This is a genomic window from Candidatus Cryptobacteroides sp., from assembly GCF_056207615.1.
Map to the genome: position 1 here is coordinate 1 of NZ_JBAEER010000084.1, position 57,671 is coordinate 57,671.

Annotated in this window: 42 protein-coding genes (1 of these 42 running past the window's edge); 22 read left to right on the top strand and 20 right to left on the bottom strand. The window is 53.1% G+C overall.

Annotation, left to right across the window (positions count from 1 at the left end; genetic code table 11):
• Window positions 1-459 precede the first annotated feature (459 nt).
• The 9 genes from AC06ND_RS04980 to AC06ND_RS05020 form a co-directional block, all read right to left on the bottom strand.
• Window positions 460-1,371 (bottom strand): glycyl-radical enzyme activating protein, encoded by a 912-nt coding sequence (locus AC06ND_RS04980; protein WP_475677889.1) that lies wholly within the window; start codon window positions 1,369-1,371, stop codon window positions 460-462.
• A 2-nt stretch (window positions 1,372-1,373) separates the two neighbouring features.
• A complete protein-coding gene (hypD, locus tag AC06ND_RS04985) occupies window positions 1,374-3,773 on the bottom strand; it encodes a trans-4-hydroxy-L-proline dehydratase (RefSeq protein ID WP_475677890.1) in 2,400 nt (799 codons plus the stop codon).
• 28 nt (window positions 3,774-3,801) lie between these two features.
• Window positions 3,802-5,205: an aminopeptidase P family protein gene (locus AC06ND_RS04990; protein ID WP_475677891.1), complete on the bottom strand. Its 1,404-nt coding sequence runs from the start codon at window positions 5,203-5,205 to the stop codon at window positions 3,802-3,804.
• A gap of 2 nt (window positions 5,206-5,207) precedes the next feature.
• Window positions 5,208-6,557 carry a M64 family metallopeptidase gene (locus tag AC06ND_RS04995; protein WP_475677892.1) on the bottom strand — a complete coding sequence of 450 codons (1,350 nt, stop codon included), beginning with the start codon at window positions 6,555-6,557 and terminating at the stop codon, window positions 5,208-5,210.
• Window positions 6,558-6,579: 22 nt separating this feature from the next.
• Window positions 6,580-8,205 carry an L-glutamate gamma-semialdehyde dehydrogenase gene (pruA, locus tag AC06ND_RS05000; protein ID WP_475677893.1) on the bottom strand — a complete coding sequence of 542 codons (1,626 nt, stop codon included), beginning with the start codon at window positions 8,203-8,205 and terminating at the stop codon, window positions 6,580-6,582.
• A gap of 90 nt (window positions 8,206-8,295) precedes the next feature.
• Window positions 8,296-9,990: a DUF6055 domain-containing protein gene (locus tag AC06ND_RS05005; protein ID WP_475677894.1), complete on the bottom strand. Its 1,695-nt coding sequence runs from the start codon at window positions 9,988-9,990 to the stop codon at window positions 8,296-8,298.
• 62 nt (window positions 9,991-10,052) lie between these two features.
• Window positions 10,053-11,705: a hypothetical protein gene (locus AC06ND_RS05010; protein WP_475677895.1), complete on the bottom strand. Its 1,653-nt coding sequence runs from the start codon at window positions 11,703-11,705 to the stop codon at window positions 10,053-10,055.
• A gap of 23 nt (window positions 11,706-11,728) precedes the next feature.
• Entirely contained in the window at window positions 11,729-13,564 is a 1,836-nt protein-coding gene (locus AC06ND_RS05015) for a RagB/SusD family nutrient uptake outer membrane protein (RefSeq protein WP_475677896.1), read from the bottom strand.
• 12 nt (window positions 13,565-13,576) lie between these two features.
• Window positions 13,577-16,606, bottom strand: coding sequence for a SusC/RagA family TonB-linked outer membrane protein (locus AC06ND_RS05020; protein ID WP_475677897.1), 3,030 nt, complete (start codon window positions 16,604-16,606; stop codon window positions 13,577-13,579).
• A gap of 203 nt (window positions 16,607-16,809) precedes the next feature.
• Here AC06ND_RS05020 and AC06ND_RS05025 point away from each other — a divergent pair, with 203 nt between their 5' ends.
• Window positions 16,810-17,985, top strand: coding sequence for a TIGR00341 family protein (locus AC06ND_RS05025; protein WP_475677898.1), 1,176 nt, complete (start codon window positions 16,810-16,812; stop codon window positions 17,983-17,985).
• Window position 17,986: 1 nt separating this feature from the next.
• On the opposite strand, the gene AC06ND_RS05030 is transcribed toward AC06ND_RS05025, so the two are convergent.
• Entirely contained in the window at window positions 17,987-19,642 is a 1,656-nt protein-coding gene (locus tag AC06ND_RS05030; RefSeq protein ID WP_475677899.1) for a uridine kinase family protein, read from the bottom strand.
• An 85-nt stretch (window positions 19,643-19,727) separates the two neighbouring features.
• On the opposite strand from AC06ND_RS05030, the gene AC06ND_RS05035 reads away from it, so the two are divergent.
• Both AC06ND_RS05035 and AC06ND_RS05040 read left to right on the top strand, forming a co-directional pair.
• Window positions 19,728-20,768, top strand: a complete 1,041-nt coding sequence (locus AC06ND_RS05035) for a mannose-1-phosphate guanylyltransferase (RefSeq protein ID WP_475677900.1) — start codon at window positions 19,728-19,730, stop codon at window positions 20,766-20,768.
• Window positions 20,769-20,777: 9 nt separating this feature from the next.
• Window positions 20,778-23,720, top strand: a complete 2,943-nt coding sequence (locus tag AC06ND_RS05040; RefSeq protein WP_475677901.1) for a PEP/pyruvate-binding domain-containing protein — start codon at window positions 20,778-20,780, stop codon at window positions 23,718-23,720.
• A gap of 11 nt (window positions 23,721-23,731) precedes the next feature.
• Here AC06ND_RS05040 and AC06ND_RS05045 read toward each other — a convergent pair whose 3' ends face one another.
• Window positions 23,732-25,666 (bottom strand): glycoside hydrolase family 97 N-terminal domain-containing protein, encoded by a 1,935-nt coding sequence (locus AC06ND_RS05045; protein ID WP_475677902.1) that lies wholly within the window; start codon window positions 25,664-25,666, stop codon window positions 23,732-23,734.
• Window positions 25,667-25,684: 18 nt separating this feature from the next.
• Window positions 25,685-26,512, bottom strand: coding sequence for a purine-nucleoside phosphorylase (locus AC06ND_RS05050; RefSeq protein ID WP_475677903.1), 828 nt, complete (start codon window positions 26,510-26,512; stop codon window positions 25,685-25,687).
• A gap of 97 nt (window positions 26,513-26,609) precedes the next feature.
• On the opposite strand from AC06ND_RS05050, the gene AC06ND_RS05055 reads away from it, so the two are divergent.
• The 3 genes from AC06ND_RS05055 to rny all read left to right on the top strand — a co-directional run bounded on the left by AC06ND_RS05055 (window position 26,610) and on the right by rny (window position 28,979).
• Window positions 26,610-26,882 (top strand): hypothetical protein, encoded by a 273-nt coding sequence (locus tag AC06ND_RS05055; protein ID WP_475677904.1) that lies wholly within the window; start codon window positions 26,610-26,612, stop codon window positions 26,880-26,882.
• Between the two features lie 5 nt (window positions 26,883-26,887).
• On the top strand, window positions 26,888-27,175 hold the full coding sequence (locus AC06ND_RS05060; protein WP_475677905.1) for a cell division protein ZapA: 288 nt from the start codon (window positions 26,888-26,890) through the stop codon (window positions 27,173-27,175).
• A gap of 262 nt (window positions 27,176-27,437) precedes the next feature.
• The gene (gene rny / locus AC06ND_RS05065; RefSeq protein WP_475677906.1) at window positions 27,438-28,979 is read left to right on the top strand and encodes a ribonuclease Y; all 1,542 of its coding nucleotides are present in this window, start codon (window positions 27,438-27,440) and stop codon (window positions 28,977-28,979) included.
• Between the two features lie 264 nt (window positions 28,980-29,243).
• On the opposite strand, the gene AC06ND_RS05070 is transcribed toward rny, so the two are convergent.
• Complete coding sequence (locus AC06ND_RS05070) at window positions 29,244-30,041, bottom strand: GSCFA domain-containing protein (RefSeq protein ID WP_475677907.1); 798 nt, start codon at window positions 30,039-30,041, stop codon at window positions 29,244-29,246.
• Window positions 30,042-30,122: 81 nt separating this feature from the next.
• Here AC06ND_RS05070 and AC06ND_RS05075 point away from each other — a divergent pair, with 81 nt between their 5' ends.
• Genes AC06ND_RS05075 through AC06ND_RS05090 form a run of 4 tightly spaced genes read left to right on the top strand, consistent with a single transcriptional unit; the run spans window position 30,123 to window position 34,309 of the window.
• Window positions 30,123-31,343 carry a hypothetical protein gene (locus AC06ND_RS05075; protein WP_475677908.1) on the top strand — a complete coding sequence of 407 codons (1,221 nt, stop codon included), beginning with the start codon at window positions 30,123-30,125 and terminating at the stop codon, window positions 31,341-31,343.
• Window positions 31,343-33,109 (top strand): bifunctional metallophosphatase/5'-nucleotidase, encoded by a 1,767-nt coding sequence (locus AC06ND_RS05080; protein ID WP_475677909.1) that lies wholly within the window; start codon window positions 31,343-31,345, stop codon window positions 33,107-33,109. Before AC06ND_RS05075 ends, AC06ND_RS05080 begins: the two co-directional genes overlap by 1 nt.
• 11 nt (window positions 33,110-33,120) lie before the next feature.
• Window positions 33,121-33,261 (top strand): hypothetical protein, encoded by a 141-nt coding sequence (locus AC06ND_RS05085; RefSeq protein WP_475677910.1) that lies wholly within the window; start codon window positions 33,121-33,123, stop codon window positions 33,259-33,261.
• A 46-nt stretch (window positions 33,262-33,307) separates the two neighbouring features.
• The gene (locus AC06ND_RS05090; protein WP_475677911.1) at window positions 33,308-34,309 is read left to right on the top strand and encodes a class II fructose-bisphosphate aldolase; all 1,002 of its coding nucleotides are present in this window, start codon (window positions 33,308-33,310) and stop codon (window positions 34,307-34,309) included.
• A 317-nt stretch (window positions 34,310-34,626) separates the two neighbouring features.
• Here AC06ND_RS05090 and AC06ND_RS05095 read toward each other — a convergent pair whose 3' ends face one another.
• From AC06ND_RS05095 to AC06ND_RS05105, 3 genes are read right to left on the bottom strand one after another with little or no spacing between them, the layout of a single operon-like run.
• A complete protein-coding gene (locus AC06ND_RS05095) occupies window positions 34,627-35,181 on the bottom strand; it encodes a nicotinate-nicotinamide nucleotide adenylyltransferase (RefSeq protein ID WP_475677912.1) in 555 nt (184 codons plus the stop codon).
• Window positions 35,181-35,747 carry a guanylate kinase gene (gene gmk / locus AC06ND_RS05100; protein WP_475677913.1) on the bottom strand — a complete coding sequence of 189 codons (567 nt, stop codon included), beginning with the start codon at window positions 35,745-35,747 and terminating at the stop codon, window positions 35,181-35,183. The genes AC06ND_RS05095 and gmk overlap by 1 nt, the downstream gene beginning before the upstream one ends.
• Window positions 35,748-35,751: 4 nt before the next feature.
• Window positions 35,752-36,255: a hypothetical protein gene (locus tag AC06ND_RS05105; RefSeq protein WP_475677914.1), complete on the bottom strand. Its 504-nt coding sequence runs from the start codon at window positions 36,253-36,255 to the stop codon at window positions 35,752-35,754.
• Window positions 36,256-36,302: 47 nt separating this feature from the next.
• Between AC06ND_RS05105 and AC06ND_RS05110 the strand changes: the two genes are divergently transcribed.
• Genes AC06ND_RS05110 through AC06ND_RS05120 form a run of 3 tightly spaced genes read left to right on the top strand, consistent with a single transcriptional unit; the run spans window position 36,303 to window position 39,099 of the window.
• A complete protein-coding gene (locus AC06ND_RS05110) occupies window positions 36,303-37,172 on the top strand; it encodes a hypothetical protein (protein ID WP_475677915.1) in 870 nt (289 codons plus the stop codon).
• Window positions 37,157-38,830 (top strand): ABC transporter ATP-binding protein, encoded by a 1,674-nt coding sequence (locus tag AC06ND_RS05115; protein WP_475677916.1) that lies wholly within the window; start codon window positions 37,157-37,159, stop codon window positions 38,828-38,830. Before AC06ND_RS05110 ends, AC06ND_RS05115 begins: the two co-directional genes overlap by 16 nt.
• The gene (locus tag AC06ND_RS05120) at window positions 38,830-39,099 is read left to right on the top strand and encodes a PqqD family protein (protein WP_475677917.1); all 270 of its coding nucleotides are present in this window, start codon (window positions 38,830-38,832) and stop codon (window positions 39,097-39,099) included. Before AC06ND_RS05115 ends, AC06ND_RS05120 begins: the two co-directional genes overlap by 1 nt.
• A 34-nt stretch (window positions 39,100-39,133) precedes the next feature.
• Here AC06ND_RS05120 and AC06ND_RS05125 read toward each other — a convergent pair whose 3' ends face one another.
• Window positions 39,134-39,862: an RluA family pseudouridine synthase gene (locus AC06ND_RS05125; protein WP_475677918.1), complete on the bottom strand. Its 729-nt coding sequence runs from the start codon at window positions 39,860-39,862 to the stop codon at window positions 39,134-39,136.
• Window positions 39,863-40,003: 141 nt separating this feature from the next.
• Here AC06ND_RS05125 and dnaK point away from each other — a divergent pair, with 141 nt between their 5' ends.
• Both dnaK and AC06ND_RS05135 read left to right on the top strand, forming a co-directional pair.
• A complete protein-coding gene (gene dnaK, locus AC06ND_RS05130; protein WP_475677919.1) occupies window positions 40,004-41,887 on the top strand; it encodes a molecular chaperone DnaK in 1,884 nt (627 codons plus the stop codon).
• 109 nt (window positions 41,888-41,996) lie between these two features.
• Window positions 41,997-43,907, top strand: coding sequence for a sensor histidine kinase (locus tag AC06ND_RS05135; RefSeq protein WP_475677920.1), 1,911 nt, complete (start codon window positions 41,997-41,999; stop codon window positions 43,905-43,907).
• A gap of 62 nt (window positions 43,908-43,969) precedes the next feature.
• On the opposite strand, the gene AC06ND_RS05140 is transcribed toward AC06ND_RS05135, so the two are convergent.
• The 3 genes from AC06ND_RS05140 to AC06ND_RS05150 all read right to left on the bottom strand — a co-directional run bounded on the left by AC06ND_RS05140 (window position 43,970) and on the right by AC06ND_RS05150 (window position 50,842).
• Entirely contained in the window at window positions 43,970-47,023 is a 3,054-nt protein-coding gene (locus AC06ND_RS05140) for a DUF4906 domain-containing protein (RefSeq protein WP_475677921.1), read from the bottom strand.
• A gap of 2 nt (window positions 47,024-47,025) precedes the next feature.
• The gene (locus tag AC06ND_RS05145; RefSeq protein WP_475677922.1) at window positions 47,026-48,117 is read right to left on the bottom strand and encodes a DUF6359 domain-containing protein; all 1,092 of its coding nucleotides are present in this window, start codon (window positions 48,115-48,117) and stop codon (window positions 47,026-47,028) included.
• Window positions 48,118-48,229: 112 nt separating this feature from the next.
• Complete coding sequence (locus AC06ND_RS05150) at window positions 48,230-50,842, bottom strand: ATP-dependent helicase (protein WP_475677923.1); 2,613 nt, start codon at window positions 50,840-50,842, stop codon at window positions 48,230-48,232.
• 74 nt (window positions 50,843-50,916) lie between these two features.
• Here AC06ND_RS05150 and AC06ND_RS05155 point away from each other — a divergent pair, with 74 nt between their 5' ends.
• From AC06ND_RS05155 to AC06ND_RS05185, 7 genes are all read left to right on the top strand, one after another.
• On the top strand, window positions 50,917-52,266 hold the full coding sequence (locus tag AC06ND_RS05155; RefSeq protein ID WP_475677924.1) for a Na(+)-translocating NADH-quinone reductase subunit A: 1,350 nt from the start codon (window positions 50,917-50,919) through the stop codon (window positions 52,264-52,266).
• Between the two features lie 12 nt (window positions 52,267-52,278).
• A complete protein-coding gene (locus AC06ND_RS05160; protein ID WP_475677925.1) occupies window positions 52,279-53,436 on the top strand; it encodes an NADH:ubiquinone reductase (Na(+)-transporting) subunit B in 1,158 nt (385 codons plus the stop codon).
• 12 nt (window positions 53,437-53,448) lie between these two features.
• Window positions 53,449-54,234 carry an NADH:ubiquinone reductase (Na(+)-transporting) subunit C gene (gene nqrC / locus AC06ND_RS05165; RefSeq protein WP_475677926.1) on the top strand — a complete coding sequence of 262 codons (786 nt, stop codon included), beginning with the start codon at window positions 53,449-53,451 and terminating at the stop codon, window positions 54,232-54,234.
• 30 nt (window positions 54,235-54,264) lie between these two features.
• Window positions 54,265-54,861, top strand: coding sequence for an NADH:ubiquinone reductase (Na(+)-transporting) subunit D (locus AC06ND_RS05170; protein ID WP_475677927.1), 597 nt, complete (start codon window positions 54,265-54,267; stop codon window positions 54,859-54,861).
• Between the two features lie 19 nt (window positions 54,862-54,880).
• On the top strand, window positions 54,881-55,495 hold the full coding sequence (gene nqrE, locus AC06ND_RS05175; RefSeq protein ID WP_475677928.1) for an NADH:ubiquinone reductase (Na(+)-transporting) subunit E: 615 nt from the start codon (window positions 54,881-54,883) through the stop codon (window positions 55,493-55,495).
• Between the two features lie 19 nt (window positions 55,496-55,514).
• Window positions 55,515-56,789 (top strand): NADH:ubiquinone reductase (Na(+)-transporting) subunit F, encoded by a 1,275-nt coding sequence (gene nqrF, locus AC06ND_RS05180; protein WP_475677929.1) that lies wholly within the window; start codon window positions 55,515-55,517, stop codon window positions 56,787-56,789.
• Between the two features lie 187 nt (window positions 56,790-56,976).
• Window positions 56,977-57,671: the 5' portion of a hypothetical protein gene (locus AC06ND_RS05185; protein ID WP_475677930.1), read on the top strand. It continues 385 nt past the right edge of the window; 695 of the gene's 1,080 nt are visible here — the first part of the coding sequence; its start codon is at window positions 56,977-56,979; its stop codon lies off the right edge, out of view.

Sequence of the window (57,671 nt, forward strand, 5' to 3'; positions counted from 1 at the left end):
ACCTGGAGCCGGTGAGGAAGGCGGTACCGTAACCTTCTGCGGCACCCCTGCCGAACTCGCCCTCTGCAAGTCCTCACGCACCGCCGAATATCTCCAGGACTAAGGCCGGAGGGGAAGGTATACCCAATCTGAGGGTCTGGCCAACCCACGGCCTGATAGAGTGGGAGGGGCCCGCAGGATACAAGTTATCGCGCAGCGATGACGCCGGAGACTGTGGGAAGGTCGACGAGGCACAAGGTGCCGAGGAGTCCCGAAGATGTGTCATACCATCCCCTCCGGCCGCGCTGCCCAGAAGAGCTTTCGAAGGTATAGCATTGACAGTCAAATAGATAGCAGACGGACGGCTCCCTCGAATGAGGGAACCGTCCGTATAGTATGTCGCTATGAATCAGAGCGTTACGACCTAGAAGTATCAGCAAGTTACTGTTACCGAAGCATCATAAAGTCGCAATGCAGAGGCTAGCCTCCGATGGCGGCAGTGATGCCGTGAGCCGCGAACTGATCTACGCAACGCTGAAGCACCTCCGCAGACGGAGTAGTGAGCTCATAGTGTTCAGGATTGTACTCTGTCCACATCCTCTCATGCTTACCCTTTCCGATGTCGTGGTAAGCGAGGAGATTGACCTCCTTCCTCTTCCATGAGGTAGAGGCAAGGAAGGCTGCGGAAGCCTCGATGTTGGCCTCGTCCGCATTCACCTCATTGATGAGCGGAATCCTGATGAAGAAGTCGCATCCCATGTCGGCGATCATCCTGATGTTCTCGAGTATGGTCTCGTTAGGTACGCCGGTCCAGAACTTATGCTTCTCGGAATCCATGTGCTTGAGGTCCACGAGGAAGAGCTCGCAGTTCTGCGCGACCTCCCTGACGATCTCCTTGCTTGCGAAGAGAGTCGTGTCCACGGTCCTGTGAAAACCCCTGCGACCAAGCTCCTTGAGAATCTCGACGCAGTATTCTGCCTGCATGAGAGGCTCACCACCGCAGAGGGTCACTCCACCGCCGCTGGTCTCCATCACTCCCCTTTCCTTCTCCACGACTGCCATGAGCTCGTCCATGTTCCAAACCTTTCCGGTCATCTCCATCGCGAGCGTAGGACACTCCTGAGCGCACTTGCCGCAGCAGATGCACTGGTTGGAAGTGGGAACGATGCCGTCAGCAGTTAGCTGGATGGCACCCACGGGGCAGGCCTCGACGCAGCTCTGACAGCCTATGCACTTGGTCTTCTTATAGGATTTCTGCATATCAAGCGACCAGCTCTCAGGGTTGTGACACCACACGCAGCGGAGTGGGCATCCCTTTAGAAAAATGGTGGTCCGGATTCCCGGACCATCATTCAGTGCAAAACGCTTGATATCGAATATCAGCTTGTTCATTCTTAGATCTCAGAATTCTCAGTTCTTGCGATGACCTCGTTCTGGAGCTGGCAAGACATATCGTTGAAATAGTCTGAGTAGCCGGCAACCCTGACAAGGAGATCCTTGTAGTTCTCAGGATTCTTCTGAGCCTCGAGGAGGGTCTCGCTGTCAACCACGTTGAACTGGATGTGGTGACCGCCAAGTCTGAAGTACTCACGGATGAGGAGACCGAGCTTAGCCACGTCCTGATCCCTTCTGAGAAGGTTAGGAAGGAACCTCACGTTGAGGAGGGTTCCACCACCCTTGGTCTGATCGAGCTTACCGAGTGACCTTACCACTGAGGTTGGACCGTGTGAGTCTGAACCGTGTGCAGGTGAGGTACCGTCGCTGATTGCGAAGTGTGCGAAACGTCCGTTAGGAGTTGCACCGCAGACTGAACCGAAGTAGTTGTGGCAGGTGGTAGAGAGCATGTTGAGCTGAGTCTTACCGCCACGGGTGTTAGGATGATCCTTGATTGCGACTACGAGGTCGTCGTATACCTTAACTGCGATGTCGTCAGCGTATGGATCGTCATTTCCGAAGAATGGAGTATGGTTGCGGATGTACAGACGCATCTTCTCCTCACCCTCGAAGTTCTTGTCGCAGGCTGCGATGATCTCGTCCATGGTGTACTTCTTCTCCTCGAAGACATGCTTCTTGATGGTAGTGAAGCAGTCGGTGATGGTGCCGAGACCGGTACACTGGATATAGGTAGTGTTGTAACGTGCACCGCCGCTGTAGTAGTCCCTACCCTTCGCGATACAGTCGTCGATGAAGAGGCTGAGGAAGGTTGCAGGAGCATAGAGAGAGAACATCCTCTCGATGTAGTTGTTGACGCCGAGCTTGAGGTTCACAAAGTAAACCATCTGCTTGTGCCATGCATCGTAGAGCTCCTCGTAAGACTTGAAGTTGCGTGGGTCACCAGTCTCAAGACCGATCTTCTTGCCGGTCTCAGGGTCGATACCATTGTGGAGAGTGATCTCGAGGATCTTAGGAGTGTTGAGATAACCGGTGAGAAGATATGCCTCCTTACCGAAAGCACCAACCTCGATACAGCCTGAGCAACCGCCCTCACGTGCGTCCTCGAGAGACTTGCCCTGGTTGACGAGCTCCTGGACGTAAGTGTCAGGGTTGAATACTGAAGGATAGCCGTGACCCTGACGGATCACCTTGATACCTGCGTGGAGGAACTCATCCGGAGTATTCTTTGCGATATGGATACTGAGACCTGGCTGGAGCTCGTGGAGCTCTTCCTGGATCTCGAGAGCCATGAATGAGATCTCGTTTGCGACAGCGTTGCCGTCACGGTCCACACCACCGATGTTGATGTTGGTGAAGTCGTTGTATGTACCTGACTCCTTTGCGGTGATACCGACCTTAGGAGGTGCTGGCTGATTGTTGAACTTGATCCAGAGGCAAGAGAGAAGCTCCTTTGCCTTATCGCGATCGAGTGTGCCGTTCTCTACACCCTTCTGGTAGAATGGGAAGAGATGCTGATCGATATGGCCAGGGTTCATTGAATCCCAACCGTTAAGCTCAGTTACGGTTCCGAGGTGAACGAACCAGTAGGTCTGGATAGCCTCCCAGTAGTCCCTAGGTGCATTTGCAGGTACCCAGTGGCAGACGTCGGCGATCTTCTCGAGCTCAGCCTTGCGCTGAGGGTCCTTCTCCTCTGCGGCCATCTTCTCAGCGAGCTCCGCATGGCGCTCTGCGAGGAGGATAGCTGCGTCGCATGAGATGTCCATAGCCTCGAGCTCCTGCTGCTTGTCGGTAGCCTCAGGGTCGTTGATATAGTCGAGTGCAGCGATTGCGTCGGCGATCTTCTTCTTGAGGTCGTTGAGACCCTGATGATACATCTTGCCGTCCATTGCGGTATGACCAGCCGCGCGCTGCTCCATGAACTCGGTGAACACACCTGCATGGTAAGCCTCTTCCCACTCCTTTGATACGTGGTTGAAGATTCTCTCGCGCTGGGTCTTGCCCTCCCAGTAAGGGATGACATCCTTTGCATATGTATCGATGTCCTCCTGAGAGATGAAGTAAGGCTGGAGGTCACGAGTATTGAGAACGTTAAGGTCCTCTACAGAGTGGCAGGTGAGCTCAGGGAAGGTAGGGACAGCCTTTGGCTTAGGTCCACGCTCGCCGACGATGAGTTCGTCCTTGCCGATGTAGATGGTTCTCTTCTTGCAGATCTCATAGAAGTTCTTCGCCCTGAGGATCGCAATTGGATATTTACCATAATTCTCCTTGTAGAACGCAGTCTCGATAAGAGCCCTCTCGATTGTGAGGGTAGCCGGAGTGTCAAGGCTCTCCTGATGGAGTCTCTTGATTCGATCATTCATTCCCCCTTCGTTCTGGGGGTACTTGATAGGAAAATTCATTTCTTTATATGAAATTTATTGTAGTTGATTAAAAGGTCTTGCCATTCTTCGCTGCAAGAACTTCCTCGATGGTCATCGGCTTCTTGATTGTGCCGAGGAGTCTAGGACCGTTCTCAGTGATTACATAGTCAAGCTCGTTTCTAAGGCCGGTGAAGTCCTTCCACTCCTCAACCTTGTCATAGTTGATGAACTCTGAGAACCTGTTCTCAGCGTGCCACATGTCGATGAGCTCTGGCATGAAATAGATACCTGGCTCCACAGTGAACACGAAACCTGGCTCGAGAGGACGAGCGAGGCGGAGAGACTTGAAACCGAACTGCTTGCTCTTCTGCATGCCGCCGGTGTAACCTACGTACTGCTCTCCGAGGTTCTCCATGTCGTGGACGTCGAGTGCCATCATGTGACCGAGACCGCATGGGAAGAAGAGGGCGTATGCGCCGCTCTCCGCTGCGTCAGCCGCGTTGCCCTTCATGAGGCCGAGGTCCTTCATTCCCTCAACGATCCTGGTTGCAGCGGCGATGTGCGCGTTGCGGAAAGGAACACCGATCTTGAGGGTGTCCACTGCTGCCTGGAAGCTGTCGAGGTGGATGTTATAGATAAGTTTCTGACGCTCTGAGAAATCGTCTCCAACGGGGAATGTAGACGAAAGGTCGCCGGAATAATGCTCTGCACTCTCCGCACCTGCGTCGACGAGGAAGAGGTCTCCGTCCTTTGCGGTGTGGATGAAACCATGGTTATGGAGTACATGTCCATGGGTGGTAGCGATGGTTGGGAAAGAGAGCGAAGTGCCCTCAGCCTCGTTCGCGATCTGGAGGATTGCTGCAGCAACCTCTGCCTCATGCATGCCTGGCTTGATCATACGATATGCAGCGAGGTGCATGCGGGTGCTGATGTCGACCGCCTTCTCGATCTCTGCGATCTCTTCAGCGGTCTTGTGGTTACGCATGTCGACCACAGCCTTGATAAGCTGTACGGAAGCCTTGGCCTTCTGCTCAGCAGGAGCGATTCCGAGAAGGTCGAGAAGCTGTACCTGGTGCTCGCCACGGTAAGGAGGGAGGAAATGGATCTCGCGTCCCTGAGCCTTAGCCTTTGCGAGGTAGGTACCAAGTTCGCACATAGGAAGGGTGTCACTGATACCCACGAGCGCACTCTTCTCCTTCACGGTCGGCTGGGTACCGGTCCATACGATGTCGTCGATGGTGAGATCGTTACCGAAGATGATCTCCTTGCCCTCGTCGAGGTCCATCACTGCTGCAAGTCCAGCATAGTCGAGTCCGAAGAAATAGAGGAAGGTACTGTCCTGACGGAAGTGATAGGTATTGTCCTCATAGTTCATTGCGCTCTCTCCGTTTCCGAGGAAGAGAAGCACGCCGCTGCCAAGCTCCTTCCTGAGGGCTGCCCTGCGGCTGATATATGTCTCTTTTGCGAACATGGTTATTTGGTGTAGTAGTCAATCATTCTTGAGATAGCCCTCTGGCAGACAGGACAGAAGCCAGGAGCGGTGTTGTTGAGCATGCGGCACTCCCTGTATGGACGCCAGCAGCCCTTTGCCATGTAGCCTGCACCCTCGAAGAGGCCCACTACGTTGTCGTACTCAGGCTCGTCAGGAGTAGGGAGCGGTGTACCCTCAGCAACCATGTCGGCCCACTTCGCTTCGAAGTTGGTCTGGTTGGTGATGTTTGGCTCCCAAGGCTCCACGCCTGCCGGATAGTAATCCTCATAAGCGACAGCAGAAGTGTAGTACTCGTCGCCGAGAGCTGCGAAGCTATGGCCGAACTCATGTACGAACACGATGTCCGAGAGCTCGTTGTCCGAGGTACCCATTGCATATGAGCCGTAGATACCGCCACCGCCGTACTTGGTCTCGTTGGCGATGATCATGATGGTATCGAAGTTGGCTCCGGATACGACGGAAGCAATCTTCTTGTGGTTCTGGATGGTGAGATACCTGTCCTCGTAGAAGGTGTCGAACATCGAATCCATCGCGGTGTTGCGCCACTGTCCCCAGTTAGGGATGTCGACGCCCTGATCCTTCGAGATGCTCTGCACGAGCCATACGTTGAAATCGTCGCGACGGCTCTTGTATGGTTCGAGGGAGAAGAGGTATTCCATCATCCTCCTGGCGTCCTGACGAAGCTTTGGCATCTGCTTCTCGGTGTAGCCCTCGCCGGCGAACACGAGGTCCACCTTGTGCGAAGACTCGCCCTTGTACTGGAGTGCCACTACATTGTAGTTGTTGTCAGGACCAGGGATGATATGGGTATCTTCAGGATCGATGTCGAACTCGAAGAACTTCTCGAGCATACCGGTGGCACGCACCCTCTGATAGAGTACGAAATGCACCTTCTGCTTAGGGAAAGGCATCCACACCGTCTGGTTGGCAGCCATCGACACCTCATCTGCCTGAGGAGTGGTACGCCATTCCTCGAAGAGTGTCGAGAAGCCCTTGGAGAAGACCAAGGTCTCCCCCACGAAGGCTTCGTAAAAATACTGGCCATAACCCGAGCGGTCGATCAGACTGTTTGGAGAACCTGACCAGCTTGCCTCCTTGTGGAGCTCCTCAAGGTAAGCATACTGTTCCGTACGGTTTCCTGCGAGAACGAGGTCAATTCGGAGACGCTCCTTCGCAAAATAGGTATCGTAGTCAGGATCGGCAGGGCTGAGGCTGCTGACTGTGCCGTCACCGACGACAGGAGCCTCTGCAACTTCCTGTCCGTTGTTCCTGTGGCAAGCTGCCACTGTCATGATCGCCACTACGGCGAGAATTATGTGCCTGAGTTTCATTCGGGTTCTGAATCCTGAAAAATTATTTCATGTAAGCGTAACGATAGTCGGTAGGGCTCACGAGAGTCTCCTTGATGCAACGAGGGAGGACCCAACGGATGAGGTTGTGCTCTCCACCTGCCTTATCGTTGGTACCAGATGCACGGCTACCGCCGAATGGCTGCATACCTACGACTGCACCGGTAGGACGGTCGTTGATGTAGAAGTTACCAGCAGCATAGCGGAGCTGGTCGGTGATCTTCTCTACTGCAAGACGATCCTTTCCGAATACTGAACCGGTAAGTCCGTATGGAGAAGTGGTGTCGCAGAGCTTGACGGTCTCCTCAACCTTGTCGTCATCGTAAGGATATACGGTGAGGACTGGGCCGAAGATCTCCTCTTCCATGGTCTTGAAGTGAGGGTCGCAAGTCTCGATAACGGTAGGCTGAACGAAGTAACCGACGCTCTTGTCACGGCCACCGCCGATGACGATCTTCGCGTCAGCTGAAGACTCAGCATACTTGAGATAGCTGTCGATGTTGTCCCAAGAAGCCTCGTCGATTACAGCGTTGATGAAGTTGCTTGCATCCTTTACGTCACCCATCTTGACCTCAGCTGCGAACTGCTGCATCTTCTCGAGGACTGCAGGCCAGAGGCTCTTAGGAATGTACATACGAGAAGCTGCAGAGCACTTCTGGCCCTGGAACTCGAATGCACCGGTGAAAGCTGCATGAGCGACAGCAGCAACGTCTGCTGAAGGATGTACGAAGATGAAGTCCTTACCGCCGGTCTCACCTACGAGACGAGGGTAGCTGACATACTTGTCGATGTTTGCGCCCACTGACTTCCAGAGGCTCTGGAAGGTACCGGTAGAACCGGTGAAGTGGATACCTGCGAGGTGCTTGCTCTCGCAGCAGATCCTACCGATGAGAGAGCCCTTGCCAGGGACGAAGTTGATGACACCTGCAGGAACGCCAGCCTCCTCATAGAGCTTCATGAGGTAGTAGTTTGAGAGAAGCGAAGTGGTAGATGGCTTCCAAACGGTGGTGTTGCCCATGAGAGCAGGTGACATATTGAGGTTAGACGCGATTGAAGTGAAGTTGAATGGAGTCACTGCAAGCACGAAGCCCTCGAGTGGACGATACTCTGCCGAGTCGATGATGCCCTGACCGTTCTTAGGCTGGATCTGATAGAGCTTGGTAGCGAAATGAACGTTGTAACGGAAGAAGTCAACGGTCTCGCAAGCCGAGTCGATCTCTGCCTGGAAGATGTTCTTGCTCTGTCCGAGCATGGTAGCAGCGTTGAGGATAGGACGATATTTGGTAGCGAGGAGCTCACCGCACTTCATCATGATTGCGGCGCGGACGGTCCAATCGGTCTCAGACCAGGTCTTGCGAGCCTCCATTGCAGCGTCGATAGCCATCTGGATTTCCTTCTCGCCTGCCTGGTGTACATAAGCGAGTACATGCTGGTGATCGTGAGGGCAGACAACCTTTACGGTATTACCGGTACGAATCTCCTTGCCGCCGATAATGAGCGGAATATCAAGAACTTCTGAGCTCTGACGAGCAAGCTCTGCATCAAGGGCGATACGCTCTGGTGAACCTGCGAGATAAGACTTTACCGGCTCGTTTGCCGGAGAAGGGAATGTTACGATAGCGTTTTTCATATTTAAATAGAATTAGTATTTCAATTTAGCCTTTAAATATAGGTATTTTCGGGCGAAGTACCAAATAATCTAATTTATAGTTATTCAAAATTAGATATTCGACGGGGTCGCTCCCGCCACTGCCATCTTATATGGCCAGTGGCGGTCGTTTGAGTTGTTCTCGTCCCACCTGTGGCTGATGTACTTCACAGGAGTAGCAGCAACTATGGCCCAGAGCCTCTTGGTATCCTCAGGAATGGTCCAGCTGATGGTTGTCTTGTACTCAGAATCGGCTGTTGCGATTGCTGTAGGGCTATAATAGCGGGTAGTATTGTCTGAAGAGAGAGCTACGAAACCAATGGTCCAACCGCCATCCGTGGCAGTACCGGACTTGTTGTAGCCAGGTTCGTTAGGAAGTCCCTCGAAATCGATGCTGATCTCGGCTCCCTTCTGGTAGTTCTGGAGTCGGATCACATTAAATCCTGTCGCTTCTGGGCAGGTTGAAGCATCCACCTTGTAGTATCCGTCCTCGCCTTTCGTCGACTTGTAGGCAATCTTGTTGATATAGTTGATACCTTCCTTGCGAAGCCCGTCGAAATCCCATGTCGCGACGTGTGAAGCATACTCATAGACATGCTGATTGAACTCGGCAACGGAAAGGTCATGGACAGACATGTAGACCTCGAGCGCATCCTTAGGCGAACGGGCGTTCTTCCAGATGTCTGCGATCGCCTCGATGCCATACTTGTCGGTGAAGAAGTGATGTATGAAGTAGTTGGTGTAGCGGTTATCCTCGTGGAGAAGATGCTTGCTCACGCCCTTGCAATATTCAGGGAAGTGGTAGATGGTGAATGTGAGTTCAGGACACATCATATATGCCATCCACTGTGAGGTCTGCTCCCAGAAGCCATTGCCCTGTCCGATGTCATATCGGAAAGCATAGCTCGATACGTTGGTGACCTCTTTGTTGTATAGCTTATCGCAGCCGACCAGATACTGGAAAGAGTGTCCGATCTCATGTGCGATGATAGACTTGTCGGTAGCATACCTGCCGTCAAGCCAGAGACATCCTACCTGGTTCTCGAGTCCGGAGCCGGTGGCAGCCGCGCCAGGAGTATTCCAGTTCGTAGGATAGTAAAGGAAGATGTCAATCTTGTGAACGTCAAGGATAGAACGTCCTTCCTCTGCGAACTTCATTGTATTCACATAGGTCTGGTAACAGCTCTCTGCCTGATTGAGAAGGGCCTTCACGTCCACCTTATACTGTGGGACATTGCCCGGATTGGTATCCACGCCGTCACCATAGTCGGGATCCCAGAAGAGGATGAAATGCTCGGACTGGGCGCTCCTTCCGAAGAACCACTTGCCGTCGCTCGAGAAGAAGTCCTCCTTCTCGTACTCCTTAGGGACATAGATCTTGTTGAAGTCCGGAATCTGGTCCGGTGTGATCACCAGCGCGCCGTGCTCCTGCACGACCTTGACGGTCTTATGGCTCTTTCCGGAGCTGATGGTGATGGTTGCTTCCCTAGCCACAGGATCGCCATTGGTCTGTGCCCTGACAAGGATCTTGTACTCCTTGTCTGCCTGTCCCATGGTCTGGGACATGGTGATCCAATCCGCATCAGACACGGCATTCCACTCATAGGTCGACTTGATGGTGAGATACTGCATCGCAGAAACTGCCTTGCTCGACATCTGGAGCTCCGTCTTGTCCAATGTTATGTCACCGAAGATTTCCGGCTCCTGCTTATTACACGAAACTGCCACTACGAGCAGAGTCAAAAGGCTGAGAAGATACTTTTTCATTTCTTTTTTATAAAAGGCCGCGGAGAAAACACCCCGCGGCCTTGATAGAGATTATTCAGAGATTATTCTGCAACAGTGATGGTGACGGTAAGGTCGTTACCTGCCATCTTTGCCTTTGCAACGTAAACGTCGCCAACCTCGTACTGATCGTTGTTACCAGGGTTCTTACCGAGGTAGAGGAGGTTGTCGAGATCGAAGTCATAGTTCTCGGCATTGTACCACTGCCAGAATGCGATACCTGTATCCCAAGCACCTGCAGAGCCGTCAGCCTTGAACCACTCACCTGGAGCGTATGAAGACCACTTATCGTAAGCGTTGCCCTCAGCATCTACTGGATAGAAGTCCTCGATAGTGAGCTCATCCACGTTGATGTCGAAGTAATCGTTGACATATGCAGAGTTGATAGGGAATCCGAGGAGACCCCATGAATCATCGAGACCTGCCTTGGATACGGTAGCGTTGATGTTGAATGCAGTTCCGTCGAGCTCCCAGCTGTAAGAGTTTGCACCAATCACGCCAGCACCTGAAGTAGGAAGATCTGCATGGTAGTGTACGTTTACAGTGAAGTTCTTGTCACCCATGACAGCCTTTGAGGTAACGGTCTTGCCGTCGAGCTCTGCGATGTTACCAGGGTTGGTACCGATGCAGAGGAGGCCGTCAGTGTAATGACCCTCATACATGTTGTCGCCAAAGTTGAAGAACCAGTATGCCCTACCGTCAGCCCAGGTACAAGGAGAACCATCCTCGAGAACCCAGTTGCCGATGTAACCGGTAGTCCACTTCTCGCCCTTCACGCCCTCAGCGTCTACTGGGTAGAAGTAGTCGAAGTCAGCGAGAACGCTGAGATCCTCGACGCCAAGGTACTCTGCAAGAGCCTCTGGATCGATAGTAGTCATGAGGTATACCCAATCCTCGATAGAAGAGATATGAGCATCAACGTCTACGGTGATACCATCCTCGCCCATTACCCAGGTATACTGGTGGTTTCCATAAGCAGCAGCCTGGTAAGCCATACCGTTGTTGCCTGCAGTGAGGTAATCAGCTGGACCTTCTGGCTCTGTAGGTGGGACATACTCCTCACCCTTGTACTTTACAGAGACGATGAAATCCACCTTCCTGTCACCAAGAGTGATCACGCACTTTGACTGGTTGGTAGTTCCAGCAAGCTTAGGAGTGTTTCCAGGGTTACCACCGATGATGAACATACCCTTATGGCTTGAATACTCGTAGTCATAGTTTGCCTCATCAGCATTGATGTACCACTGCCAATACATTGTTCCGCCAGAACCGCTATGAACGCCGTCTGCGTCGATCCACATACCTGGGGTGTAAGAGGTCCAATTCTGAGCAGAACCGTCAGGATCGTATGCCTGGAAATTCGCATAGATCTCAGCAGGACCTACACCGTCAAGAAAAGCAGAGATTGAGTTCATGTCCATGTAGAAATGACCGATCTCCCAACCCTGTGAGATTGTATTATACTCATCGATGTCAATTTCGAAATTGACATTGATCACGTCAGCATCAGCCTTCCAAGACCATGTTGATTTCTCATACTGAGTCTCATCACCGCCGAAGAAGAGTTTACCTGAACCTTCGTAAACGATGACTGGCTCTGGAAGCGGCTCGATAGGAAGCTTGTCAGTATCATACACAGGTGCGCAGGCAGAGAGTGCGAGAGCAGCAAGTGCGATTGTATAGAATTTGTTTGTCATAGTATCCTATTATTATATGGTTATTACATATCTGCTGGGATAGGATCATCGATAGCCACCTCTGAAGCGAACTTACCGTTGACAGACTCGTAACCTGGGTTCTGACCCATGTTCTTGTTGTCCTGCTGGTCTGATCTCGCGATTGGGAAGATAGCCTTGGTGTTGTCCTCGTCAGCAGTATGGTTGTACCAGTTCCTGGTGCTGAAAGTACCGAAACGGATCATCTGGGTACGACGCATGCCCTCGAGAGCAAACTCATAACCCCACTCGTCATACATACCTGCGAGAGTGATAGGATCATTATCCTTACCTGAAGGCTGAGCGACCTGTGATGCCACGAGCTCTGCAGCCCTTCCGTTGTCATCCCAGTTGTGGAACACACCGTAGTTCTTGATGTCGTCCTCATTGATGTCACCATAGGTAAGAAGACCATACTGAACGCGAGACTTGGTAGCCTTAAGTTCAGCGTCGGTAATCTCAGTGTCGACTGACCTGCTACGAACTTCATTTACATACTCGGCAGCGCTCTTATGACCAGACTGGCCACGAAGGATACACTCAGCTGCAGTGTAGTAAGCCTCAGCAAGACGGAAGTATGACACGTCGTTGCCCCAATGGTTCATCTTAGGAACGCCTGGGTTGACCTGATACTTGTTCTGACGGCAACCGAAATCGATATGGGTGAATGACTTGCTGCCATCGCTGCTGTCACCTGAGATTGAAGGGAGATAGTTGAGGCAGTACCAAGCGATGTTCTGGTTCTTGACGTCATCCTCAGTGTATGAGCTCTTGGTGTTGTTAGGGTCGTTCTTCATCTGAGGGCCTATGAGCCAGGTCTTTGCAAGACGCTTGTCGTTCTCTGCATAAGACTTGATGAACTGAGGGTTACCGCAGTTACCGCCCCAGGTAGAGTTAGCATAACCGAAGTGGTCGCGACCCTGTGAAGGTGGATAGAACTTCATACCCATTGAGAAGATCTGCTCGCCAGTGCTGTAGGTCTCATCGTAAGGAATACCGAAGATGATCTCAGGGTTGGTCTCGTCAACATCCCACTTGAAGTTGTCTGAGTAGTCACCTGCGAGGCTGTATGGGCTGTTCTCGATGATATCCTCAGCGAGCTTGAGAGCCTTGTCATAAGCAGGGGTACCGGTGTAGACCTCAGCATTGAGATATACTCTCATAAGGCACATCTTAGCACCCCACATGTTGATACGGGCGTAGTCGCTCTTTGCAGTAGAGAGGACACCGTGAGCGATGACTTCCTCGAGCTGCTTGGTAACGAACTCGTATACGCGACGACGGGTGCTCTGCTTAGGGTTGATCATGTCACCATTCTCGTCATACTCGACTGCGAAAGTGGTTACGATAGGAACGTTACCGTGTGAGTCGAGAAGGAGAGCGTACCAGGTTGCACGGATTGCCTTAAGCTCGTCAATGGCAGCCTCGGTAAGGTCACCTGCAGGAAGTGAACCGTCCTTGAGCTGGTCGAGGACCTTGTTGGCAGAGTTGATACCTGAGAAAGCTGAATAGTAGAGTGAAGCAGGAGAACCTGGATCCTCAGCAGTCCACTTGTGCCAGTGCATTCTCTTGTAGACACCACCATCATCCCAACCGTTAGGACGGGTAGGAGTGATTACAACATCAGCAGCCTCTTCCATGCAATCGAAGAAACCATACCAGTCCATGAAGGCACCGAATGGTGAGTATGCGTTTGCGAGGAGGGCAACAACGTCCTGGTCGGTAGGTTCGAAGTCCTTCTGTACGACCTCAGAGAAAGCGTGCTCCTCGAGGTTGAAACATGAGGTGAACATTACAGACGCAGCACCAAATGCAAGTATTGATTTGATTATTCTTTTCATGTTGCGTTCAAATTAGAAGGTGAGGTTCAAACCGAAGGTGTATGAGCGAACGGTAGGATACTTGTCGCGCTCATCGGTACCAGCGGTATAGCCGATTGATGGAACTTCAGGATCGAGACCTGAGTACTTGGTGAAGGTTGCAAGGTTGTTGACAGTTCCGTAAACGCGGATGCGCTTGATGAACTTGTTCTCCTTGAACTTGTAGTTGTAACCGAGGGTCACGTTGTCGATCTTCCAGTAGTCACCGTTCTCGACATAGTAGCTTACAGCCCTCTGTACGTCAGTTACCGGAGTCTTCTCGCCAGTCTTCTCACCAGTACGTGAGTCAACTGCCTCATGAAGATCATAAGCGCACTTGAGTACGTTGTACTGGAAGCTAGAGTATGAAGTACCGTAGAAGAGCTTCTGCATGTTGAGGATCTGGAAACCGAATGCACCACGCATGGTGATTGCGAGATCGAATCCCTTGTAGCGCAAGTTGTTGGTCCAACCGAGGTTGTAGCGAGGCACACCGTTACCGAGTACCTGGTAGTCAGCCTCAGATGCGTTCTCTGCGAGGTCGTAGTACTTGCTTACAGGAACGCCATCCTCCTTGCGGAGTCTCTCGACAACCCACTTACCCTTGTTATCGACGCCGATAGACTTGAGGTTGTAGATGTTACCGAGTGGCCAACCTACCTTCACGATGTGTGAGTACTTCTGGACAGGCTCTGAGATGTAACCCTCATAGAAGTAGTCTGAATCTGACTTGTAGGTATCAGATGAGAGGGATACGAGGAGGTTCTTGTTGTAAGAACCGGTGATTGCCATGTCCCAAGAGAAGTCCTTGGTGAGGACTGGAGTTGCGTTGATGAGCACCTCGACACCACGGTTCTGGATGTGAGCACCGTTGGCCATAATTGAACCGTACTGGTAAGGAGGAACAGGAACGCTGTACCAATAGAGAGCGTCCTTGGTGTCTCTCTGGTAGAAATCGATGCTACCGCTGAGTCTCTCGTCGAGGACAGAGAAGTCGAGACCTACGTTGTACTCGTACTTCTTCTCCCAATGGAGATCAGGGTTAGGGTTACGTACGGTGCTGAGAGTCTTGATCCAAGTACCGTTGTAACGATATGATCCAGAGTAGTCGAGAGATGCGAGTGACTGATAAGGGCTGGTGACATCGATACCGGTGATACCGAAACCTGCACGAAGCTTGAGGTTGTTGAGCCACTTGATATCCTTCATGAAGCTCTCATTGTTGATACGCCAACCGGCAGATACGCCTGGGAAGTTACCCCAATGACGGTCAGAACCGAACTTTGAAGAACCGTCACGACGGATAGAAGCCATGAGGAGGTAACGGTCATCGTAGTTGTAGGTAGCACGAGCGAAGAGACCGATGAGCTTGGTTTCCTGCTTGTATGAAGAAATGGAAGCCTGACCGCTGTTGAGAGCATCACCCATCTCGAGCTTGTTCCAGGTGTAAGCATCTGAAGGGAAGTCGTAGGTGCTAGCTGAGAAGTTCTCGTTGGTATGATCCTCATATGAGTAACCTGCGACAGCAGTGATATGATGCTTGCCGAAGTCCTGAGCATAGCTTGCAGAGAGCTCGAGCATGTTGCTTACATAGTCAGAAGCGTTGCGGCCTGCCTGACCGTTACGTCCGTCCTTGGTAGTAGACTCATCCTTACGGGTGTTGTAATAACCGCCGATTGAGTTCTGGCCCTTACGTACATAGAGAGCCTTGAGAGTGAGCTGCTCGATAGGCTTGAGCTCGGCGATACCGTTGAAGCGTACGTTCCTGCTGCGAGACTCACCGAGCTGCTCGTTGATGATGCTGAGTGGGTTCTGGTAGAAGTAGATGTCACGCTTGGTGTACATACCGTCCTCGTCGTATACAGGCTCGAGTGGAGAGTGGATACATGCCTGACGATAAACGTATGAAGAGTTGAAACGAGAATCTCTCTTGGTCTCATCGGCCATAACCTCAGCTGAGAGCTTGAGCATGTCGTCGAAGAGATACTGAGAAACGAGAGCGCGGGCACGGATAGTAGAAGAACCGGTGTTCTTGATGGTACCCTGACGGTCGTTGTAAGAGATGTTCGCGGTATAGGTGTTATGCTTGGTACCGCCCATGATAGAGAGATTGTGGTTGTGAGAGATAGCTGTGCGGCTGATCTCCTTGAGCCAGTCGGTCGCCTTCTCTGCGTTGTTACCCTGAGCGTCAAGGAACTCACCACGGGCACCTACGAAGTTGTAGCCCTGTGCACGGAGGTCGGTAAGGGTCTCAGCATCGAGGAAATCAGGGGTCTTGAGCCAGTTTGAAGCTGACACATAACCGCTGTACTCCACTGTTGCTGGCATCTCACGCTTTGCATTCTTGGTGGTGATGATGATCACACCGTTGGTACCGCGGGTACCATAGATTGCAGTTGCTGAACCATCCTTGAGGACGTCGATGCTCTCGATGTCTTCAGGAGCCACTGTCGAGAGTGAGCCTGGGATACCGTCGACGAGGACGAGAGGGTTAGAAGTTCCGAGGAGTGATGAAGTACCACGGAGAGAGATTGCTGAAGAAGCAGTAGGGTCTCCTGAAGGGAGGTTGATAGAGAGACCTGCAACCTTACCCTGGATGAGCTGACCTGCATCTGCAACTGCACCGGCGTTGAATGCATCTGACTTGATGCTCTGAACCGATGAAGTGACATCTGCCTTCTTCTGGGTACCGTAACCGATGGCTACAGCCTCCTGGAGGAATGAGGCAGACTCTTCGAGGACGACGTCAATGACAGTCCTGCTTCCGACGGTCTCCTCAACTGCGGTGTAACCGATGCATGAGAACTGGAGGACTGAATTAGAGCCTGCAACTGAGATGGTGTAAGTACCATCCACGTCTGCAACAACTCCGTTGGTCGTACCAACTTCCATGACGGCTGCGCCGATGATTGGGTCACCGTTTGCGTCGGTGATCCTTCCCTTCACGGGAGTAGCAGCGAAGGCCTGAGCCATCGAAGCGACTGCGAAAAGGGAAACAAGCAAAAGTTTGATTGAACCTTTCATGTTTTTGTTAGTTTGGTGAAAATATGAGTTATTGTGTCTTTTATCTAAAATTTCGCAAATATACTCACTACGCGCCATATATAAGGATAAAAAAATCCAAGCTAATGTCAAAATAGTACAAATGTACAGGTGCAGCATGCCATGAAATATAGTCGTATGACACTTTGTCGTTCGCATGGTATTTGCAGTGAAAATCAGCATATATGAACAGATACACGGAATATCTCAAGTCGATAATCTCGCTCTCGGAGCATCTCGACGTAGCCGCCGCCGGCGCCAACATACGAAAGAACATAGCCTTCAGGGGGCCGAACGTATACATTCTCGCGTGTGCGATCATCATCGCATCCGTGGGTCTCAACGTGAACTCCATTCCGGTGATCATCGGTGCGATGCTCATCTCCCCTCTCATGAGCCCTATCATCGGATTCGGACTCGGACTGGGCACGAGCGACGACGAGCTGATGCGCTCTTCGCTGAAGAATTTCGCCATAATGGTGGTGATTTCGATACTGGCTTCGACCATATATTTCTTCATCACCCCGCTCAAGCTCAACGAACCGACCGAGCTTCTCGCACGTACGAATCCGACCATCTACGACGTACTCATCGCGCTCTTCGGAGGATTCGCAGGTACGCTCGAGACCACGAGGAAAGAGAAGGGCACGGTGATGTCTGGAGTTGCGATCGCAACCGCTCTCATGCCCCCTCTCTGCACCGCCGGATATGGCATCGCAGTGCTGAACATCCACTATTTCACCGGAGCGCTCTACCTCTTCACCATCAACAGCATCTTCATCGCGCTGTCCGTCTTCATCTCGGCGAAGTACCTCGGTTTCGAGCCTGTAAAATATGAGGACCAGGAGAAGAAGGCGCGCCTGAAGAAGAGGGTCTGGGCAATTGCCGCGATACTCATCATCCCGAGCTGCTGGTCGGCGTTCAACATCATCAAGGAGAACAACTTCTCGGTCAATGCCGAGAACCTCGTACGCAAGTACAAGACCATTGGAGCAAGCTACATCTACGACTACAAGGTCCACACCGACGTCCGCCCATATAATATAGAGGTGTTCATCGCCGGAGAGGGACTCAACGACGCGCAGAAGGAAATCATATACATAGATGGAGAATCCATCGGGCTCACCCGCCAGCAGATCTTCTTCCGCCAGGAAGCCGCTGACAACACCAAGATGACAGAGGCAGAGATAGTTCGCGGCATCCAGGAGTATTACGACGGAAGGATACAGGAGCTGAACAGGACCATACAGGAGCTCCAGACAGAATTGGCAAGATACAAGCCGGCGGATGCTCCGGCCGCAGGTGCCGACTCATCCGCCGTAGACAGTCCTTCCGGATCTCAGCCGGGCTCAGGCAAGTAGGCTAGCCTACGAAATCCCTGAGCAGCGAGGTTGAAGGTATCTCATTTGACGAGACAGGTACGTAATAGTGCAGGAACTTCAGAAGCCTGTGGGCTTCGCCGTACTCAGGGCAGTTCTTAGGAACGGTCGAGAGGACGGCTTCCGCATGCGTGCGGAGAACTGCGAACTCGATCAGATATGCGGAATTGTAGAGCACGTCCGCGGTCTCCACGTAAGGATATATCCACTTCGACTCCGCCCTTCTCACGTTAGGCCAGTTGCTGATGGTCTCTCTGGCAGTGAAAGCACCCTTGTTGTAGTCGCGGATGATGCGGCGAAGGAGACGGTTGTCGCTGGTCGGGATGCAGTTGTGGTCGTCCAGGGAGATGCTGGTGATGGTATTGATGAATATGCGATACTGGCAGCCAGTATCCACGCTTGGGATGAGTCCCGGATTGAGCGCATGGATTCCCTCGATCATGAGCACGGAATCCTTCTCGAGCTTCACGCTCTTGCCATTGTACTCACGAAGGCCGGTCACGAAATTGTACTCCGGCAGAGAGACGGTCTCGCCGGCGAGGAGCTTTACGACGTCCTTCTCGAGGAGCGCATGGTCAACGGTGTCGAATCCGTCGAAATCGAAGCTTCCGTCGGGAAGACGAGGAGTATCGAGACGGTTCACGAAATAGTCGTCGGTAGAGAAGAATACCGGACGCAGGCCACAGGCCTTGAGCTGTACGCTGAGCTTCTTGCAGACAGTCGACTTTCCGCTGCTGCTCGGTCCGGTTATAAGCACGACCTTGACTGGATTGACCTCGGCGCGAGCCCTCCTCGTGATATCTTCTGCAATCTGGACCAATTTCTTGTCCTGGAGAGCCTCCGAAACCTGGATAAGGTCGCTGGCCTCCCCTCTCAGGCAGGCCTTGTTCACGTCACCGACAGTCTTGAGCTCCATTATCTCGTTCCACCTCACGCTTTCCCTCATCACGTCGAAAGTCTTAGGTTCCTCCACGAACGGAGCGAGGCTGTCCGGATTACGTCTGTCGGGAACCCTGAGCAGCATGCCGCCTTTGTACGGGATCAGGTCCCACACCTTGAGATAGCCTGCGTCAGGCACGAGGGCATCGTAGAAATAGTCCGGAGTACCTTCGAGGGTGTAATAGGTGATGTATATGTCGTCACATGTCTCGAGAAGCTTGACCTTGTCATCATAGCCGAGGTTGCTGAAGAGCCTGATCACGTCCTCGGCACGTGCCTCATGGCGATAGAACGGAGAAGCAGACTCCACGATTTCCTTCATCCTTGCACAGATGGCTGCCACGTCCTGCTGAGTCGTGGCAGTGCCGTCCGGCTTCACGAGCGAGCAGAAGAAACCCTTGGAGATAGGCCTCCTGACAGACACCGTAGCCCCCGGGATCGCATCCTTGACAGCCTTTCCCAGCAGCATCACGAGCGATCTGCAGTAGGCGCTTCGGCCAGGATAGGACTGGTATGTCAGGAACTCGACATCCTTGCTGTTGTATGCCTTGAACTTGAGGCCCTCGGAGACATTGTTGACCTTGGCCGAAACCACCTGAGATGGCCTCTCGAACTCAAATTCAGACAGCATCTCGAGAAGGGACGTTCCTTCGACGAAGGACTTGCTTGTATCGGTGTTCTTGCAATAAACCTGAATCATAAGTCTGCTATGTTATTGTAAGGACAAATGTACCTTATTTTTAGGAATAATATAGTAAATTTGCATGATTATATCCTTGTCAGACATGCATACAGAGAACCACGTAGTAATAATGGCGGGCGGAATCGGAAGCCGATTCTGGCCTATGAGCACGGTCGATTGTCCGAAGCAGTTCCTTGACATCCTCGGAACCGGAAGAACCCTCATCCAGATGACTCTGGACAGGCTGTTGCCTGTTTGTCCGGCGGAGAACGTATGGATCGTGACATCAGCCAAGTACGTGGACATGGTCCATGAGCAGCTCCCTGACGTGCCCATGTCTCATATCCTTCCCGAGCCTGCGGCTCGCAACACTGCGCCATGCATCGCGTATGCATGCTGGAAGATACGCATGCACCACCCGGACGCGAACATCGTCGTAACCCCTTCCGACGCGCTCGTGCTCAACACCACCGAGTACGCGAGAGTGATCAAGGCGGCGCTCGGGAAGACCGCCGACAGCGACGCCATCGTCACCGTGGGAATCAAGCCGTCAAGGCCTGAGACCGGCTATGGATACATCGAGGTAGCTCCTTCCAAGGAGGAGATCTGCCCTGTCGCTGCGTTCAAGGAGAAACCGGACCTCGAGACCGCACAGAAGTACCTCGCCGCGGGCAACTACCTCTGGAACGCGGGCATCTTCGTATGGAACGTAGACACCATCACCAGCGCGCTTCGCACCCATGCACCTCAGATTGCCGGTGTGATGGACGAGATCGCCAAGGACTTCTACACCGAGTGCGAGAACGAGACCATCGAGTCCCTCTTCCCTACCTGCGAGAAGATCAGCATCGACTACGCGGTCATGGAGAAGGCCGGTAACATCAACACCATCCCTGCAGAATTCGGATGGAGCGACCTCGGAACATGGGGCTCGCTGCACGCAAACATGAGCAAGGACGCAGACGGGAACGCGGTATCCGGCGTCGCAGAGCTGCATGAGTGCAAGGGATGCGTCGTGCACACCTCCGGACTCGAGAAGGTCGTGCTCGAAGGCCTCGAGGACTATATCGTCGCCGAGAAAGGCGGCCGCCTGCTCGTGTGCAGGCTCAGCAATGAACAGAAGATTAAAGAATTCCAGAAATAGATCCCCAAGATGGAACGACTTGACTACAGCTCCCTGATGGAAAAGAGAATCAACAAGATTCTCCTCATCTGCAACAACTACGACAGCTACTCCCTCGAGGAGGACGGACATATCGAAGCCCAGATCGCACAGGAATACCTTGACCTGAAGCTTAGCAGCAACCCGCCTTCGATCACGCGAGTGGAGTCTACCGCCGATGCCGTCGACCTGCTCGATTCCGGAGAGAGGTTCGACCTAGTGATCACCATGTACAATGTCGGTGAACTCGGAGTATTCGACTTCTCGCACCAGTTCAAGGCCATGTGCCCTGACACCCCGCTAGTGCTCCTGCTCTCCTTCTCGAAGGAGATCTACAAGATGATCGAGGGCAGCGACCGCAACGACATCGACTATATCTTCTGCTGGAACAACAACACCGACCTCATCATCGCCATCATCAAGCTGATCGAGGACAACCTCAACGCAGACAAGGACATCAGCGAGTTCGGAGTGCAGTCCATCCTCCTCGTGGAGGACTCCATCCGCTACTACTCGACCTACCTTCCTCTGCTCTACCGTCTCGTGCTCGAGCAGAACTACAACTCGATCAAGGACACCCTCAACGAGCGCCAGCAGACCATGCGTAAGCGTTCGCGTCCTAAGATCCTGATGGCCACCAACTACGACGAGGCCGTCGAACTCTACGACAAGTACAAGTCCAACATTCTCGGCGTCATCTCCGACATCGGTTTCGTGATCCACAAGGGCGATGCACCTGACACAGAGAAGTCCGATGCGGGTCTCGAACTCTGCCGCAGGATACGCACAGACAACCCTAACATGCCGTTCATGCTCCAGTCCAGCCAGGAGAGCATGAGGGTGGAGGCGGAGAAGCTCGGAGTAGGTTTCGTGCTCAAGAATTCGAAGACCCTCACCCATGAGCTCGCAGAGTACATCGGTAGGGAGTTCGGTTTCGGAGACTTCGTGCTCGTGGATCCCGACACCAAGGAGGAGGTCGCAAGGGCAAAGAACCTCAACGAGCTCGAGAAGATCATAGCATCCATCCCTGACGACACCCTCAACAGCTACCTTCGCAGGAACTACATGTCAAAATGGCTCCTCGCGCGCGGTCTCTTCTCCCTGGGTAAGATAATCAGGCCGAGGACCGTACAGGAGTTCCCGAACACCGCAGCACACAAGAAGTTCCTCATCGATACGATACACGACTACAGGATGAACCAGGCGCTCGGCGTGGTTGCCCAGTTCAACCCCGAGACATACAATTCAGCCATCTGGTTCTCACGCATCGGCAAGGGCTCGATGGGAGGCAAGGCAAGAGGTCTGGCCTTCCTCAACCACATGCTCCAGAAGTACGACCTCTACGACAAGTGGGAGGACGTACACGTGCTCGTTCCGCGCACTCTCGTGATCACGACCGAATATTTCGACAGGTTCATCATCGAGAACGGACTCCAGTACGTGATCAACTCCGACATCTCCGATGACGAGGTGCTCTCGGAGTTCGTGGCTTCCACCCTTCCGCATGACCTCGTGGACGCCCTCAGGGCCTTCGTACGCGCAGTACACCGCCCTCTCGCAGTGCGTTCTTCTTCGAAGCTCGAGGACTCATACTACCAGCCTTTCGCCGGTGTGTACTCTACATACATGATTCCTCACACCGAGAACGAGGACCAGGAGATCAGGCTCCTCCAGAAGGCCATCAAGAGCGTATACGCATCCGTATTCTTCGCATCTTCCAAGGGTTACATCACCTCCACCGGAAACGTGATCTCGGAGGAGAAGATGGCCATCGTGCTCCAGGAAATCTGCGGTTCAGAGGACCAGGGTTACTATTTCCCTACCCTTTCAGGAGTCGCCAGGTCGCTCAACTTCTACCCTATCGGCTACGAGAAGCCTGAGGAGGGCATTGCCAAGGTCGCATTCGGCCTCGGAAAGGCGGTCGTGGACGGAGAGCAGGTGCTCAGGTTCTCTCCTCGCTACCCTGACCATGTCCTTCAGACTTCGATGCCGGGCTCAGCGATGAGCGAAACCCAGAGCGTCATGTACGCGCTCAATCTCCAGCCGGAGAAGTTCAAGACTTCCATCGACGACGCGATCAACCTCGAGAGGATCAAGATCGGCGACTGCGCGAAGTTCAGGAACACCCGCTTCGTCGCTTCCACCTTCGACTACCAGAGCGGTCAGCTCACCACCAGTCCATGGGCAGAAGGTCCTAAGATCATCACTTTCGCACAGATACTCCAGTACGGTACATTCCCTCTTGCAGACATACTCCGCAAGCTCCTCGAAATCTCCCAGAACGAGATGAAGTGCTGCGTGGAGATCGAGTTCGCAGCTCGTCTCGACGTGCCAAACGGGAAGTCCAAGGTATTCAACGTACTCCAGATCCGTCCTATCTCTTCAGAGAACGTCGGTGCAGTCATCGACTGGGACGAGATCGATACGAGCAACCCTCTCATCTACTCTGAGAGTGCCCTCGGAACCGGTTTCATTGAGGGAGTGACAGACGTCGTATATCTCAGGCCTGAGAATTTCGACACTCTCAAGACCAACGAGATGGCTCTCGAGCTGAACAAGCTCAACGCCAAGATGAGAGAGGAAGGAAGGAACTACGTGCTCATCGGCTACGGTCGCTGGGGCAGCAGTATCCCGTCTCTCGGCGTCCCAGTGAAGTGGAGCGACATCTCCGAGGCGAAGGTGCTCGTGGAGAGCGGTCTCGAGAATTTCTACGTGGAGCCTAGCCAGGGCACCCATTTCTTCCAGAACCTGACTTCGTTCAACGTCGGATACGTGAACATCAATCCTTTCGTCAAGGAGGGTTCGTTCGATGTCGAGAAGTTGGATTCGATGCCGGCTCTCGAGGAGACTCACTTCATGCGTCACGTTCGCTTCGACAAGCCTCTCACGATCTGTATCGACGGCCTCAAGAACAAGGCCATCATCTCAGAGTAGCCCGCGGAAGATTACTTCCGGATGTCGTAGACAGCGACGATGGCGTCGGTGGACTCGAAGCGGAGACGCTCCTTGCCGACGAACGACGGAGTCTCGAAAGCTGGCGAGACATTGCTGTCAGCGGTTGCCGAAGCGACGTACCACTGATTGCCGCTGCGTCTTGCGATCACCACGTTCTTTCCTGGATATCCAGCGATGAAACGGGTCTCGTCCCAGACTGTAGGCACCTTTCTGATGAAATCAAGATACTGCTTAGGAGTGTCCGTAAGGTTATTTGGAGCGAGCGCGAAGTTCTGGATAGGGTTCTGGAACATCACTGCGGTTGCAAGCTCGAAGACCTGGGTCGTGCGACGGAGCGGACCGACCTTGCGGCCGTTAGGAGTGGTGAACTGGGCATTGGCCTTGTTGTAGACCTCGTTCATGAAGCAACCTCCGAACTCCATGCAGCCGATGGTGTTCCTGACGAATGGATGCAGACATGCATAGAGCGCCTCTGTGTCGCAGTCATGCTGGTTGAACACAAGGTTCTCCGATGCGCGCACAGCCTCGCTGCCGACGTAGTTCGGGTACATCCTCTCCCATCCGCGAGGAATGGTACAACCGTGGAAGATGACCATCAGGCCGTGGTCGTCGGCATCGCTGAGGATGGACTCATAGTGGCGCATGGTCTCCTGCTTGTCGCCGCCGAAGAAGTCTACCTTGATGCCCTTGACGCCGATCTTCTCGAGCCATTCCATCTCCGGCTTCCTCTTGATCGGGTCAGACATGATGTCGACAGGACCCTGGACGATATCGTTCCACCATCCGCTCGAAGAGTACCACAAGAAGAGCTCCACATTCTTCTTCCTCGCATATTTCACGAGTTCCTCGATCTTCTCCTTGCCAATGTTGGTGTCCCACCAGTTGTCCACGAGGGCATATTTGAAGCCCATTGCCGAAGAAAGGTCGATGAACTGCTTCTGGTCATCGAAATTGATGCTGCCGTCCTGCCAGAGTATCCAGCTCCATGTGCCCTTTCCGTACTTGTAGTCATGCTTGGTCGCATATCGAGGCTCGACATAGTCCCATGGAACGGTGGTCTCGACTATAGGTGCGAGGTCCGGTGCGACGGTGATGGTGCGCCATGGAGTTGCTCCAGGAAGCGCGAACGCTGGCTCGACGGTGCCGTTGCCATTATTCTCCTCAGCCATCGGAAACTCGAGCTTGTAGGTGCCGGTTCCGTCCGCGCCGATCTTGCACTCACCCAGGCGGGATGCGCAGTAGCGGCTGTCGACGCCGGTCTCGCTGACAAGGACCCATCCGTCCTCACCGACATGGAAGAGGCATGGGAAGGTATATCCATGTCCATATTGAGACGGCTCGTCCATAGCTGCGTCGAAACCATAGTACTCCTCGTAGCTAGGCTTGGTCCTCTTCCATCCTATCATCGCATCGCTCTGAGGGGTAAGGAAGGTCGTAGTGCCCTGAGGGAATGCGAAGCCTGTCTTCTCGTCCATGATCCTGACGCTGCCGGTCTCCCCTTCCTTCGGAAGAACATATCTGAAGGCGATATCGTTGTCCGAGACGCGGAACTCCACGGTGACGGCGAGGCTGTCTGGGGTCAGACATTTCACGAGCATGCCGTTGTATTTCTTCGAAACCTGCGAGGTCTTGATCCTGTCGAGGCTGTAACTGACGCTGCCCGGAACAGGTTCCATGGTCTCCACGCGAAGGTGGCTGTAGTCTCCGGTATTGGCTGTGAAGCCGAGAGGAGAAAGCGACATCATGTGCTTTCCGTCATAGTTGACCCCGTACTGGAGATCATCTCCGACCTGCATCAGGACCACTTCGAGGGCGCCCTCCGGACTGTGGAGACATCCGACATAGTCAGGTTCTGCAGCCTTCTGACTGCCAACACACGCAGCCACGAATGCCGCAACTGCGAGAATAGAGAATATCTTTTTCATTTTCAAGTATTTATCGACTTAGATAGAGGCAATCAGCCTGCTGAAGAGAGAGGTCATCTTCTCGGCTGCGATGTTGGCCTGGACCACGACGTCCTGACCGTCGTTGAGCACCTTCGAGACATTGTCCGTGTTAGCCTTGTTGGTGATGACAGAAACGCCGAAGACCTTGAGTCCGCAGTGACGCGCGACTATGACCTCAGGGATGGTGGACATGCCGACGACATCGGCACCTATGGTCTTGAAATAGCGGATCTCCGCAGGAGTCTCATACGATGGGCCCGAAGTACCCAGATAAACGCCCTTGTGGAGGCTGATGCCCATGTCTGCGGCGATCTCCTCGGCCTTCGCGATGAGTTCGAGGTCATACGGAGTGGTCATGTCCGGGAATCGTGGACCGAAATCGTCGAAATTCGGACCGATGAGCGGGTTCGGGAAGAGGCACACATGGTCCTTGATGATCATCATGTCACCGATCTCGAAGTCCGGATTGAGTCCTCCGGCGGCATTGCTGACGAAGATGTAGCCTATTCCGAGCTTCGCCATCACGCGGACGGGAATGGTGAGCTTCTGCATCGTGTAGCCCTCGTAGTAGTGGAAGCGTCCCTGCATCGCGAGGACGGTCTTTCCGCCGAGCTGGCCGCACACGAAGTTGCCCTTGTGACCTATCACCGTCGACACCGGAAAACCGGGGATCTCGGAGTAAGGGATCACCACCGGATCCTCTATCATGTCGGCAAGCTTACCGAGGCCGCTTCCGAGCACCACAGCCACCTCTGGTTTCCTACCTCCGAGTCGGCCGCTGATGTTCTCTGCGGCGTTGTTTATCACTGTCATTCTCTCGTCCATTTCAACACATTTTGGGTTAGCACGAAGATAGGAAAAATTTTGCATAATTCAAGAAAACTATTAACTTTGTCTTTCGTGGGTAAAACCTTTTTCTGAGATGCTTGGAAGCCTGAAAACTAACATAGAGAAGCTCATCGCAGCTTACGAGACCGTGAAGGGAGAGAACATCGCCCTCCGCGAACAAGCCGACAAGGATAAGCAGGAGATACTTACCCTCAAAGCGCAGATCATCGAGTTGAACAAACAGATTGACAGCCTCAGGCTGACAGCAGCATTCTCCGGAACCCCTACGCAGGATACCGGAGCGAAGGAAAAAGTCGAACGACTTATCAGGGAAATCGATAAGTGCATAGCCCTGATGGAGGAATAAGAGTTATGGCTGATCAGAACATAACAATCACTATAGCAGGTCGAAAGTACTGTCTTAAGGCATCTTCTCCGGAGAAGGAGGAGATAATCCGCAAGGCAGCTGACGTAGTAAACAACAAGATCAGTTATTACCAGAAGGTATTCGCAGGCAAGAGCGAGGCCGATCTTCTGTCTTTCGTGGCCCTCAACGAGTGCATCACCAACCTTACGATAAGCAAGGACAAGGAGGCGATGCTCAGCGAGGTCAAGGCTCTTGGAGAGCAGCTTGCGAGCTATATTGAAAACATTGATTGACACAGCCGTCAGTAAGTTCGTGCTCAAATCAACACTACTGACGTAGCCGGGTATCTCGGATGGGGATGACGGACCTAGGTGACCCGAATGGGGATTCTGCAGATTACTGCAGGACGGAGGATATCAGAACCAGTATTTCCGGAGCCCAAATCTTATTCTTTAAGATTTTGTGACACCAAGCTGACGGCTTTTTTCAATATCTGTATGTACTCTCGACCGGTCTCGCCGGTTGGGATTTTTTATTTTATATATACAACACAAAATGAACGCACTGTACTTGATAATCGCCGCGATAGTCGGCGCCATCATAGCCCTGGCGGTATACATCACCGTCAAGAAGGCCATCCTCAAGGGCAAGAGAGAAGAGATTCTCGAAAAGGCCGAGAAGGAAGGTGAAGCAATAAAGAAGGAGAAGATCTTCCAGGCAAAGGAGAAGTTCCTCCAGCTCAAGAGCGAGCATGAGCAGAAGGTCGGAGAGAAGAACAAGCAGCTCGCCGACATGGAGAACCGCCTCAAGCAGAAGGAGAATTCGCTCAACCAGCAGAACTCCGAGCTCGGCAGGAAGAACAAGGAGGTCGAGGTGATCCGCGAGAACCTCAAGAACCAGGTGGAGATCGCGAACCGCAAGGCCGAGGAATACGAGCGCATGCGCGGCGAAGTCATCAAGCAGATCGAGCAGATCGCCGGCATGACCGCACAGGAGGCCAAGAATCATCTCGTAGAGAGCATGAAGGCCGAGGCTCAGACCCAGGCACAGGCATATATCAACGACATGGTGGACGAGGCTCGTCTCACTGCAAGCAAGGAGGCGAAGAGGATCGTCATCAACACCATCCAGCGTACCGCCACCGAGGCTGCGATCGAGAATGCCGTCACCGTATTCAACATCGAGAACGACGACATCAAGGGCCGTATCATTGGCCGTGAGGGACGTAACATCCGCGCGCTCGAGGCTGCCACCGGAGTCGAGATCGTCGTTGACGACACCCCTGACGCAATCCTTCTCTCAGGTTTCGATCCTGTCCGCAGGGAGGTTGCACGTCTCGCTCTCCATCAGCTCGTGATCGACGGACGTATCCATCCTGCCCGCATCGAGGAGGTCGTCGCAAAGGTTTCGAAGCAGCTCGAGGATGAGATCATGGAGACCGGTAAGAGGACATGTATCGACCTCGGTATCCACGGAATGCACATCGAGCTCGTGAAGCTCATCGGTAGAATGAAGTACCGTTCATCATACGGTCAGAACCTCCTCCAGCATAGCCGTGAGGTTGCGAACATCAGTGCCATCATGGCTTCTGAGCTCGGCCTCAACCCTAAGATTGCAAAGAGGGCTGGTCTCCTCCACGATATCGGAAAGGTCTCAGACGAGGATCCGGAGCTTCCACATGCACTCCTCGGAGCGAAGCTCGCAGAGAAGTACAAGGAGAAGGCAGACATCTGCAACGCCGTCGGCGCTCACCATGAGGAGACCGAGATGACCAGCATCATCTCCCCTATCGTAATGGTTGCCGATGCAATCTCAGGCGCACGTCCAGGTGCACGTCGTGAGGTCATCGAGTCTTACATCAAAAGGCTCAAGGACATGGAGAACATCGCTCTCAGCCACCCAGGTGTCACCAAGACCTACGCCATCCAGGCGGGTCGCGAGCTCCGCGTCATCGTCGCAGCCGATCAGGTCAGCGATCAGGAGGCAGAGGTTCTCTCAACAGACATTGCAAAGAAGATTCAGGACGAGATGGTATATCCTGGTCAGGTTCGCATCACCGTCATCCGCGAGACCCGCGCTGTCGCTGTCGCGAAGTAAAGAAACACAGTAACAATTCAGATACAAGGTCGGCCTCCGGGTCGACCTTTTCATTTTTTGAGCGGTGCTCCGCTACGGTCAGCAGCTTGCCTCTGTAAGGCAACTGATGTCCGTTCCGCAGCGTTTGCGGGCACGGGAAGCAGCAAGGTGCAGATCGGCTACGCTCCGCTCGCCGACCCTAGTCCGGGCAAATGCACCTTGCATTGCTTCCGTGCCCGAAGTACCAACACAGGTTTTTAGCGCGCAAATCCACTCGGAAAGCTGTCAGGCAGTGATGGCCGATGAGAACAGCTTCCAGACGTAGTCGATGGCCTCTGGGGATGGGTGTACGAGGTCTTCTGCGAACCAGGAGTAGTCGCGAAGCTCGTCAAGGACGATCTCGTAGGATGGGAAATATGCCCGCCTTGCTTCGCTGCCATCACCGGCAAGGAGACGGTCACAGGCGAGGAGGAGGGTCGATTTGCTGAGCTGGTTGCCGTGGGCTGTGTCGGCCATGTGGCGGACGGGACTGACGGTGAAGATCACGTCCTTATCGGCGAGAATGCCTTCGAGGAGGGGCTTCCATGCAGCCACGACCTCGTCGACCGAAAGCATGTAGCGACGGAATTCCTTGGCGTTTCTCTTAAGGCAGTTGGACACGATACGACCGCTCTCGTGCTCGAAGACGAAGGCTGTGCCGAAGGTGACTATGACTTTGTTGCATTCGCGGAAGAAAGCCGATGCCTCGGCCAAGGCACGGTTCGCATCGGCAAGGAATTCCTCCTTGGTGGGACGTGCGAACTTGGTGTAGTGGCTGAAGGAGCACCACAGCTGGGAGCCGGCACCCATCTGGACACATTCCGAGATCGTGAATGGCTCGGCAGAAGCGAGCCTCTCGAGGGACGAGGCCACCGACGCGGGGTTGAACAGGGTGCCGAAAGGGTTCACGCAGACCTGATATCCTTCCTCCGCCATACGGGCACCGACGTTGGCGGCAAAACAGCTGCCGAGCATCAGAATCTTGTCCGAACGGCTGATGTGGACAGGGAATCCTGCGATATTTACTTTCGTCGACTCTTTCATCGTGTAATGTGATTCTCCGACAAGGATAAATTAATGAATTTCAATGGCAAATATATGAATTAATTAGTATCTTTGGAGGGTATGGAAAAAATCATTTTGTCACTCTTGCTCGTACTCTCGACGGCGCTGTGCCATGCCCAGTCGAAAAGCATCAGCTTTGCGTACGACGCGACTGCCGAGACCTATTTCGACAACGTCGAGAATGACGGAGGAAAGGAGGTCTATGGAGAATCACTGACTCTTTTCAGCGCAAGGGTAACCCCGGAAGTAGGATTCAAGGCGATCACGGGATCGAGAAGGGAGCGTCCGGCATATCACAAGATGATGGTCGGCGTGAACATCATGAAGGACTTCGGATCGAGAGAGACCATCGGTCAGCTTTTCAAGGAAATCACCTTCTACTACGACCTAAGGAAGCAGGTGTCGGACAAGTGTGAGCTCCACATAGACGCAGGTATCTTCCCCCGCACCGAAGGCAAGGGCAGATACAGCGAAGCTTTCCTCAGCGATTCGCTCAAGTTCTACGACGTGAACCATGAAGGAATACTCTTCGGGTTCAATCGTCCGAACGCATATTTCGAGCTCGGAGTCGACTGGCTCGGTCAGTTCGGCACCAACCCGAGCACACGCGAGCAGTTCATGGTATGCTCTGCCGGCGACGGAAAGGTCCTTCCATGGATGACCCTCGGATACAGCGGATACATGATCCATTATGCCAACTGCCTCGAGGTGCAGGGCCTGGTGGACAACATCCTCGTCAGCGGATACATGGACATGGACTTCGGAAAGATGGTCGGCATACAGAGGCTCTCCCTCACCGCCGCCTATCTCCAGGCCGTCCAGCGCGACCGCAAGTTCACCGGAACGTTCACCTTCCCTATGGGCGGCGAATTCACGGCTGAGGTCAGGCACTGGAACGTATCGCTGCGCAACAAGACTTATGTGGGCTACAGCCTGATGCCATACTACAACAACACCGACGAAGGTGGAATCAAGTACGGCAGCAATCTCTATATGGGCGATCCGTACTACCGGGTCGCACCGGGGTATGCTGCATCAATGGACGGATATGTCCACAATGAGGACTATCCGGAGGGCGAATACCTTGCGAAGGGACGCCCCGGCGTGTATGACAGGATCGAACTGGCATGGGAACCGAAGATTGCCGACGGACTCTACTTCAAGGTGGGAGCACGATTCCACTTCAACGGAGGCGCGGGAACGAAGTTCGGGTTCAGCGGCTGTAACCAGCTCATAGCCTTGAGATTCAGATTGGAAGAACTGATTAACAAAAACAGATAATGAAGAAATATATAATCGCAATCGTAGGTTTAATCGCATCACTGACCAGCTGTTCGAAGAAGGTCGGAGACGGAGAATACACTCTCGACCTCTACTCGACCAACGATATCCATGGCCGTTATTTCGACTCGCTCTATGTGGGAAACAACACAAAGGAGTCGCTTCTTGCGATCAGCGAGTACATGAAGGGCGTGCGCGCAGAGCTCGGAGAGGACAATGTCATCCTCATCGACGCAGGAGACTTCCTCCAGGGCGACAATGCAGCGTACTACTTCAACTATGTGGACACCAAGACCAAGCATCTCTATGCGCGAATGGCCGAGTATATCGGATACGACGCCACCACAGTCGGAAACCATGACATCGAGACAGGCCATGCCGTATACGACAGGATAAGGAGCACGATGAAGGTGCCGTTCCTCGCAGGAAATGCCATCAGGAACGACAACGGAAAGGCATATTTCCAGGATTACGTCATACTCGACAAGGGCGGCCTCAAGGTGGCTGTCATCGGCTTCACGAACCCTGACATCAAGAGCTGGCTCGCTCCTGAGATTTGGGAGGGAATGACCTTCGAGAACCTGCTCACCATCGTTCAGGGCAAGGTTGACCAGGTAATCGCGAAGGAAAAGCCTCAGGTCGTGATCGTATCCACCCATTCCGGCACTGGAAACGGTGACGGCAGCTCGCTCGAGAGCCAGGGCCTCGAGCTCCTCGCAAGTCTCAGGAACGTGGATTTCATCCTCTGCTCGCATGACCACCGCGCCACCACCAGCAAGAACGGAGAGACCACTCTGATCAATGCAGGCAGCCATTGCCGCACCATAGGACATGGAACCATCACCGTCACTATCGAGGACGGCAAGGTCATCTCGAAGACGACAACAGGTGAGATCATCCCTATCGACAAGACCAAGGTCGATGAGCAGATGAGGGCTAAGTTCAGGGCCGACTATGAGGCAGTGAGGGCGTTCACCGTACAGGAGGTCGGCAAGCTTGAGTCTCCGCTCGTGACACGCGAGTCCCTCATCGGAATGTGCGACTACATGAACCTCATCCACACGGTATCGCTCAGCTGCGAGCCTGCACAGCTCTCGTTCGCGGCACCGCTCACCTACAACGGCACCGTTTCAGAGGGCACGCTCGTGTACAACGACCTTTTCACCATCTACCCATTCGAGAACCAGCTCTTCGTAGTCAAGATGACAGGACGACAGATCAAGAACTTCCTCGAGTACTCTTACGAGCACTGGATCAACACTGTTTCCGGCAGCGGCGACCTTCTCCTCAAGCTCAGGAACCAGAGCGACCCCCGCACCGGACAGACCGGATGGTCATTCATCGGCAGGTCATATAATTTCGACTCTATGGCCGGAGCATACTACACCGTGGATGTGACCAAGCCTTACGGAGAAAGAGTCGAGATCAGCAAGCTTGCTGACGGAACGGAATTCAGCCTCGAGGGCGAATACAACGTGGCGATGACCTCGTACCGCGCAAGCGGCGGCGGTGACACCATGGGCGAAGGTGCCGGAATCGACACCGACAATATCGACGCAATCGTCGTGAAGCGCTATCCGGAGATACGCGAGGTGCTCTACGAGTACTTCAAGAACCACAAGGACGCTTCCGGAAGCATCATTCCTGTGACGAGCGAGGAACTCGCCAACCCAAGCGTAGTCGGAGAGTGGCATTTCGTACCTGAGGAGATTGCAGGACCTGCCCTTGCAAGGGATTTCGAGCGTCTTTTCCCATCTGTCAAGTAAATCCTAAAGCTATGGCAGACAATTATCTGGAAAGACAGATGCAAGATTATGAGGCGCGCAGGGCCGCCATTGAGAAGAAGAAGAGCGAACATCGCAAGAAACTCATGGAAGCCTATCGCAAAAGACTTGCAGAACAACAGAAAAATAAGTAATTTCGCGACGTCCAAAGAATTTTTAAACAATTTTCAAAATACAACTATGGTATCTTACAAAGAACTCGGCCTTGTTAACACCAAGGAAATGTTTGCAAAGGCTGTCGCAGGTGGCTATGCTGTCCCTGCATTCAACTTCAACAACATGGAGCAGCTCCAGGCTATCGTAATGGCTGCAGCTGAGACCAAGTCTCCAGTTATCCTCCAGGTATCTAAGGGCGCTCGCAAGTACGCTAACGCTACCCTTCTCCGCTACATGGCAGAGGGTGCAGTAGCTTACGCTAAGGAGCTCGGTTGGGAGAAGCCTGAAATCGTTCTCCACCTCGATCACGGTGATTCATTCGAGACTTGCAAGGACTGCGTTGACAGCGGTTTCTCTTCAGTCATGATCGACGCTTCACACCTTCCATACGAGGAGAACATCGCCCTCACCAAGAAGGTAGTTGACTACGCACATCAGTACGACGTAACCGTAGAGGCTGAGCTCGGCGTTCTCGCAGGTGTTGAGGATGAGGTTTCTTCAGCAGTTTCACACTACACCAAGCCTGAGGAGGTTGTTGATTTCGCTACCCGCACTGGTTGCGACTCACTCGCTATCTCAATCGGTACTTCACACGGTGCTTACAAGTTCACTCCTGAGCAGTGCACCCGTGTCCCTAAGACTGGCAAGCTCGTTCCACCTCCACTCGCATTCGACGTTCTCCATGAGATCGAGAAGCAGCTTCCTGGTTTCCCTATCGTTCTCCACGGTTCTTCATCAGTTCCACAGGACGAGGTTGACACCATCAACGCTTTCGGCGGCAAGCTTCCTGATGCAGTAGGTATTCCTGAGGAGCAGCTCCCCGAGGCTTCCAAGAGCGCTGTCTGCAAGATCAACATCGACTCTGACTCACGTCTTGCTATGACCGCTGCTGTCCGCAAGCACCTTGTTGAGAATCCATCACACTTCGATCCACGTCAGTACCTCACTCCTGCACGTGACAACATGAAGAAGATGTACATCCACAAGATCTGCGAGGTTCTCGGTTCAAACGGCCACGCTGAGTAATTCTTACTCGACCACAAATCGCTGGACATCAGCAAACTAACATAATGACGGCTCCTTCTTTCGAGGGAGCCGTCATTCATTTGATCCGTTATGTATCAACACCTTACACGCACGGCAGCGCCGGTAAACCCTATTTCAGGACTGGACTGTTGCCGTGGCAGCTAAGTGACTGACATATAGGTACATAGATAAAATCGGGTGGTCGAAATTCGACTACCCAATTTTATTTAACTATCTGATTTGTAGCGTTTTATCTGCCACGGCAGCCCGCCGGAAGCACGGGCAGGTGACCAAAACAGCCGCATGGCCATGACAAATCACATCAATAGGCCGGAAGGATCAGGACCAGCGGCGAGAGCAGCACGGATTTCAGAGGAGGATACGTTGACCAGGGGCATGTCCAGAAGGACTATGCGGTAGTCGGGGTTCTCAGCAAGGAGAGCGTCACGAGCCGCCTCGTTGTCATAGCCGTCACGCGGGAAAGCCGCGAGTCCATAGGAAAGGAGTATGTGCCGGTATTCGCGCCAGCGCGAGAAGTTCGCGATCTGGTCACCGCCGGTCACGAGAGTTAAGGAATCCTCCGGATAAAGTTCCTGGAGGACGTCGAGTGTCACATAGGTATAATTCGGCTGAGGAAGATGGAGCTCGATATCGCTGACCTCTACCTTGCCGTCAAGCTCCGGATGACGCGCGACCGCTTCAATAGCCGCATGATAGCGGCTCTCCCCTGTCGCCCCGTCGATCTCCTTCAGAGGATTCTTCGGAGACACGACAAGCAGAACCTTGTCGAACTTCTCGACAAGATTCCTCAGAATCGCCAGATGGCCGATGTGCAGAGGATTGAACGATCCGCTGTATACCGCGATGTCCATTACTTTGTAAGAAACTCGTCTACTATTCTCTCCGCATTAGCAAAAGTCTCGGCAAGGACATCGTTTACGAGATCTACGTCAAACTTGCCTGCAGCAAACTCAAGCTCAGAAGATGCCTTTGCGAGACGTTCCTCGATAGCCTCCATGGTGTCTGTAGCACGTCCGATGAGACGTTCGCGGAGAGTCTCCAGCGAAGGAGGGCAGATAAGAATGCTGAGCGCCTGATCTCCGAAGTACTTCTTGAGATTGTAGCCACCCTTGACATCGACATCGAAGATGATCACATGGTCATTGGCCCAGATACGGTCCACCTCTGACTTGAGTGTGCCGTAGAACTTATCCTGGTAGACCTCCTCATATTCGACGAACTTGTCCTCTGCGATAAGGGCACGGAACTCTTCCGGCTTGAGGAAATAGTACTCGACGCCGTGCTGTTCCTGGCCACGAGGTGCCCTGGAGGTCGCTGAGACCGAGAATTCGAACTCTGGATGGAGTCCAAGAAGATGATTGACCACTGTGCTCTTACCTGCTCCAGACGGAGCTGAAAATATGATGACTTTACCCATAGAGTTATATGTTTTCCGTTGTTTTCAGAACATAAGATGAATTGAGACGGCGCCAGATAGCGAGTATGATGCGCCTGAGGCTGATGTTGCCGATATGGAGCCAGCCTGCGAAGCGCCAGAAGGCCGAATAGAACTTCCATCCCATACCGGAGGTCGAGCCCCTCCTGCCCTTGCGCACATATCCGCTGACGACGCCGAGCACGTCAGAATACGCCATCTTCTCCAGTGCCTGCGGGAAATTGCCGTCGCCGTTGAGAACGATATGGTCCGGACAAAGCTTCACGACGCGATGCGCGACCCAGCGACCGTATGAATCACGACCGAGGATGAAGCTGCCGAGAACGATCTCCTCCCTGCTGCACGGAGATAGGACGATGCTGTCTCTGCCGCTCGCAAGGAATGGGTTCATGCTGTTTCCCTTGACCCTTATCTCCACGCTGCGACCCTCCGCGATGAACTTTTCCACCTCGGCGAACATGATGTCATTGGATATGACTTTGGTCTCCATTCAGACAAAAATAGAGAAAAAATCAATACATTTGCAATGATATGGATATGAACAGGAAATATCGTGTGGCCGGACATGAGTTCGAGCTGAGCTTCCCCGAGAGGATCGACCATGCGCATCTTCTGGATTCATATGAGCCGTTCAGGATCGAAGAATGCTGCAATCCGGCCTTCGCGCTGGAGGTAAAGGTCGGCGAACTTCCATACCCGGGAGAGCTCAAGGAACGCCTCAACGAGGAAGCACCGTACACCTGGCTCTACCTCAGGGAGGATGGAGGATTCAATTTCGGATTCTCGTTCAGCCCCGATTCCACCAGCTCGGTGCTCGAGTTCCACGGCAGCAGCGCAGTGCTCACCATCGCGGAAAGCACACCAAGGCGCGAGGCTGACACCTGCATAGGCAATGCGATGATGCTTCTCTATGCGTACAACACAGCAGCTGACCAGACGCTGATGATCCATGCGTCGGTATCGGTGAAGGACGGTCTCGGATATCTGTTCCTCGGCAAGAGCGGCACCGGGAAAAGCACCCACAGCCGCCTCTGGAAGGAGTGCATGCCGGACGTATGGCTGCTCAACGACGACAACCCCGTGCTGCGTGTCATCGACGGAAAGACCTATGTGTACGGCACCCCATGGAGCGGAAAGACTCCATGCTACAAGAATGAATTCGTACCTGTCCAGGCCATAGTGGACCTCGAACAGGCACCGGAGAACACAATAACCCGACTCAGCCCTCTGCAGGGATATGCAGCGCTGATGCCGTCATGCTCGAGCATGAAATGGGACAGGAAGTGGGCTGACGCGGAACACTCGACCCTCGAGAAGGTAATAATGGGCGTCGGTTGCTGGCACCTGAGGTGCCTCCCGGACACCGATGCAGCAAAGCTTAGTTACGAAACATGCAGGCCAAGGTAGACATAAAGTACATCAAGTGGTTCATGACTGCGGCAAAGCCGTACAGATGGACCATAATCATCTCCATAGTCTGCCACCTCGTGCTGGTGGTACTCGCGCTCGCGTACGTTTATGTGAGCAAGGCCCTCGTCGACATTGCGACCGGCAACACGGAGTCTGCCGAGATGTTCGGGATCACCGGCATGCGCTCAGGGCTCATCGCTTTCGGTCTTGCGATGGTCGGAATCATCCTCCTCAGGACCTTCCTCATGGGCTTCAAGGGCCTGCTCCAGACCAAGGCGTCGGTGAAGCTCCGCAATGCGCTCCGCCAGAAGCAGTTCGACGGGCTCATGAGACTCAGCGGCGACGTTCGCGGGAAATTTCATTCCGGAGACATACTCAACCGTATCCAGGACGACAGCTCGACGGCAGCTACGACCAGTTGCAGCACCATTCCTAACCTCATCGGTACAGCCTGCCAGTTCATCGCTGCCTTCATCTACCTCGTGTCGATAGAGGCAAGGCTCGCGTGGGTGCTCGTGATCGTGCTCCCTGTCGGTATCGTGGGCGGAAAGTACCTGATGAGGAAAATGAGGAATCTCACCCTCGACGTGAAGAAAAACGACAGCAAGGTCCAGAGCCATGTACAGGAAAGCGTACAGCACCAGACCCTGATCAAGACCCTCGAATACGATGCGGAGAGTTCAGCGACCCTCACAGGACTGCAGGACGAGCTCTATGAGAAGACGATGAAGAGGACCAGGTTCACCATGTGGGCGCGCATAATCATGGGCCTTTCGATGGCCGGAGGCTACGCGATCGCATTCCTCTGGGGCGTCGTGGGAATATACCATGGAACCGTGACTTATGGTCTCATGACGGCATTCCTCCAGCTCGTGGGACAGCTCCAGCGTCCGCTCATCCAGATGGGCGACGAGCTTCCGACTATCTTCCACAGCACCGCGTCCATCGACCGACTCGAGGAGCTCAATGACCTCCCACAGGAGGAGATCGTAGAACCGGAGATGGTCCAGGGCCCTGCCGGCATCAATGTAAGCAATCTAAGGTTCAGGTACGCGGACGGCACCGTGGACGTATTCAAGGACTTCAGCCACGACTTCAAGCCGGGCACCAAGACGGCCATCGTGGGACACACAGGAATCGGCAAGAGCACGCTCATCAAGCTCATGCTCTCGCTCGAGAAGCCTAGCGATGGCAAGCTCGTCATCTATGGTTCCGACGGCACCGAAAAGCCTATCTCAGCAGCAACTCGCTGCAACATGGTATATGTACCTCAGGGCAACAGCCTCTTCAGCGGCAGCATACGCGACAACCTCAAGATGGGTAAGCCTAACGCAAGCGAGGCAGAGCTCGTGGCTGCGCTCAGGCTCGCGGCTGCGGATTTCGTGCTCGACCTTCCGAAGGGAATGGACACCCAATGCTTCGAGGCCGGTGGCGGTCTGAGCGAGGGTCAGGCGCAGAGAATCGCGATTGCGAGGGCACTCCTCCGCCCGGGTTCCGTGCTCCTTCTCGACGAGTTCAGTTCGGCGCTCGACGAGGCCACCGAGACCATGATGCTCGAGAGGCTGACCGCCAAGGACAATGACAAGACAATGATATTCATCACCCATCGCCAGAAGGTTTCAGAATTCTGCGATGACATATTAGCTTTATCGTAATGGAACTCAAGAGCGGATTCACCCTGCGTGACTTTCTCGGCGAGAAGATCGTGCTCGCCGAAGGCATAGAGAACATCAATTTCAACAAGATGCTGTCACTGAACGACAGTGCAGCCTATCTTTGGGAGAAGTTCTACGGGACACAGTTCGAGCTTGCGGATGTCGCCGCAGCGCTCGTGGAGAAATATGGGATCGACCAGGAGCTCGCCGACAAGGATGCGGCAGCGCTCGTGGGAAGTTGGAAGGATGCCGGAGTGATGGCAGAGTAGCCGTCAGGCATTATATGGAATGACCTGGGAGTCCTTACTGGACACCTTTCCAGGATGCAGGGACCGGCGCCTCGATGGTGACCGGTTCTTTCTTTACAGGATGTACGAACTCGATCCTGCGTGCATGGAGGCATATTCCTCCGTCAGGATTGCTGCGCGGAGCACCGTACTTGAGGTCGCCCTTGATGACCATGCCTGCGCCCGAGAGCTGGCAACGGATCTGGTGATGACGGCCGGTGAGGAGCTGGACCTCGAGAAGGAAGTAGCGGTCAGTCTTGCCGATTGACCTATATATAAGTTTCGCGCGCTTGGCTTCCTTGGTGGGGGCAACGTCCGGCTGGCCTGGCTTAGGCTTGATGATGTATGCCTTGTTCTGCTTCTCGTTCCTGCCGAGCCAGTTCTCGAGAAGTTCCTCCTCTTTCTTCGGAGCCGAGCAGACGAGAGCCCAGTAGAACTTATGGACCTCACCGTCGCGGAACATGGCGGTCATCCTCTCGAGCGCCTTTCCTGTCTTGGCAAGTATGCAGATTCCGCTGACAGGACGGTCGAGTCGGTGAGGTATGCCCATGAACACCTTACCGGGCTTGGAATCGCGCTGTGCGATGAAAGCCTTGTATGTCTCGGCGATGCACTCATCCCCTGTCTTGTCGCCCTGGATGATCTCTCCGACCTTCTTGTTCACTATGAGAAGGTGGTTATCCTCGTAAAGAATTCGTGACTGAAGGTCAGCAAATTCCTCTTTTGTCAGTTCTCTGTATTCCATAATGGCGCAAAGGTAGTACAATTTCTGCCAAATTGTCAGTGGAATCCAAGATATTTGACATGGCACGCGATTCGTTATTTCCTTGTCGTCCGGCCACGAAGCCGGGTTAAGTTTGACAATAGTTAAAAAAGGAAATATATTATGGGAAAAATCATCGGAATTGACCTCGGTACTACGAATTCATGCGTAGCCGTAATGGAAGGAAACGAGCCTACCGTCATCATCAACAATGAAGGACAGCGCACTACCCCATCCGTAGTCGCATTCGCAGACGGTGGCGAGAGAAAGATCGGTAACCCTGCAAAGCGTCAGGCGATTACCAATCCATACAAGACCATCTTCTCTATCAAGAGATTCATGGGTGAAAACTATGACCAGGTAGGAACTGAAATCGCACGAGTTCCTTACAAGGTTGCAAAGGGTGACAACAACACTCCACGCGTCGACATCGACGGACGTCTCTACTCTCCACAGGAGATTTCAGCAATGATTCTCCAGAAGATGAAGAAGACCGCAGAGGAGTATCTCCGTCAGGAGGTTACTGAGGCTGTCATCACCGTACCTGCATACTTCTCTGACTCACAGCGTCAGGCAACCAAGGAGGCAGGTCGCATCGCAGGTCTCGACGTAAAGCGTATCATCAACGAGCCTACCGCAGCTGCTCTCGCTTACGGTCTTGACAAGAAGAACAAGGACATGAAGGTCGCTGTGTTCGACCTCGGTGGAGGTACCTTCGATATCTCTATCATGGAGCTTGGTGACGGCGTGTTCGAGGTTCTCTCAACCAACGGCGACACTCACCTCGGAGGTGACGATTTCGACCAGGTTATCATCGACTGGCTCGCTCGCGAGTTCGCGATGGAGAACGGCGGCATCGACCTCAAGAAGGACCCTATGGCACTCCAGAGACTCAAGGAGGCTGCAGAGAAGGCAAAGATCGAGCTTTCAAGCCAGACCTCGACTGAGATCAACCTCCCTTACATCATGCCTGTAGACGGTATCCCTAAGCATCTCGTGAAGACTCTCACCCGTGCCAAGTTCGAGCAGCTTGCTGACGACCTTATCCAGAAGACCCTCCAGCCATGTAAGAAGGCCCTCAGCGACGCAGGTCTCCAGGCATCTCAGATCGACGAGGTTCTCCTCGTAGGTGGATCTACCCGTATCCCTGCGATCCAGGAGCTCGTAAAGCAGTTCTTCGGCAAGGAGCCTAACAAGAGCGTAAACCCTGACGAGGTAGTTGCAATCGGTGCATCAATCCAGGGTGGCGTGCTCGCAGGCGACGTGAAGGACGTACTCCTCCTCGACGTTACTCCGCTCTCACTCGGAATCGAGACCCTCGGCGGCGTGATGACCAAGCTCATCGAGTCTAACACCACCATCCCTACCAAGAAGAGCCAGGTATTCTCTACCGCAGCTGACACCCAGCCTTCAGTCGAGATCCGCGTGCTCCAGGGAGAGCGTCCAATGGCAAAGGACAACAAGCTCATCGGAGAGTTCCATCTCGACGGCATCGCTCCTGCACCACGTGGCGTTCCTCAGATCGAGGTAACCTTCGATATCGACGCAAACGGTATCCTCAACGTATCTGCAACCGACAAGGCTACAGGCAAGGCACAGAACATCCGCATCGAGGCTTCTTCAGGTCTTTCTGACGAGGAGATCAAGAGGATGCGTGACGAGGCCAAGGCAAACGAGGAGGCAGACAAGGCTGAGAAGGAGCGTATCGACAAGATCAACAACGCTGACGCAATGTGCTTCCAGACCGCAAAGAACCTCAAGGAGTACGGCGACAAGATTCCTGCTGACAAGAAGGAGGCTATCGAGAAGGCCAACGAGGAACTCAAGAAGGCAGTTGAGGCTAAGAACATCGCTGACATCGACCGCTACAACAAGGAGCTCGAAGAGGCATGGCACGCAGCTTCAGAGGACATGGCAAAGGCAGCTCAGGCTGGCCAGCAGCAGGGTCCTCAGGACTTCGGAGGTCAGCAGCAGGGCCCTCAGGGACCAGACGTTGACGAGCAGTAATACCACTCCGCACACACGGAAACATGATAAAACCCGACGGTATCCCCGCCGGGTTTTCTTTTTAGGATTCTTTTTCGTACTTTTGTACTGCACACTACTTAGAAAAACTATGTCGATCAGAAAGTTACTTGCCACTGCACTTGCCGTGGTCACCTTTACCGTAGGATATGCTTATGAGCCTACGGTCACCGACCCGGTCGTCATCGTCACTTCATACAATCCCGACGTAAAGAGCATCAGCGATAACCTGGCAGCCTTCACCGAAGCATATTCGAAATCTGGTTGCCAGAATCCCGTCATTCTGGAGAACATGCACTGTCTCAACCTCTCGGAATGTCTGAGATGGAAGAACAGACTGTGGAATCTCCTCGAAAAGTATTATACAGACGGGAAACAGCCTGCTGCCATAGTTCTCCTTGGAACAGAGGCGAGTTCCAGCTATTTCTCCATCACCCAACCAGTACTCAAGGAAACACCTGTCATCTTCGGAATGAGGGGTGACAACATGACTCTCCTTCCCGAGTACGGAGTCAACCTCGCAGAATGGCAGCCTGAGAGCTATTATCTCACGCAGGACTTCAAGGACTACAACATAGTCGGAGGACTCGTATACGAATATGACATCGAGAAGAGCCTCGCCCTGATTGACAATCTGAAGACCAAGATCGACACCCTCGCATTCATATCGGACAACACCTTCGGAGGCGTCACCATGCGCTCACACTTCGACAAGTACATGGAGTCGCATCCCAAGTATGCGGTCAAGCATCTTGACGGTCGAATGACGACCTTCCCTCAGCTCGACCAGGAACTCTCTAAACTCACCGAAGGAACTGCGATAGTCCTCGGAACATGGCGTATCGACAAGTCCGACAGCTATGCCCTCAAGAACACCACATACACCCTCGCATACAGTAACCCATCAATCCCTGCAATCACCCTTGCATCTGTGGGTATGGGTCACTGGGCACTTGGAGGATATGTCCCGGACTATATCACACAGGGAGGTCTTCTTGCTGACGCAGTGACTGACTACCTCAAGACTGGAAAGCCTTCCGAAATCAAGAAGATATCCAGCACCTACACCATTGACTACAACGTGGCTACCAGGATGGACTATCCACTCAACGAGGTGCCAAGGCCACGCAAGCTCATCAATGAGCCCGTAAGCTTCTTCAAGGAGAACATGGCGCTGATCATCATCATCTCGCTGATATTCTTCATCCTCACAAGCTGCCTCGCCCTCACGGGATGGCTGCTCAAGCGAAGCAAGAAGCTGCAGCACAGCCTCGAGAAGAGAAGCGAGGAACTTGCCATAGAAAGGGACAGGGCAGAGAAGGCCAGCGCGATGAAGTCTTCGTTCATCTCGAACATCAGCCATGAGATCCGAACACCGCTGAATGCCGTCGTAGGATTCTCCCAGCTGCTCTCCAATGAGGAGCTTGGACTCGAACCTGCGGAAAAGGCTGAATACGGAGAGCATATCCTGATGAACTCCAAGGTCCTCCTCAACCTCATCGACGAGGTGCTTGACCTCTCCAGGATGGATGCCGACAGAATAGCGTACAAGATAATGGACAACAACCTCGTCGACATCGCCAATGCAGCAGCAGACGCAGCAAGGCTGGACATCAATCCGGAGGTCGCGGTCCTCGTACACTCCGACTCGGGAAAGGTCATGATCGAGACTGACAAGGAGCGACTATATCAGGTATTCTGCAACCTTCTCAGCAACGCGAAGAAGTTCACTGATGCAGGAAGCATCACCATCGACATCGAGACGCCACAGGGAAAGGACTACGTTGTGGTCAAGGTTTCCGATACCGGAGCTGGCATCCCTGAAGGCAAGGCTGAATCAATCTTCGACCGTTTCGTGAAGCTGGACCCTTACAAGCAGGGAACAGGCCTCGGGCTCTCTATCGTCCAGTCCATCGTCACTCACTTCGGAGGCAGCATCAAGGTTGACACCGACTATAAGAAAGGTGCGCGTTTCGTGTTCACCCATCCTTATAAGCAGTAGGCTGTACTCCTCGGTAAAAGCTCGCGAAAAATAAGTTCCTGCGACTGACCACATCGGTCCGCCTATCTGTCATAGCGGTGGAATGTCTTTGACCCACCGGTCTCCGAGACGTAGGTGTAGTTCTTGTTGGAAACCTTCACATAGTCCTGTTCGTATTGGGCTTGATTCTTAGCTTCGACAGTGCCTCTCGAAGATCTGTCCGGATTATACATGCTGTCATGAGCAGGATAGCTTCCCTCTGAAGTCCTGTAGTTGAGTGAGAACATGCGTACAGACGTCACTCCCCTGGAATCCCTGATCTTCACCGGAAGCAAGGTATTGTCCTGTGTCCTCAACGTCACGGTCAGGTTCACCTTGTCCGGCAAGGCAAAGACGGCGAAAACCTGACGAGGGAGATTCCCGCTTTCAGTCGACTGATGCCAGTAATCCCTGTTCAGAGCGAAGAAGGTGTTTTCTATTCCATAGTCAGTCATGATAGTCCGCTGTTCCTCCTGTGGTCCTATAACGAACGAATTGGTCAACTCCTTCCTATAATACTCGTAATGAAGCGCGCCATCCTTCTTTTCCCGCCAGGACAATGAAGAGACACACTCACAGCTGACCTCGGCCACTACGTTGCCTGTTCGCAAGCTCTGATCTCCCCATACATACAACACGAAGCCAGTGCCTTCCTTCCACTGGACGGAGAATTCGACAGCTTCCTTCCTGTGTATGCCGACAAAGTCTGACGGTCTAAGATTCTCAAAGGCGTTATACTGGCTGATTCCGCTCCACAATCGATTTCCGTCAGCATCCCAGGCTCGGCTGGAGTAATACCGGACATCGCTGAGAGCAGTGTTCGTCACCCCTCCCGTATAGTTATAGTAATCCGCGTAGGAGAAGCCGACAGAATGTCCTCCGACAGTCTTCAGGATGAGATCTCCGACGCATTCCTGCCAATTGCTTCCCACATTATCCACAACCTTCCTATGCATGGCATAAGGAGAGGACATAGTATAGTTTGCTGCTCTCTGGACATGATAGCTTCTCATCGCCTTACGCTGCCTCGTATCCGGATTCAGAGGAGTACAGTCCTCGTAGCTGTCTGCGCGAGACGGCTCCAGGACAAAATCCGTCATCGAGCCCACCAGATCATTCAGGACCGGACTGTTCCCGGACAGGAAGCTCACATCGGAGCAGTCACGAAGAGCATCCAATGAGGAATAATGTCTTCCAGTATAGAACATTGAGCCCTCCAATGTGATTCCAGATGGATTGCTGACCACCAAGCGGTAGTCGCTCACATCCCGGCTCACCGATCGTGGATACCCGTCTATATTCGTTTGGGAGCCGCAATGCCACAGTTCGATAGGGACTATGTCAAAAGACAGAGGAAGGCTGATACCCTCCGCATTCGAAGAGTTCAAGCGGCAATCCCAAATAGGAACGGAGTTCGATGCGTACTGGCCATAGAGGCGTGAAAGCTCGCGGTTCAGAGATTCTGCATCTCCCCTGTTCCCCATGGACAGGACAAGACTCGCTGCCGGTCCATCGCTTCGTTCTGAACCCATGGACAGCACCGCACTCTGGCTATTTGCGACTGCACCGTCTACAGTTGTATTTCCGGAGCCACATGAAGCTCTCTGCTCAATGTCCACGAGGATGTCCGAATACTTTCCCAGGTCGAAGTCGTATGCTGCAGAGGAATTCAGATTTCTTCCCTGCCTGTCCACAAGGAATATGTCGGCCACAGAAGGATCTCCGTTAACTACGGGCCTCAACAATTCCGCATCCGACACTCTCATTCGAGCCTTCCTGACGACGACAGGCTTATCGGCATCGTGAGTGAGGTCACTTATCGGCATACCGTCAGGGCCGAAAAGATAAAGCACGTTTCCTATGCCCGCAGTCGGCATTTCCGCCTTCATGACGCAGCTCAGCACATTGCCCTGAGTATCTATCGAGCCAAAGCTCAAATCGTCAGAAACAACTCCAGCACGAACCAGACGCAGGCTGCAGCCCGTAAGATCCTCTGCCAGCATCTTCACCAGTCCAGGGCGTAGAGTCACCTGAATACGGGCGCTCTCTCCGACATAGAGGTCATCGACATCATGCATGCCCTGCACAATCTTCCAGGATCCCAAGCCAAGCTTATAGCGAGTCTTGTTTTCGACTCTCCAGGACACTTCCCTCAGACCTCCAGGAGTCAGCAGAAGGGTCAGATTATACTCATGGTTTCGCACAAGATCAAAGTTGGTACAATCATCCTCTCCCGGATACAGACGATAAGTCACAGAACCGTCCATGACTGACTCATCCCTGAAGCGGCATAAGACTTCCAGATAGGTACATCGCTCCGGATGGGACAGATTGCCGGGGACCTTGCTCATTGGATCCAAATTGCCCGGCAGAAGCGTTCCTTGGCAGTTCTCAAGCGTATACAAGATGACAGGATAGCCTGCATTCAAGGATGCCAGATCAGATTGAGATGCATAATCTCCATCCATGACGACAGGTTTTCCTGCCGGAGCCGCAGTCTCGGCACGACTCCCGGACTCACCGAAAGGCGTAACGGCCGCTGCTCCCTGCATAAGTCGCACGGACACCACCTCAAGCTCATCCATGGCACCAGAATCCAGTCTGAAACTGATTTCCGAGACCATCCTTTCGAAGAGAACGTTTACGACATCGCCATCCTTGGCCACGTAGTGAGTATCGGACCAGGCCATAGGGATTCCCGAGTCCAGATCCTTAATTCTCGATAAGGACACGCTCAACGACGTCAGGTCAGATTCCTTTGCCGGGAAATCAGGTTCGCCCACGTTCGCAAGGGCATATACCGCATACTCTGCCCCTCTGACCAGTTTCATGGAAACGGTCTTGGAGCTTGATTCCAGGTACTGCGTGGCCTCAATTCGTCCTCGCCTGTATGCCGCTATACAATAGTCCGAGACAGCATCTACATTTGCTGAAATGCTGCTCTTCGTGGCCTCGTCCCAGTCGGCACAGAAACTGACCTCGACAATCTCCACTTCGCCGTCAGATTCTTCAGAAATAAGCAGATCGCTGGTGCACGAATAGGCCCAGGAAAGGCTCAGAACGGCAATCAGAGCCTTTGAAAGCAGGTTCCCGCGCATAATTATTTCAGTTTAAAATCACTGATGTTCTTTATCCCCGGCAGACCGTAGTATGAGGACACTATATCCCCTTTTATATAGACTTTCCTGCCCAGGTTATCAGGGTTGTCGACCAGATTCAGCGCCGTTCTTATAGCTCCGGAAGGGAGCTGCACAGACATGCATGAAGACTTGACGGAGACTGAGGACTTCGAGGCAATCGCCAGGTGGGTAGACGAACTGAACGGGCCGCTGAAACTTATTCCCGTAGCGGAAGAAGTCATGTCACCTCCGACTATGTAACCCGTAACCCATACCCCAGCCTTTCCTATATTGTTCTTCGCATCAGACACCGAAAGAGCCGACTCCATATCATCTCCCCCTGAGCCGGAACCTCCAATCACATAGGAATCCGAGACATAGTTTCGCGTCGTATCCACGGACACGCTTATACCTCCCGAGGCAGCGGAAGAACCGCCGGAAGAAGATGCCGAAACCGATACATTCAAGGTAAGGATCTCCTGGCTTTCGAGAGTCTTTGTAAGCAAGGTTGTTTCACTTGCGCCTTCATTTAGGACAAGGGAAACTGAGCCCGGCTTAAAATAGGCAATTCGCGTTTCTCGATATGCGTAGAGCAGTTTTCCCTCATTAGACTTCAGAAAAAGAGAGGCCTGAGGGTAGGCCGTAAGGAATTCAGGAGCAACCTTGAGTTTCATGCCTGAATTAATCTGTCTGCAGACCATTTCCACATTCGCCACAGCACCCGGATTCACGACCACGCACTGCTCGTCACCATACTGCGGAGCATCGAACTGAGGCTTGGAAAATTCAGAAGAAACCAGCTTCACATCATAGGTTCCGGACTTCACCAGAAGAGACTCCGGAGACGCCCCGTACAGTCCGGAATATATCACCGAGCCATCAGATTTCGAAATGGTCAGGATAAAGTCATTTGTATCGGGAATATCGACGACGGCCTTGCTCGGCGTAAGGGACTCCGTCACCACCCTGAGACTTATGTACCCTTCTTGCTTTCCTTCGAGCCACGCGCATGATGTACAGAACACCAGAAGAAGGGCCAGCGGTGCAAGGCTCGCAAAAAATCTCTTTCTCATATCCATCGTACCTCCCCCGCTACAGGAAGCAATCGCAAAATAAGAAAAGAGCCTGCCAATCGGCAAGCTCTCGACTCATATTTGCATTTTTTCGTAGCGTTTTAATTTTTTCCTACTCCTTCACGACGCGAATCTTGGCGTATTTGAGAATGAGTATCTTCTCCCCATAATCGTCGAAGAGTATCCTCGCCTTTAGATCCACCGCCGATCCGGAGAGATCGACTATCTTTCCGAAGCCGAAACGGTTGTGCTGAACCCTGACGCCGACCTTGAGCTCGGAAACCGGAGACGGGATGAAATCCACTTCCGCCGTCGGGAGAGGACGCTGGCCTGTACCGGCCGGACGCGATATCGGACGCGCTGAGCCTGACGTAGAAGGGCGACGCTCGGTGACGGCACTGCTGCTGCCACCGTATGAATATCCCTGACCACGGGAAGAGCCTCCGCCATAGCTGCCACCGCGAGACGAGCCTCCGCCATAGCTGCCACCACGAGACGTTCCTGTCCCATAGCCACCACCGTAGGAACTTCCAGAACCGCTGCCACAAGAACCGCCACGGGTCTGCCCCCAGAAAGGAGCACCGTCGTCCATGTCGCCGACAGCGCCGACAGGAAGCGGATTCTTTATGTATCGAGGATCAATCTCCCTGACGAAACGAGACGGAGAGTTGAACTCGGTCTTGCCATTGCGCATGCGCTGCTTGGAATATGTTATTACGAGCACGTTCTTGGCCCTGGTCATCGCAACATAGAAAAGTCGCCTTTCTTCCTGAATATCAGCAGGAGAAGCCAGCATTCCACCAGTTGGGAAGAGGTTCTCCTCCATGCCGGACACGATGACGTAAGGAAACTCGAGACCCTTCGAAGTATGCACGGTCATCAGCGCGACCTTATTGTCTGAATCCTCATCGTCCTCCTCCTTCACGTCGATGGCGCTCAGAAGCGAAATGTTCTCGAGGAAGGCACCGAGAGTGACGACAGGGAGGTCAGACTCCGAAATCTGGAAATCATCCGGAATGGATGTTCCGTCTCCGCCGGCATTCATCTGGATAGCTTCGAAATCCTCGTTGTGACGCTCCTCCACGAAGCCCTTCACCGAGTTCAGGAGCTCCTCGACGTTCGCAGTCCTGCTCTGTCCCTCGATTGACGTGTCAGCCCTGTACATCGCGAGTATGCCGGACTCCATGGCCACGGACACGGCAAGCTTGTATGCGTCCGTAGGAGGCACACTCCTAAGCTGCTGACTATCATCACCATCATCCACTATCCGGCCTACAGCCTCGACGCTGAATTTCCGAATCATATCGCAGAACTCACGTATCTTTGCGACCGCTGCAGCCCTGCCGAAATAGCTGGCTATATCCTCAAGGTATGCTGCCTCTATGAGCGTACATCCATGCTCGGCAGCAGCCTTCGCAAGAGCATCGACCGAAGTGTCTCCGATGCCCCTTGCCGGCTTGTTCACCACCCTCCTGAAGGACTCGTCGTCACGCGGGTTCACCACGAGCTTGAAGTATGCCATAAGGTCCTTCACCTCCTGCCTGTCGAAGAATGAATTACCCGAATATATCATGTACGGGATGTTCCTCTTTCGGAGCATCTCCTCTATCGCGCGGGACTGAGAATTGGTCCTATAGAGAACAGCAAAGTCCTGATACTGAGCCTTATCAGCCTGTATCCTCGATACAATCTCATTTGCGATGAGCATAGCCTCCTCCTTGTCCGTATAGCCTTCTACGAGCTTGATGAGTTCTCCCTCCTCTCCTGCAGAGAAGCAGGTCTTGGGAATCCTCGCCTCGTTCTTCTCAATGAGAGTGTTCGCAGCATTCACGATGACCTGTGTGGAGCGGTAATTCTGCTCCAGGCGGAAAATCTTGGACTCGGGATAGTCCTTGCGGAAATTGAGTATGTTCTCGACCTTCGCACCACGGAAAGCATAGATGGACTGCGAGTCGTCACCTACCACGCAAAGATTGTGGTGGGCAGCGCTCAAAGCCTTGAGTATCAGATACTGAGCATAGTTGGTATCCTGATACTCATCCACCATTATGAAGCTGAATCGTCCAGCGATCTCGTTGCGTGCCTGCTCATGGTTGCGGAGCAGGATGTTCATGTTGAAGAGTATGTCGTCGAAGTCCATGACTCCGGCGGCGCGGCACTTCTCCCAATATCTCTGATAGATGTCGACCAGCCTACCCTTCTTCGCACGTACGTCGTTCTCGATTGCCGCGCCGTTGGCCCTGTATGAGCCCGGCGACACAAGCGAGTTCTTGGCCGAGGATATGCGCGCGAGCACATCCTTTGGCTTGTATATCTTGTCGTCCAGCTGGAGTTCCTTGATACATGTCTTCACCAGGCTCGTAGAATCGCTCTGATCATAGACCGTGAATTCCTTCGGGTAGCCGAGAAGGTCAGCATAGTCCCTGAGGAAACGAATGAACACCGAATGAAAGGTTCCCATCTGGATTTTCCAGGCATTTCTGCCACCCACCATCTGGGCGACTCTCTCCTTCATCTCAGACGCTGCCTTCTTGGTGAAAGTAAGGGAAAGGATCCTCGAAGGATCGCATCCCTGAGCTATCAGATACGCGATTCTGCTTGTCAGTACGCGTGTCTTACCTGAGCCTGCACCCGCCACGATAAGTACCGGTCCATCCACACAGCTGACAGCTTTCTTCTGCTCGCTGTTCAGCCCCTCCAAAATAGCACTTATTTTCTCTTCCATAGTGACGCGAAAATACACAAAAAATGCGTATATTCGCGACGCGTTTTTAAGAAAACTCAAAAACAGTTTAAATAATGTCAAACAACATCCAATTGAAAAAAGGTCTCAACATCCCTATCTCGGGTGCTGCGGACCAGTCAATCAGGAAGGTGATCGTACCCGATGTAGTCGCTGTAAAGCCGACTGACTTCAGGGCTCTCAAGGCCAAGCTCGCAGTCAAGGAAGGCGACCGTGTCCTTGCAGGTTCACCAGTCCTGATCAACAAGGAGTGCGCCGACATCGTCTTCACATCACCAGTAAGCGGTACTGTGGCAGAGGTTGTCAGGGGCGAGAAGAGAAAGTTGCTTGAGGTCCGCATCAAGGCAGACCAGGCTGTTGAGTATGTTGATTTCGGCAAGCAGGACGTCAAGGCTCTTGACGCAGAGGCTGTCAAGGCTCTCCTCATGAAGAGCGGTCTCTGGGCTTGTCTTATCGAGCGTCCTTACGGCGTCGTGGCTAACCCAGCCGCTGCCCCTAAGGCCATCTTCGTTTCAGCATTCTCTACCGCACCTCTCGCAGCTGAGGTTGAGTTCGCTCTCGCAGGCGAGCTCGCAAACATCCAGGCAGCCGTATGCGCTCTCGGCAAGATCGCTCCGGTACACATGTCATTCGCCAGCGAGCAGTCAGCTTTCTACGGCGTTGAAGGTGCTACCAAGCATGTCTTCACCGGTGCTCACCCCGCAGGCAACGTAGGTGTCCAGATCCATCATGTATGCCCAATCCAGAAGGGCGAGACCGTATGGACCGTGACCATGCACGAGCTTGCAATCATCGGTCGTCTCCTCAACACCGGTAAGTATGATGCCACCCGCACCATCGCAGTGACCGGTCCTAAGGCTATCAAGCCTGCCTATGTAAAAGCTGTCGCTGGTATCTCAATCAGCGCACTCAAGGAATTCTTCGACGCTTCAGAGGGTCTCCGCTATGTCAGCGGCGACTGCCTCACCGGTAAGAATGTCGGAGCAGAGGGTTTCCTCAGCTTCCACGACAACCAGGTGACCATCCTCAAGGAGGGTAACGAGTATGAGGCCTTCGGCTGGGCAAAACCTTTCAGGTTCAAGCAGTTCAGCTCATCTCACACCTACTTCCACTGGATTCTCAGCTGGCTCAGCCCTAAGCAGTACGACCTCGACACCAACCTCCACGGAGGCGAACGTGCATTCGTCGTATCTGACGTTTACGGCAAGGTATTCCCAATGAACCTCTTCCCTATCTACCTCACCAAGGCTTGCATCGCCAAGGACATCGACAAGATGGAGAAGTTCGGTATCTATGAAGTCCTCGAGGAGGACCTTGCACTCTGCGAGTATGTCTGCCCTTCAAAGATCAACATCCAGCAGTACATCGCAGAAGGCATTGAACTCATGATCAAGGAAATGGCTTAAAGACGAAGAATTATGAACGCAAGAAATATCGTAGACAAGATCAAGCCTACCTTTGAGAAAGGTGGCAAGCTTGGATTCCTCCATTCTACATTCGACGCCTTCGAGACATTCATGTTCGTCCCTAACACCACCACCAAGAGCGGTGCGCACGTAAGGGACTGCGTCGACATCAAGCGCGTGATGATCATCATGGTTCTCGCCCTCGTTCCTGCATTCCTCTTCGGAACATGGAACATCGGCTACCAGCACAACCTCGCATTCGGTCTCGGATGGGGTTTCTGGAACATAATCTGGTACGGTCTCGTAAAGATCATCCCGCTCGTACTCGTAACTTACATCATCGGCCTCGGCATCGAGTTCACCTCGGCACAGCTCAACGGCCATGAGGTCAACGAGGGTTACCTCGTTACCGGATTCATCCTCCCTCTCATCGTCCCAGTAGACGTTCCTCTCTGGATGCTCGCAATCGCTACCGCATTTGCAGTCATCATCGGCAAGGAGGTCTTCGGCGGCACCGGTATGAACATCTGGAACCCTGCACTCATCGCACGTGCATTCCTCTTCTTCTCATACCCTAGCAAGATGTCTGGCGACAGCGTATGGGTAGGTGGCGTATCAAGGTTCAATGAGATCGGCAAGGCTTGGCAGGCAGGCAACGGCATCGTTGACGGCTTCTCAGGTGCTACCCCTCTCTCAGACCCAGCCGGCTACAGCGCTCTCGACATGATCATCGGTACCGTACCTGGTTCAGTCGGTGAGACTTCAGTAATCGCCATCCTCATCGGTGCAGCAATCATCATCTTCACCGGCGTCGCAAGCTGGAAGATCATGGTATCATCAATCGCCGGCGGTCTCATCGTAGGCTGGCTCGGTGGTCTCGTGATTCCAGACGCAGTACCTGCATGGTATCACCTCATCATGGGTGGTTTCCTCTTCGGTACCGTCTTCATGGCAACCGACCCTGTAACCTCTTGCCAGACCGAGTGCGGTAAGTGGATCTACGGATTCCTCGTAGGTGCCCTCGCCGTGATCGTACGTCTGTTCAACCCAGGTTACGCTGAGGGTATGATGCTCGCAATCCTTCTCATGAACACCTTCGCACCACTCATCGACCACTGCGTGATCGAGAGCACTCTCAAGAAGAACGCGAAGAAAGCAAGAATCGCATAAACAGACAGCACCATGAATACAAACAGTAACGTATATACAGTTATCTACACGACAGTTGTCTGTGTATTGGTTGCAGCGGTTCTCGCATTCGTGTCACAGACCCTCAAGCCTCGTCAGGAGGCAAACGAGAAGGCTGAGACCATTTCGCAGATCCTTACTGCCGCTCAGTTCGGTGAGAAGTCATCATGGACTGACAACAACGCTACCATCAACTTCTACAAGGAGAACATCGCTTCTGCAGCAGTGATCGGTTCCAACGGTTACGCAAGCGCAGAGCTCAACAGCGCAGACGCTGAGATCTATACCGTATCAAAGCTCAAGGCTCAGAACTACAACATCAAGGGTGGTTCAGACGTAGAGCTTCCTGTATACATCTTCAAGAACGGCGTCACCGTGCTCCCTATCTACGGTGCCGGCCTCTGGGGTCCTGTATGGGGCTACATCGCTCTCTCTAGCGATCTCGAGACCATCGTAGGCGCATACTTCGATCACGAGAGCGAGACTCCTGGTCTCGGTGGAAAGATCAAGGATGATCCTGCATTCCGTGGCCAGTTCCCTGGCAAGAAGGTACTCTATGGCAATGGCAAGGCATTCAACATCGTCAAGGGCGGTGCAAACGGTATGGCCAACGGTATCGACGCCATCACCGGTGCAACCATGACCTCAAACGGTGTGGATGAGGCTATCAATAACTGGCTCGAGGCATACAAGCCATACGTGCTCGCTCAGAAGGCTGTGACCCGCGAGCCTGCACAGGACGGCATCATGCTTCTCAGCGAAGAAACTGTCAACGAATAATTGAGGAGGAGAAAGATTATGAACGAAAAAATGAAAGAAACAATCCTCAACCCGTTGTTCAAGGGCAACCCAATCAGTGTCCTCGTCCTCGGTATCTGCTCTTCACTCGCAGTAACAGTTGAGCTCAAGGGAGCCCTCGTGATGGCTCTCTCGGTCATCTTCGTGACCGGTCTCTCAAGTCTTGTCTGCTCACTTCTCAGAAAGACCATCCCTAGCCGAGTCCGTATCATCATCCAGCTCGTAGTCGTAGCCCTCATGGTAATCCTCGTGGACCAGCTCCTCAAGGCATTCGCATATGGCATCGACAAGCAGCTCAGCGTGTACATCGGCCTCATCATCACCAACTGTATCGTCATGGGCCGTATCGAGGCGTTCGCTCTCGGTAACAAGCCAATTCCGTCACTCCTTGACGGTATCATGAACGGTGTAGGTTATGGTATGATTCTCGTCGTTGTCGGTTTCTTCCGTGAGCTCCTCGGTTCAGGTACCCTCTTCGGTCTCCCTGTACTCTCAGCTATCGGTTACACCAACAATGGACTCGTTATCCTTCCTCCAATGGCCCTTATCTTCCTCGGATGCATCATCTGGGTACAGAGGGCAATCCAGAAGGACCTCCAGGAAAAATAACATCTAACTCAGATCGAAAATGGAATATTTAAGCTTATTCGTAAAGTCAATCTTCGTTGACAATATGATCTTTTCATACTTCCTCGGTATGTGCTCATACCTGGCAGTATCGAAAAACGTGAAGACAGCCAACGGTTTGGGTATAGCTGTTATCTTCGTGCTCTTTGTGACTCTCCCTATCAACTACCTCCTCAACAAGTACGTGCTCACCCCAGGTGCGCTCTCATGGCTTGGCGAGAGCTTTGCGACCGTTGACCTCAGCTTCCTCAGCTTCATCGTCTTCATGGCAGTCATCGCAGCCATCGTACAGATCGTGGAGATGGTAGTCGAGAAGTTCACTCCTTCCCTCTATGCTTCCCTCGGTATCTTCCTTCCGCTCATCGCCGTGAACTGCGCCATCCTCGGTGGTTCGCTCTTCATGCAGCAGAGGGATTTCGTGAACGTAGGTGAGTCTGCAGTATACGCCCTCGGTTCAGGTATCGGTTGGTATCTCGCTATCGTAGCTCTCGCAGCTATCCGTGAGAAACTCGCATACAGCCATGTCCCTGCACCTCTCAAGGGTCTCGGTATCACCTTCTTCACCGTAGGTCTCATGGGAATCGCTTTCATGGCCTTCATGGGTATTTCACTTTAATATATAGGAGAACAAGAATATGGCAAATACAATAATTGCGTCAATGGCCTTCATGGTCTTTGTGATCATCATCCTTGTTGCGCTTCTCCTTTTCGTAAAGGCTAAGCTTACTCCTAAGGGCAAGGTGAAGATCACCATCAATGGCGGTAAGAAAGAAGTTGAAGTAACCCCTGGCGGATCACTCCTCAGCACCCTCGCTGAGCAGAAGATCTTCCTCCCTTCTGCCTGCGGTGGTAAGGGTAACTGCGGCCAGTGCAAGTGCCAGGTCGTTGACGGTGGTGGTGAGATCCTCCCTACCGAGGTCGGTTTCTTCAACCGCAAGCAGATCCAGGACCACTGGCGCCTCGGCTGCCAGGTGAAGGTCAAGGAGAACATCGAGATCGTCATCCCAGATTCAGCTCTCAGCGTGAAGAAGCTCGAGTGCGAAGTCATCAGCAACGACAACGTGGCTACCTTCATCAAGGAGTTCACCGTCAAGCTTCCTGAGGGCGAGCACATCGACTTCAAGTCTGGTGAGTACATCCAGATCGACATCCCTGCTTACGAGCTCGACTTCAAGGACATCGACGTCGATCCTATCTACAAGGGCGACTGGGAGAAGTTCGGTTTCTTCGGACTCCACGCTTCAAACCCTGTTCCTACCGTTCGTGCTTACTCTATGGCCTCTTACCCTGGTGAGAAGGGCATCATCAAGCTCAACGTCCGTATCGCTACCCCTCCATTCGACAGGAGCGTTCCACGTGAGCTCGGTCCTAAGCTTCTTCCTGTAAACCCAGGTATCGGTTCATCATACGTATTCACCCGCAAGCCAGGTGACAAGGTGATCATCAGCGGTCCGTTCGGAGACTTCCTCCTTCCTAAGAACGACCCAGATTCACAGGAGTACATCTTCGTCGGCGGTGGTGCAGGTATGGCACCTCTCCGCAGCCACATCATGGAGCTCTTCAAGACCATCAAGACCGGCAAGGAAGTACATTTCTTCTATGGTGCACGTGCTCTCGTCGAGGCATTCTACCTCGAGGACTTCGCTGCTATCGAGAAGGAGTTCCCTAACTTCCACTTCCACCTCGCTCTCGACCGTCCAGATCCTGCAGCAGATGAGGCTGGTGTTAAGTATGTAGCAGGTTTCGTTCACAACGTGATGTACGAGACTTACCTCAAGGACCACGAGGCTCCGGAGGATATCAAGTACTTCATGTGCGGACCTCCTATGATGGTTGGTGCAGTCGTAAATCTCCTCGACTCACTCGGAGTTGCTCCTGAGAGCATTCTCTACGATAACTTTGGTGCTTAATCTGATTAAGCCATATAGAAAAAAAGGCGGTAACTTCGGTTATCGCCTTTTTGTTTTTTCCCTGGAGATAGATAGAAAAGGTCTGTAAAAATGACTTTCCTCTGAAATAATTGAATTTTCAGGGTGGGACGAACGGGATTTCGCAAGAAGTATTGTATATGATACGGCGGCTGGATAGCTTTGTCGTATGAAGGAACGAGGAGAAAGAGGAATTGCGGAGATCCTGGCAGCAATCGCTGCGCAGGCGCTGGTCCTGGCTACCGTCATGATAGAGATCATTGGATGCGAGAAATCCAGCGACATATTAAGGACAGGTACCGTTAACCATGGAGGGCCGATACAGGGAGACAGTCTAGAGACAAAAGCGGAGTCGTGGATAAACCTTGCCGGAGTTGCGGTCGGAGATACCGCAGACGTGTTCGTATATGACGACGACCAGCTCAGGCGACTGGACACCTACCAGAGGGAGGTGCTGAGTTCTGACAGGATGAAGGTCGCGAGCACCTCCGGTCCGAAGATAGTCGCGATGGTGATAAATGGGCGCACTGGACGATACAGTTGGACGGCGAGCAACACCTATGCCTATATGGAGAGGCTTGACGCCGAATTCGAAAAGGAGGATATCGCACATCCTACCCTGAGTGGAACCGCAACGATCAACGGAAAGAGCGTCAAGCCGTGCAACATGGATCTCCATCCCATTATGTCCAAGGTCGTGCTGAGAAGTATCAGATGCGACTTCAGTGGCATGGCCTATGACGGAGCCAGATTCACAGGGGCAAAGGTCTATCTGACGAACGTCAGCACAATATGCAGAATGATGCAGGACAAGGATTTCAGGACAAGGGGAATCCTCAACAGCGGCATGCTCGTCATGGAGGA

Coding starts and splice junctions, on each gene's coding strand:
- AC06ND_RS04980 (WP_475677889.1), bottom strand. CDS start 1,371: ATGAACAAGCTGATATTCGATATCAAGCGTTTTGCACTGAATGATGGT.
- hypD (WP_475677890.1), bottom strand. CDS start 3,773: ATGAATTTTCCTATCAAGTACCCCCAGAACGAAGGGGGAATGAATGAT.
- AC06ND_RS04990 (WP_475677891.1), bottom strand. CDS start 5,205: ATGTTCGCAAAAGAGACATATATCAGCCGCAGGGCAGCCCTCAGGAAG.
- AC06ND_RS04995 (WP_475677892.1), bottom strand. CDS start 6,557: ATGAAACTCAGGCACATAATTCTCGCCGTAGTGGCGATCATGACAGTG.
- pruA (WP_475677893.1), bottom strand. CDS start 8,205: ATGAAAAACGCTATCGTAACATTCCCTTCTCCGGCAAACGAGCCGGTA.
- AC06ND_RS05005 (WP_475677894.1), bottom strand. CDS start 9,990: ATGAAAAAGTATCTTCTCAGCCTTTTGACTCTGCTCGTAGTGGCAGTT.
- AC06ND_RS05010 (WP_475677895.1), bottom strand. CDS start 11,705: ATGACAAACAAATTCTATACAATCGCACTTGCTGCTCTCGCACTCTCT.
- AC06ND_RS05015 (WP_475677896.1), bottom strand. CDS start 13,564: ATGAAAAGAATAATCAAATCAATACTTGCATTTGGTGCTGCGTCTGTA.
- AC06ND_RS05020 (WP_475677897.1), bottom strand. CDS start 16,606: ATGAAAGGTTCAATCAAACTTTTGCTTGTTTCCCTTTTCGCAGTCGCT.
- AC06ND_RS05025 (WP_475677898.1), top strand. CDS start 16,810: ATGAACAGATACACGGAATATCTCAAGTCGATAATCTCGCTCTCGGAG.
- AC06ND_RS05030 (WP_475677899.1), bottom strand. CDS start 19,642: ATGATTCAGGTTTATTGCAAGAACACCGATACAAGCAAGTCCTTCGTC.
- AC06ND_RS05035 (WP_475677900.1), top strand. CDS start 19,728: ATGCATACAGAGAACCACGTAGTAATAATGGCGGGCGGAATCGGAAGC.
- AC06ND_RS05040 (WP_475677901.1), top strand. CDS start 20,778: ATGGAACGACTTGACTACAGCTCCCTGATGGAAAAGAGAATCAACAAG.
- AC06ND_RS05045 (WP_475677902.1), bottom strand. CDS start 25,666: ATGAAAAAGATATTCTCTATTCTCGCAGTTGCGGCATTCGTGGCTGCG.
- AC06ND_RS05050 (WP_475677903.1), bottom strand. CDS start 26,512: ATGGACGAGAGAATGACAGTGATAAACAACGCCGCAGAGAACATCAGC.
- AC06ND_RS05055 (WP_475677904.1), top strand. CDS start 26,610: ATGCTTGGAAGCCTGAAAACTAACATAGAGAAGCTCATCGCAGCTTAC.
- AC06ND_RS05060 (WP_475677905.1), top strand. CDS start 26,888: ATGGCTGATCAGAACATAACAATCACTATAGCAGGTCGAAAGTACTGT.
- rny (WP_475677906.1), top strand. CDS start 27,438: ATGAACGCACTGTACTTGATAATCGCCGCGATAGTCGGCGCCATCATA.
- AC06ND_RS05070 (WP_475677907.1), bottom strand. CDS start 30,041: ATGAAAGAGTCGACGAAAGTAAATATCGCAGGATTCCCTGTCCACATC.
- AC06ND_RS05075 (WP_475677908.1), top strand. CDS start 30,123: ATGGAAAAAATCATTTTGTCACTCTTGCTCGTACTCTCGACGGCGCTG.
- AC06ND_RS05080 (WP_475677909.1), top strand. CDS start 31,343: ATGAAGAAATATATAATCGCAATCGTAGGTTTAATCGCATCACTGACC.
- AC06ND_RS05085 (WP_475677910.1), top strand. CDS start 33,121: ATGGCAGACAATTATCTGGAAAGACAGATGCAAGATTATGAGGCGCGC.
- AC06ND_RS05090 (WP_475677911.1), top strand. CDS start 33,308: ATGGTATCTTACAAAGAACTCGGCCTTGTTAACACCAAGGAAATGTTT.
- AC06ND_RS05095 (WP_475677912.1), bottom strand. CDS start 35,181: ATGGACATCGCGGTATACAGCGGATCGTTCAATCCTCTGCACATCGGC.
- gmk (WP_475677913.1), bottom strand. CDS start 35,747: ATGGGTAAAGTCATCATATTTTCAGCTCCGTCTGGAGCAGGTAAGAGC.
- AC06ND_RS05105 (WP_475677914.1), bottom strand. CDS start 36,255: ATGGAGACCAAAGTCATATCCAATGACATCATGTTCGCCGAGGTGGAA.
- AC06ND_RS05110 (WP_475677915.1), top strand. CDS start 36,303: ATGAACAGGAAATATCGTGTGGCCGGACATGAGTTCGAGCTGAGCTTC.
- AC06ND_RS05115 (WP_475677916.1), top strand. CDS start 37,157: ATGCAGGCCAAGGTAGACATAAAGTACATCAAGTGGTTCATGACTGCG.
- AC06ND_RS05120 (WP_475677917.1), top strand. CDS start 38,830: ATGGAACTCAAGAGCGGATTCACCCTGCGTGACTTTCTCGGCGAGAAG.
- AC06ND_RS05125 (WP_475677918.1), bottom strand. CDS start 39,862: ATGGAATACAGAGAACTGACAAAAGAGGAATTTGCTGACCTTCAGTCA.
- dnaK (WP_475677919.1), top strand. CDS start 40,004: ATGGGAAAAATCATCGGAATTGACCTCGGTACTACGAATTCATGCGTA.
- AC06ND_RS05135 (WP_475677920.1), top strand. CDS start 41,997: ATGTCGATCAGAAAGTTACTTGCCACTGCACTTGCCGTGGTCACCTTT.
- AC06ND_RS05140 (WP_475677921.1), bottom strand. CDS start 47,023: ATGCGCGGGAACCTGCTTTCAAAGGCTCTGATTGCCGTTCTGAGCCTT.
- AC06ND_RS05145 (WP_475677922.1), bottom strand. CDS start 48,117: ATGAGAAAGAGATTTTTTGCGAGCCTTGCACCGCTGGCCCTTCTTCTG.
- AC06ND_RS05150 (WP_475677923.1), bottom strand. CDS start 50,842: ATGGAAGAGAAAATAAGTGCTATTTTGGAGGGGCTGAACAGCGAGCAG.
- AC06ND_RS05155 (WP_475677924.1), top strand. CDS start 50,917: ATGTCAAACAACATCCAATTGAAAAAAGGTCTCAACATCCCTATCTCG.
- AC06ND_RS05160 (WP_475677925.1), top strand. CDS start 52,279: ATGAACGCAAGAAATATCGTAGACAAGATCAAGCCTACCTTTGAGAAA.
- nqrC (WP_475677926.1), top strand. CDS start 53,449: ATGAATACAAACAGTAACGTATATACAGTTATCTACACGACAGTTGTC.
- AC06ND_RS05170 (WP_475677927.1), top strand. CDS start 54,265: ATGAAAGAAACAATCCTCAACCCGTTGTTCAAGGGCAACCCAATCAGT.
- nqrE (WP_475677928.1), top strand. CDS start 54,881: ATGGAATATTTAAGCTTATTCGTAAAGTCAATCTTCGTTGACAATATG.
- nqrF (WP_475677929.1), top strand. CDS start 55,515: ATGGCAAATACAATAATTGCGTCAATGGCCTTCATGGTCTTTGTGATC.